This window comes from Flavobacterium daemonense (assembly GCF_007341385.1).
In the GTDB taxonomy this organism is placed as follows: Bacteria; Bacteroidota; Bacteroidia; order Flavobacteriales; family Flavobacteriaceae; genus Flavobacterium; species Flavobacterium daemonense.
This window is the reverse complement of record NZ_VJYD01000007.1, coordinates 171903-229573: the sequence shown is the minus strand read 5'-3', so window position 1 is coordinate 229573 and position 57671 is coordinate 171903. Positions and strand designations below refer to the sequence as shown.

50 protein-coding genes and 1 tRNA gene (2 of these 51 cut by a window edge) are annotated in these 57671 nt (G+C 33.8%); 24 read left to right on the top strand and 27 right to left on the bottom strand.

What is annotated here, in order from left to right; all coding sequences use genetic code 11:
• A protein-coding gene (locus FND99_RS11535) for an ABC transporter ATP-binding protein (RefSeq protein WP_144338117.1) crosses the window boundary here: on the bottom strand, positions 1-692 show its 5' portion. It extends 19 nt beyond the left edge of the window; only the first 692 of its 711 coding nucleotides appear in the window; it begins with the start codon at positions 690-692; the stop codon falls past the left edge of the window.
• A gap of 271 nt (positions 693-963) precedes the next feature.
• Between FND99_RS11535 and FND99_RS11530 the strand changes: the two genes are divergently transcribed.
• From FND99_RS11530 to FND99_RS11505, 6 genes are all read left to right on the top strand, one after another.
• Positions 964-2310 carry a sigma-54-dependent transcriptional regulator gene (locus tag FND99_RS11530; protein WP_144338116.1) on the top strand — a complete coding sequence of 449 codons (1347 nt, stop codon included), beginning with the start codon at positions 964-966 and terminating at the stop codon, positions 2308-2310.
• 1 nt (position 2311) lies between these two features.
• Complete coding sequence (locus FND99_RS11525; RefSeq protein ID WP_144338115.1) at positions 2312-3640, top strand: sensor histidine kinase; 1329 nt, start codon at positions 2312-2314, stop codon at positions 3638-3640.
• A gap of 47 nt (positions 3641-3687) precedes the next feature.
• Entirely contained in the window at positions 3688-4191 is a 504-nt protein-coding gene (locus tag FND99_RS11520) for an endonuclease V (RefSeq protein WP_144338114.1), read from the top strand.
• Between the two features lie 23 nt (positions 4192-4214).
• Positions 4215-4979 (top strand): helix-turn-helix domain-containing protein, encoded by a 765-nt coding sequence (locus FND99_RS11515; RefSeq protein WP_144338113.1) that lies wholly within the window; start codon positions 4215-4217, stop codon positions 4977-4979.
• A 62-nt stretch (positions 4980-5041) separates the two neighbouring features.
• The gene (locus FND99_RS11510; RefSeq protein WP_144338112.1) at positions 5042-6172 is read left to right on the top strand and encodes an FAD-dependent oxidoreductase; all 1131 of its coding nucleotides are present in this window, start codon (positions 5042-5044) and stop codon (positions 6170-6172) included.
• A 109-nt stretch (positions 6173-6281) separates the two neighbouring features.
• Positions 6282-6530 carry a hypothetical protein gene (locus FND99_RS11505; protein ID WP_144338111.1) on the top strand — a complete coding sequence of 83 codons (249 nt, stop codon included), beginning with the start codon at positions 6282-6284 and terminating at the stop codon, positions 6528-6530.
• A 92-nt stretch (positions 6531-6622) separates the two neighbouring features.
• On the opposite strand, the gene FND99_RS11500 is transcribed toward FND99_RS11505, so the two are convergent.
• Positions 6623-7018, bottom strand: coding sequence for a VOC family protein (locus FND99_RS11500; RefSeq protein WP_144338110.1), 396 nt, complete (start codon positions 7016-7018; stop codon positions 6623-6625).
• 199 nt (positions 7019-7217) lie between these two features.
• Here FND99_RS11500 and FND99_RS11495 point away from each other — a divergent pair, with 199 nt between their 5' ends.
• Positions 7218-8654, top strand: a complete 1437-nt coding sequence (locus FND99_RS11495; protein ID WP_144338128.1) for an FAD-dependent oxidoreductase — start codon at positions 7218-7220, stop codon at positions 8652-8654.
• Positions 8655-8699: 45 nt separating this feature from the next.
• Here the strand turns inward: FND99_RS11495 and FND99_RS11490 are convergent, their stop codons facing one another.
• From FND99_RS11490 to FND99_RS11480, 3 genes are all read right to left on the bottom strand, one after another.
• On the bottom strand, positions 8700-9887 hold the full coding sequence (locus tag FND99_RS11490) for a PQQ-binding-like beta-propeller repeat protein (protein WP_144338109.1): 1188 nt from the start codon (positions 9885-9887) through the stop codon (positions 8700-8702).
• A gap of 600 nt (positions 9888-10487) precedes the next feature.
• Positions 10488-10565 (bottom strand) — tRNA-Val (locus tag FND99_RS11485).
• Positions 10566-10743: 178 nt separating this feature from the next.
• Positions 10744-11970 carry a bifunctional folylpolyglutamate synthase/dihydrofolate synthase gene (locus FND99_RS11480; RefSeq protein ID WP_144338108.1) on the bottom strand — a complete coding sequence of 409 codons (1227 nt, stop codon included), beginning with the start codon at positions 11968-11970 and terminating at the stop codon, positions 10744-10746.
• Between the two features lie 130 nt (positions 11971-12100).
• Between FND99_RS11480 and FND99_RS11475 the strand changes: the two genes are divergently transcribed.
• Together FND99_RS11475 and FND99_RS11470 are read left to right on the top strand one after the other, a co-directional pair.
• Positions 12101-12796 carry a MotA/TolQ/ExbB proton channel family protein gene (locus tag FND99_RS11475; RefSeq protein ID WP_144338107.1) on the top strand — a complete coding sequence of 232 codons (696 nt, stop codon included), beginning with the start codon at positions 12101-12103 and terminating at the stop codon, positions 12794-12796.
• A 3-nt stretch (positions 12797-12799) separates the two neighbouring features.
• A complete protein-coding gene (locus FND99_RS11470) occupies positions 12800-13195 on the top strand; it encodes an ExbD/TolR family protein (RefSeq protein WP_115889911.1) in 396 nt (131 codons plus the stop codon).
• Positions 13196-13569: 374 nt separating this feature from the next.
• Here FND99_RS11470 and FND99_RS11465 read toward each other — a convergent pair whose 3' ends face one another.
• From FND99_RS11465 to FND99_RS11455, 3 genes are all read right to left on the bottom strand, one after another.
• Positions 13570-14475 carry an energy transducer TonB gene (locus FND99_RS11465; RefSeq protein WP_144338106.1) on the bottom strand — a complete coding sequence of 302 codons (906 nt, stop codon included), beginning with the start codon at positions 14473-14475 and terminating at the stop codon, positions 13570-13572.
• 345 nt (positions 14476-14820) lie between these two features.
• The gene (locus FND99_RS11460) at positions 14821-16047 is read right to left on the bottom strand and encodes a Glu/Leu/Phe/Val dehydrogenase dimerization domain-containing protein (RefSeq protein ID WP_144338105.1); all 1227 of its coding nucleotides are present in this window, start codon (positions 16045-16047) and stop codon (positions 14821-14823) included.
• Between the two features lie 152 nt (positions 16048-16199).
• Positions 16200-16775 carry a chalcone isomerase family protein gene (locus FND99_RS11455; protein ID WP_144338104.1) on the bottom strand — a complete coding sequence of 192 codons (576 nt, stop codon included), beginning with the start codon at positions 16773-16775 and terminating at the stop codon, positions 16200-16202.
• Positions 16776-17261: 486 nt separating this feature from the next.
• Between FND99_RS11455 and FND99_RS11450 the strand changes: the two genes are divergently transcribed.
• The 4 genes from FND99_RS11450 to FND99_RS11435 all read left to right on the top strand — a co-directional run bounded on the left by FND99_RS11450 (position 17262) and on the right by FND99_RS11435 (position 20839).
• Positions 17262-18404, top strand: a complete 1143-nt coding sequence (locus FND99_RS11450; RefSeq protein WP_144338103.1) for an acyl-CoA dehydrogenase — start codon at positions 17262-17264, stop codon at positions 18402-18404.
• 104 nt (positions 18405-18508) lie between these two features.
• Entirely contained in the window at positions 18509-19450 is a 942-nt protein-coding gene (locus FND99_RS11445) for a M20/M25/M40 family metallo-hydrolase (protein ID WP_144338102.1), read from the top strand.
• Between the two features lie 38 nt (positions 19451-19488).
• Positions 19489-20166 carry an SDR family NAD(P)-dependent oxidoreductase gene (locus FND99_RS11440; RefSeq protein WP_144338101.1) on the top strand — a complete coding sequence of 226 codons (678 nt, stop codon included), beginning with the start codon at positions 19489-19491 and terminating at the stop codon, positions 20164-20166.
• A 76-nt stretch (positions 20167-20242) separates the two neighbouring features.
• Positions 20243-20839 carry a SprT-like domain-containing protein gene (locus FND99_RS11435; protein ID WP_144338100.1) on the top strand — a complete coding sequence of 199 codons (597 nt, stop codon included), beginning with the start codon at positions 20243-20245 and terminating at the stop codon, positions 20837-20839.
• 128 nt (positions 20840-20967) lie between these two features.
• Here the strand turns inward: FND99_RS11435 and FND99_RS11430 are convergent, their stop codons facing one another.
• The 6 genes from FND99_RS11430 to gcvP form a co-directional block, all read right to left on the bottom strand.
• A complete protein-coding gene (locus FND99_RS11430) occupies positions 20968-21729 on the bottom strand; it encodes an ABC transporter ATP-binding protein (RefSeq protein WP_144338099.1) in 762 nt (253 codons plus the stop codon).
• The gene (locus tag FND99_RS11425) at positions 21729-22475 is read right to left on the bottom strand and encodes an MlaE family ABC transporter permease (RefSeq protein ID WP_144338098.1); all 747 of its coding nucleotides are present in this window, start codon (positions 22473-22475) and stop codon (positions 21729-21731) included. The genes FND99_RS11430 and FND99_RS11425 overlap by 1 nt, the downstream gene beginning before the upstream one ends.
• Before the next feature lie 78 nt (positions 22476-22553).
• Positions 22554-23402 (bottom strand): glycosyltransferase, encoded by an 849-nt coding sequence (locus tag FND99_RS11420; protein ID WP_144338097.1) that lies wholly within the window; start codon positions 23400-23402, stop codon positions 22554-22556.
• 101 nt (positions 23403-23503) lie between these two features.
• Complete coding sequence (locus FND99_RS11415; RefSeq protein WP_144338096.1) at positions 23504-24031, bottom strand: methyltransferase; 528 nt, start codon at positions 24029-24031, stop codon at positions 23504-23506.
• Between the two features lie 289 nt (positions 24032-24320).
• Positions 24321-25379, bottom strand: a complete 1059-nt coding sequence (locus FND99_RS11410) for a 3-oxoacyl-ACP synthase III family protein (protein WP_144338095.1) — start codon at positions 25377-25379, stop codon at positions 24321-24323.
• Positions 25380-25689: 310 nt separating this feature from the next.
• Positions 25690-28539, bottom strand: a complete 2850-nt coding sequence (gene gcvP / locus FND99_RS11405; RefSeq protein WP_144338094.1) for an aminomethyl-transferring glycine dehydrogenase — start codon at positions 28537-28539, stop codon at positions 25690-25692.
• Positions 28540-28734: 195 nt separating this feature from the next.
• Here gcvP and FND99_RS11400 point away from each other — a divergent pair, with 195 nt between their 5' ends.
• Positions 28735-29547 (top strand): UbiA prenyltransferase family protein, encoded by an 813-nt coding sequence (locus tag FND99_RS11400; RefSeq protein ID WP_144338093.1) that lies wholly within the window; start codon positions 28735-28737, stop codon positions 29545-29547.
• 328 nt (positions 29548-29875) lie between these two features.
• On the opposite strand, the gene FND99_RS11395 is transcribed toward FND99_RS11400, so the two are convergent.
• From FND99_RS11395 to FND99_RS11370, 5 genes are all read right to left on the bottom strand, one after another.
• Positions 29876-30331, bottom strand: a complete 456-nt coding sequence (locus tag FND99_RS11395; protein WP_144338092.1) for an SRPBCC family protein — start codon at positions 30329-30331, stop codon at positions 29876-29878.
• A 278-nt stretch (positions 30332-30609) separates the two neighbouring features.
• Positions 30610-30996, bottom strand: a complete 387-nt coding sequence (locus tag FND99_RS11385; protein WP_144338091.1) for a hypothetical protein — start codon at positions 30994-30996, stop codon at positions 30610-30612.
• Positions 30997-31015: 19 nt separating this feature from the next.
• On the bottom strand, positions 31016-31363 hold the full coding sequence (locus FND99_RS11380) for a hypothetical protein (RefSeq protein ID WP_144338090.1): 348 nt from the start codon (positions 31361-31363) through the stop codon (positions 31016-31018).
• Between the two features lie 5 nt (positions 31364-31368).
• Positions 31369-31698, bottom strand: coding sequence for a hypothetical protein (locus FND99_RS11375; RefSeq protein ID WP_144338089.1), 330 nt, complete (start codon positions 31696-31698; stop codon positions 31369-31371).
• Between the two features lie 55 nt (positions 31699-31753).
• Positions 31754-32257, bottom strand: a complete 504-nt coding sequence (locus FND99_RS11370; RefSeq protein ID WP_144338088.1) for a GbsR/MarR family transcriptional regulator — start codon at positions 32255-32257, stop codon at positions 31754-31756.
• A gap of 158 nt (positions 32258-32415) precedes the next feature.
• Here FND99_RS11370 and FND99_RS11365 point away from each other — a divergent pair, with 158 nt between their 5' ends.
• Both FND99_RS11365 and FND99_RS11360 read left to right on the top strand, forming a co-directional pair.
• Entirely contained in the window at positions 32416-32658 is a 243-nt protein-coding gene (locus tag FND99_RS11365) for a type II toxin-antitoxin system HicA family toxin (RefSeq protein WP_144338087.1), read from the top strand.
• A 1-nt stretch (position 32659) separates the two neighbouring features.
• Positions 32660-33010 carry a type II toxin-antitoxin system HicB family antitoxin gene (locus FND99_RS11360; RefSeq protein ID WP_144338086.1) on the top strand — a complete coding sequence of 117 codons (351 nt, stop codon included), beginning with the start codon at positions 32660-32662 and terminating at the stop codon, positions 33008-33010.
• Positions 33011-33069: 59 nt separating this feature from the next.
• Here FND99_RS11360 and FND99_RS11355 read toward each other — a convergent pair whose 3' ends face one another.
• From FND99_RS11355 to FND99_RS11330, 6 genes are all read right to left on the bottom strand, one after another.
• A complete protein-coding gene (locus FND99_RS11355; RefSeq protein ID WP_144338085.1) occupies positions 33070-35097 on the bottom strand; it encodes a M3 family metallopeptidase in 2028 nt (675 codons plus the stop codon).
• Positions 35098-35197: 100 nt separating this feature from the next.
• Positions 35198-35683: a 5-(carboxyamino)imidazole ribonucleotide mutase gene (gene purE / locus FND99_RS11350; RefSeq protein ID WP_144338084.1), complete on the bottom strand. Its 486-nt coding sequence runs from the start codon at positions 35681-35683 to the stop codon at positions 35198-35200.
• 84 nt (positions 35684-35767) lie between these two features.
• Positions 35768-36916, bottom strand: a complete 1149-nt coding sequence (locus FND99_RS11345) for a 5-(carboxyamino)imidazole ribonucleotide synthase (RefSeq protein ID WP_144338083.1) — start codon at positions 36914-36916, stop codon at positions 35768-35770.
• Positions 36917-37050: 134 nt separating this feature from the next.
• Positions 37051-37602, bottom strand: a complete 552-nt coding sequence (locus FND99_RS11340; RefSeq protein ID WP_144338082.1) for a hypothetical protein — start codon at positions 37600-37602, stop codon at positions 37051-37053.
• 23 nt (positions 37603-37625) lie between these two features.
• Positions 37626-39731 (bottom strand): TonB-dependent receptor, encoded by a 2106-nt coding sequence (locus FND99_RS11335; RefSeq protein WP_144338081.1) that lies wholly within the window; start codon positions 39729-39731, stop codon positions 37626-37628.
• A gap of 188 nt (positions 39732-39919) precedes the next feature.
• Positions 39920-41191 (bottom strand): PQQ-dependent sugar dehydrogenase, encoded by a 1272-nt coding sequence (locus FND99_RS11330; protein WP_144338080.1) that lies wholly within the window; start codon positions 41189-41191, stop codon positions 39920-39922.
• A gap of 168 nt (positions 41192-41359) precedes the next feature.
• Between FND99_RS11330 and hpt the strand changes: the two genes are divergently transcribed.
• From hpt to obgE, 4 genes are all read left to right on the top strand, one after another.
• On the top strand, positions 41360-41890 hold the full coding sequence (gene hpt / locus FND99_RS11325; RefSeq protein ID WP_144338079.1) for a hypoxanthine phosphoribosyltransferase: 531 nt from the start codon (positions 41360-41362) through the stop codon (positions 41888-41890).
• A gap of 74 nt (positions 41891-41964) precedes the next feature.
• On the top strand, positions 41965-42537 hold the full coding sequence (locus FND99_RS11320) for an adenylate kinase (RefSeq protein ID WP_144338078.1): 573 nt from the start codon (positions 41965-41967) through the stop codon (positions 42535-42537).
• 96 nt (positions 42538-42633) lie between these two features.
• Positions 42634-43908 (top strand): hemolysin family protein, encoded by a 1275-nt coding sequence (locus tag FND99_RS11315; RefSeq protein WP_144338077.1) that lies wholly within the window; start codon positions 42634-42636, stop codon positions 43906-43908.
• Positions 43909-44050: 142 nt separating this feature from the next.
• A complete protein-coding gene (gene obgE / locus FND99_RS11310) occupies positions 44051-45052 on the top strand; it encodes a GTPase ObgE (RefSeq protein WP_144338076.1) in 1002 nt (333 codons plus the stop codon).
• 113 nt (positions 45053-45165) lie between these two features.
• Here the strand turns inward: obgE and FND99_RS11305 are convergent, their stop codons facing one another.
• Complete coding sequence (locus FND99_RS11305; RefSeq protein ID WP_144338075.1) at positions 45166-45696, bottom strand: outer membrane beta-barrel protein; 531 nt, start codon at positions 45694-45696, stop codon at positions 45166-45168.
• Between the two features lie 312 nt (positions 45697-46008).
• Here FND99_RS11305 and FND99_RS11300 point away from each other — a divergent pair, with 312 nt between their 5' ends.
• Complete coding sequence (locus FND99_RS11300) at positions 46009-48153, top strand: S46 family peptidase (RefSeq protein WP_144338074.1); 2145 nt, start codon at positions 46009-46011, stop codon at positions 48151-48153.
• Between the two features lie 77 nt (positions 48154-48230).
• Here the strand turns inward: FND99_RS11300 and FND99_RS11295 are convergent, their stop codons facing one another.
• Positions 48231-54725, bottom strand: a complete 6495-nt coding sequence (locus FND99_RS11295; protein WP_144338073.1) for an alpha-2-macroglobulin family protein — start codon at positions 54723-54725, stop codon at positions 48231-48233.
• A gap of 129 nt (positions 54726-54854) precedes the next feature.
• On the opposite strand from FND99_RS11295, the gene FND99_RS11290 reads away from it, so the two are divergent.
• The 3 genes from FND99_RS11290 to radC form a co-directional block, all read left to right on the top strand.
• Positions 54855-55541 (top strand): tetratricopeptide repeat protein, encoded by a 687-nt coding sequence (locus FND99_RS11290; protein ID WP_144338072.1) that lies wholly within the window; start codon positions 54855-54857, stop codon positions 55539-55541.
• Between the two features lie 79 nt (positions 55542-55620).
• Positions 55621-56976 carry a UDP-N-acetylmuramate--L-alanine ligase gene (locus FND99_RS11285; protein ID WP_144338071.1) on the top strand — a complete coding sequence of 452 codons (1356 nt, stop codon included), beginning with the start codon at positions 55621-55623 and terminating at the stop codon, positions 56974-56976.
• A 165-nt stretch (positions 56977-57141) separates the two neighbouring features.
• Positions 57142-57671 carry the 5' portion of a RadC family protein gene (radC, locus tag FND99_RS11280; RefSeq protein WP_144338070.1) on the top strand. It continues 160 nt past the right edge of the window, so only the first 530 of its 690 coding nucleotides appear in the window; the start codon lies at positions 57142-57144; the stop codon falls past the right edge of the window.

Genomic DNA, 57671 nt, shown 5'->3' with positions numbered 1-57671 from the left:
AAAACATCGACATTTCTGTGATTCTGTTTTTCAGAAAGAATGACGCCATCTTTCATTAAAATGGTTTTTTGCGAAAATGAAGCATCATAATCAGAGTGCGTAACCATCAAAATTGTTGAACCGCTGGCATGAAGATCAGTTAGTAATTCCATTACTTCATTTCCATTTTTACTGTCTAGATTTCCCGTTGGCTCATCGGCCAAAATAATTTTTGGATTATTGATCAAAGCTCTTGCAACCGCCACGCGTTGTTGCTGTCCGCCTGAAAGTTGCTGCGGAAAATGTTTCAGTCGATGAGATATGTTTAATATTCGTGCAATCTCATTTACTCTCGATTTCCTTTCAGAGGCAGAAACATTATTATAAATCAGCGGCAATTCAATATTATCATAAACCGATAATTCATCAATTAAATTAAAGTTTTGGAAAATAAACCCTATGTTTTCTTTTCTTGCTTTTGCTTTTAATTTCTCTTTTAAGCCTACCATTTCCTGATCAAGCAATTGATAACTTCCATCTGAAGCACTGTCCAGAAGTCCGACAATATTTAATAAAGTTGATTTTCCGCTTCCAGACGGTCCCATGATCGAAACAAAGTCGCCTTGATTGATTGTTAATGAAATTTCACTTAATGCTTTGGTTTCTAATTCCTCAGTTCTAAATACTTTTGAAAGTTTTTTGATGGTAATCATAATTGATTGTTTTTAGTTTGATTGATTTTCTATTTTTAGATTTTCCCTTCGGAAGCAAAAGAAACGCGTCTGAAAATTAAGATATTTAACAATGCGATTTTTTGTTATTTTTACTTTTGAAAGGGCTTAATTATTAATGATTTATGAATACAAATGTGATTTTCATGCCAGAAAATTAAAACTTGTAATTGCTTTATTTTTAATGTTTTATTTTCTGAAAAAAAGCCACACTGTCCATAAGTGGACACCTTTCGTCCAAAACCGAACAAACATGAAAAAAACTAACGCTTCGATTTTAATCATCGACGATCAGGAAGACATTCTTTTTGCGTCGAAAGTCTATCTCAAAAAGTATTTTGAGAACATTTATACGCTCAATAATCCGAAAAATATTGTCGAATTGTTGGCAAAAAACACCATTGATGTTGTTTTGTTGGATATGAATTACAGAATTGGTTTTGAAGATGGAAGAGAAGGTTTGTATTTATTGAAAGAAATCAAAACGCTTTCGCCAAAAACAGTTGTGATTTTAATGACCGCTTTTGGAAAAGTGGAAACGGCGGTCGAGGGTTTAAAATCTGGCGCTTTTGATTATATTTTGAAACCTTGGGAAAATAAAAAATTGCTGGAATCAGTAAAACAGGCAGTTGATAAAGCGAGAAAAGAACAAAAGAAAATTAAAAGCCCGGAAATTGCTGATGACTTTTTTATCGGAAATTCTGAAATCATAAAAAAAGCATATTCTCTTGCCGATAAAGTTGCAAAAACAGATGCCAATGTTTTGATTCTTGGCGAAAACGGAACAGGAAAATTCGTTCTGGCACATCATATTTATTCGCAATCGGAAAGAAAAAATCAGCCGTTTATCAATGTAGATTTGGGAGCATTGAATTCGAATATTTTCGAAAGCGAATTATTTGGATATGTAAAAGGCGCTTTTACCGACGCAAAAAACGATACGCCAGGACGTTTTGAAATGGCGCAAAACGGAACTATTTTTTTAGATGAAATTGGAAATGTTCCACTTCATTTGCAGTCAAAATTATTACAGGTAATTCAAACCAAAACCGTCACAAGATTAGGCGAAACAAAAGCACGACCTTTAAATGTTCGAATAATTACAGCAACCAATTTGAATTTAAAAAGTGAAGTTGCCGACAAAAATTTTAGAGAAGATTTGTATTACCGAATCAATACTATGGAAATTGTGTTGCCTCCGTTGCGTGAAAGAATCGAAGATAAAATTCCGCTAGCCGAATATTTGCTCGAAAAAATAAGTGAAAAATACGAAAGAAGCCAAATTACTTTTGACAAAAAAGTATTGGAACAAATCGAGAAACACGCTTGGAACGGAAATATCCGTGAAATGGAAAATAAAATCGAGCGTGCTATTATTCTCTGCGAAAACAATAAAATTACGGTTTCCGATTTGGATTTGGAGCAAATTACCGAATATGAAAATCCAGATGATATTCAGCTTTCTTCGGTAGAAAAAGCTACTGTGGAAAAAGCACTTTTGAAACACAACAATAATATCAGTAAAACTGCGGAAGAACTTGGATTGTCGCGAGGTTCTTTGTACCGACGTTTGGAAAAATATAATATCAGCACCAATTAATATGCTAAAATCCTTAAAAACATATCAGCTTCTTTTTTTGAGATTAATTTTGATTTTGGCAGGAATCGAGTTTTCTATTTATCTGCATAAAATCAAATTTGTTTTTGCACCTATTTTTGGTTTTTTGATTGTTTTTTTCATGATTGTCGAATTGTATTTTTATGTAAAAAATATCATTTTGTTGTACGACAAAACCATTTCTTCAATCATACAAAACGATTTTACTTCCGATTTTTCGAAACATAAATCAAGTAAAAATGATTTATTTCAACTGTATGATATTTTGAAAAACAAACAGAATGAGCAGATTTCGAAAGACATTATTTATACTTCGATTTTAAATAATATCGAAACCGGAATTATCATTTTGCAAAAGCAGGAAAACGATTGGGATATTTTTTTGATGAACGATTATTTCTCGAGTCATTTTAATGTGCCTAAATTTTCGAAGTGGAAATATCTTAAAAATCAGTTGCCGGCTTTATGTGAAATTATTGATAAAGATGATTTTCAAGAAATAAAAACGGCAATCGATATCAGTATAAACGAACAAAATTTACAGACGTTTGTTTTGCAAGCTTCGCGGACAGTGATTTTTGAGCGCGATTATTATATTGTGTTGCTTGATTCGATTCAGAATGTTGTGGAAAAAAAAGAGAAAGATGCCTGGATTAATTTGATGAAAGTAATTTCGCATGAACTTTTAAATTCGATAACGCCAATTCGTTCGATTTGTCAAAATTTGCAAGATTTGGTTGAGCAGGATTCTTTATCTACCGAAGATTTAGAAGATATCAAAAACAGCGTTGAAACTATGCTGAGACGAAGTGATCATTTGCAAAAATTTGTTGAAGGTTATCGAAAATTGGCGATGCTTCCTTCTCCTAAAAAGCAAAAATTAGAATTGAAAGATTTGGTGAATAATAGTCTCGATATTATGGAGCCAATGTTTAAAAAGGAAAATATCGAGATTGTAAATTCAATTTCGCGTCATTATTCCATTACTGTTGATCCACAGCAAATGGAGCAAGTTCTAATTAATCTTTTGACGAATTCGATAAATGCTCTTCAAAAGATAAATCAAAAACAGATTTTTATTTCGGCGGAAGCCAAAGAAAACAGAACATTCATCAAAATTGCTGATAACGGAAATGGAATCGAAAAAGAAATCGAAAACAAAATTTTCCTACCGTTTTTCACCACCAGAAATGAAGGTGCCGGAATTGGTCTTACTTTATCCAAAAATATTATCGAAGCACACGGCGGTTATATCAATTACAAAAATGAAAACGAAAAAACAGTTTTTGAGATTTGTTTGATTGAAGATTAGTTTCAGTTGAAATAGAATTATATTCGCATAAAACATCTTTTTAAATCATGATATTAGCCTTCGATACTTATTATTACGACAATAAAGCCAAAACGATCTGCATTGAATTCACAGAATGGAATCAAGAAAAAGATTTTAAAGTTCACACCGAAATTATTGATAATGTCTCAGAATATATTCCGGGAGAATTTTACAAAAGGGAATTGCCTTGTATTCTTAGTTTATTGAATAAGATAGATTTAAAAGAAGATACAATTATAATAGTTGATGGTTTCGTATATTTAGACGACGATAAAAAATACGGTTTAGGCGGACATTTATATGAAAAGCTAAACAGAGAAATTCCAATTATTGGTGTTGCCAAAACGAATTTTGCAAGTATTGAAAAAGATAAAAAAACACTTTTAAGAGGCGACAGTAAAAAACCTTTGTTTGTGACTTCTATCGGAATTGATTTGGAAGATGCTTTTCAGAAAATTGAAAGTATGGCGGGCGAATTTCGAATTCCGACTTTATTGAAAGAAATGGATCGATTGACTAAAGAAATATAAATCAAATTCAATTGTATCAAAAAATGAAACTGAATATCCAATCCCTTTTGCCAGACGATTCTATTTCGCATTTTGTTCACAGTTTTTGGATGGTGGAGAATGAAACAGGAAATGATGTTTTAGGAACAATTCTACCAAATGGAATGGTCGATATGACAATCATGAAAGTCAATTCTGAAACTTGGGAAATGTCAATTCGCGGCTTAGATACAGTTCCAAGTCAGGTTACTATTGATAAAGATGTAAAGATATTTTCTGTTGGATTTAAGCTTTGGGCAGTCGAATATTTATTTGGAGATTCTATAAAAGATGTTTTGAATGGAGGAAAAACGATTCCGAATGATTTTTGGAACTTTGAAAAAATTGATATCGAAACTTTAGATAATTTTCAAAATAAAGTCACTCAGAAAATCAACGCATTTTCGACAAAACCAATTGACGACAGAAAGAAAAAATTATTTGAACTTATTTATTCCTCACACGGAACCATTTCTGTAAAAGAACTTTCAGAAAAAGTGTTTTGGAGCAGCCGTCAAATTAATCGTTATTTTAATCAGCAATTCGGGATTTCACTTAAAGAATATTGCAAGATTCTGCGTTTCGGATCTTCTTTTAAAGATTTAAGCGAAGGCAAACTTTTTCCAGAATTGAACTTCACAGACCAAAATCATTTTATAAAAGAAATAAAAAAATACTCTGGCGTAACGCCAAAAGAATTGAGTAAAAATACCGATGAACGTTTCATGGATATTGCAGCTATTAAAAAACTACCTTCAAAAAACGACTGATTTTTACTATTTCTGCTAAAATCTTCTTCGCAATTTTGTATCGTAATTAATACATACAAATCATGTTACTACACAATAAAAAAATAGCCATTATTGGCGCCGGCCCCGTTGGTTTGACAATGGCAATTTTGCTGCAACAAAAAGGAATTGACGTAACCGTTTATGAAAGAGATAAAGATGCACAAACCAGAATTTGGGGCGGAACGCTTGATTTACACAAAGATTCTGGTCAGGAAACAATGAAAAAAGCAGGATTGCTGGAGAAATATTTTGAATTGGCAATTCCAATGGGAAGAACTGTTGCAGATCAAAACGGCACGATTTTATTTACGCATAAAACAACTCCGGAAGAAGCGCATGATAATCCAGAAATCAATAGAAATGATTTAAGAAATTTGCTTCTGAATAATCTGAAAAATGAAACTGTTGTCTGGAATAGCAAAGTAAATGCACTCGAAATTAAAGGCGAAAAATGGATTTTGCACTTCGAAAATAATAAAACCGAAACAGCAGATTTTGTGATTGGAGCCAACGGCGGTATGTCGGCAATTAGAAAATATATTACCGATGCCGAAGTTGAAGAAACCGGAACTTTTATGATTCAGGGCGAAGTTTCTCAAGCCGAAATCAATTGCAAAGATTTTCTGAATTTGTGCGATGACAATATTTTGATGACTTCGTATAATGGGAATTTATTAGTTGCAAATCCGAAGAATGCGGCATCATTAAGTTATAACGTCATTTTTGAAACACCTTCTGACTGGGTTTCTGGAAATGAATTGGATTTTACAAACACCGAAAGTATCTGTTCCTTTCTTGTAAATAGATCTTCTGATTGGGCAGAATCTTATAAAGAATTATTTCGTGCAACCTCTTTTTTTGTTGGATTGCCAACACGCAAAATTTCATTAGAAAATGAATGGAAAAATAATCGCCCGTTGCCGATAACACTTATTGGAGATGCCGCGCACTTAATGCCTCCGTTTGCGGGACAAGGAGCAAATATTGGTCTGGTCGATGCGATGATTTTAGCCGAAAATCTTTTGAATGGAAAATTTGAAAGCATCGAAACTGCAATTGAGGCTTATGAACAAGAAATGTTTGTTTATGCTAAAGAAGCGCAAAAAGAAACTAGAAATAATGAGCTCGTGATGCGTGCTCCCGACTTTTCGTTCATGAGATTTGCCGAATAAATTTTGGTTTTAAGTAGTCACAAATTTTTGACCTATTGTAGAAATTTTTAGTTTGGACGTTATTTGTTTATCAATAAAAAAATAATTTTAGTGTATTAAACAACAAATTATGGCTGCCAAAAAACCAGAAGAAATGAGCAATGAAGAATTGCTTAAAAATGAAACCATCTTAAAAACAATAATGTACCTATTGATTTTTTTCGCTGTTATTTTGCTTGCGGCAGGAATATGGCTGATTATAGAAAAAAAACAATTTAATGCTTTGACCATTACTCCAATGATGCTTGGAATAATTGTAATGGTCAATGCCAATAATTTAAAAGCTTTGAAAAAAGAGAGAAAAAGCAGAGGATTATAAAAATTCGAAAAATTTTTCTTTTAATAATAAACCAAAAACTCCTTAAGAGATTAAGGAGTTTTTGGTTTATTATTTTCAATTTCAGACTGAGTTTACATTCCAGGCCAATATAAGAAATTGAATTTATGGCCATCAGGATCTGAAAAACCAAAAGTATAGCCTTGCTGAAAATTTTCGGGTTCAGAAAAAATTGTCGCGCCTGCTTTTTTTACGATTTCATACCATTCGTCAACATTTTCTCTGCTATCGGCAGAAACCGAAAAAATGATTTCATTTTCAGTTTTAGTATCGGTCGATTTGCCTCTTAAAGCATTATCAAATCTTTTTGGAATGAAAAAATTGATCACAAAATTATTTTCTCCAAATGAAAAACTTACTAATTCTTCTGTCTCTTTGCCATTTTGCTTGAATCCCAGATCCGAGTAAAATTTAATTGTTTTCTGCAAATCGTGTGAAACCAAATTTGCCCATATCATTCTCGTTTTCATAAGCTTTAGTTTTAGTTAAATAGTTAATAATCTAAGTTACTGAAATAATGTTACGCTCTTTACCAATTAAATTTTAAAATTTTGTTATAAAAAATGACTTTTTTAAATTCAAAAAGGCGTTTTGTTCCGCTGATCTTTTGTTTTAATTTTGCAGAACTGCTGCAAAGTGCAAAATGCTGAAAATAAAGACGAAATAAAAGTGGAAAAGGAAAAGACAAGCTGGACAATTTGTGAAGAATGTCAAGGACGCGGGAAAAAAAGTCAGCGCATCAGTAAAAAAGTGAAGCTTCGTTATCAAATGGAGTTAGAACAATTTGAAAACAACAAAAGCGAAGGGAAACCGCCAGTTGCTCCGAAGGCGCACTTGAAATTGTGCTTAAATTGCAACGGATCTGGCTTGATTCATACTGAAAATTCTCCAAAAGAAAATAAAGAAAATTATTCTCATGTTGCCATTATTGGCGGTGGAATAGGAGGGACAGCTTTGGCCGTAGCTTGTTTGCATCGTCAAATTCCGTTTACGATTTATGAGCGTGACAGTAATTTTGATGCAAGATCACAAGGTTACGGACTTACTTTACAGCAAGCCAGCAAAGCTATGGCGGGATTAGGGATTTTGAAGTTAGAAGACGGAGTAATTTCATCCCGACATTTGGTTCATACTACAGAAGGAAAAGTGATAGGCGAGTGGGGAAACAGAAAATGGATTCAATCTGAAGAAAAAAAATCTCAAAAACGTTCTAACATTCATATTGCAAGACAATCTCTGCGTTTGGAACTTTTGCAGCAACTCGGCGGAAGCGATGCTGTGCAATGGGGACATCAATTAACCGATTTTAATTCCTCAGAAAAGGACGGAATTGAGCTGACTTTTAATGTAGATGGTGAAATTAAGAAATCTAAAGCAGATCTTGTTGTAGGTGCCGATGGTATTCGAAGTTCTGTTCGCCGATTGCTTATTGGCGATGAAATAGCTCCTTTGCGTTATTTGGATTGTATTGTAATATTAGGAATTTGTCCGTTGAGTGCTATCGAAGATGTTGAAAGTTCTTTATTAGATTCGGCTACCGTATTCCAAACTGCAAATGGCAATGAGCGAATTTACATTATGCCATATAAAGCAGATTCTGTAATGTGGCAGCTTAGTTTTCCAATGCCTGAAATTGAAGCAAAAGAGTTAAGTGCCCAAGGTTCAAAAGCTTTGAAAGAAGAAGCATGCCGAAGAACACAATGGCACAGCCCAATTCCACAGATTTTGGCTGCTACAGAAGAAGCTCAGGTCTCGGGTTATCCAGTTTATGATCGAGAATTACTGGATGCCGAAATATTGAAAAAAGGAAATGCAGTTACTTTAATTGGTGACGCTGCGCACCCAATGAGCCCTTTTAAAGGACAAGGCGCAAATCAGGCTTTGCTCGACGCACTTTCTTTAGCTCGCGGAATTGCAAGAGGATGCAAATCGCTGTCACATTGGAAAAAAGTCGGAATCAGGGAAAGTGTTTTAAATGAATTTGAAGCCGAAATGCTCAAACGAAGCGCTGTCAAAGTAAAAGATTCTGCCGACGCCGCACAGTTCCTCCATTCTGAAATTGTACTTCATGAAGGTGATGAGCCGAGAGGAAGATGTTTGAAATAAATAAAAAAGAAGCTGCCTTAAATTTCAAGGCAGCTTCTTTTTTTATTATTTGATGATTTTTAAATAGGCACTATAAACATCTTCTTTTAGAGAAGTTCGCATATAGTACATGTCTTCGTCTTTTGTGTTTAAATCGAATTTGATTAAACCAGCATCGCAATAATAAAAAATGGTATCATCAACAGGAAATTCAATATTTGAAATGGGCTGTGTCGTTAATTTTATTTCGAAAGCTATTTCGCCATTTGTGATGTCTAACTGAAAAAGTTTTCCTTTACGAGTATATCCCCAAATATTATCTGAATCTTCAGTGATATATTCGACATTATCATCCTTGAAATCGGTTTTCCATAACTGTGTTCCGGTCTTTGAATCAAGTGCGTATATTGAAGAAACATTTGTGCCTTGTGCCGCAAAATACACTTTTTTGTCTTTGGAAAATATGCGATTTTTGATGTTGAATTGATTTTCGGCTAATTTGAATTGCCAAACAATATCCAATTTATTCGGACTTAAAGCAAAAACCTCGTCTTTTTCATTTGCGATAAAAACATTATCGCCATCTGTTATAGATTTCCCGTGCATCGGTTGCTCAAAACTTTTTTGGTTTAAAACCTTGCCTGTATTTGCATCAAAACTATAGAAATTGTTTGCGCTTTGAGTAAACACTTTGTTGTCAAAAAAGAGAACCGGAATATCATTATTTGTAGCGTCCAGTTTATAGTTCCATGCTAGACTGCCGTCTTTTGTATTAAGCGCATATAAGTTGCCGTTTTGAGCAGCAATATATAATTTTCCGTTACTGACAATTGGCATTTGATCTTTCAATACAATTTGATCCGTAACATTTCCAATTCTAGATTTCCAGAAAACTTCGCCAGTTTGGTTGTCAATTGCAAAAATTTCGCCATTAATAAACGGAACATATACAACACCATCTTGCAATGTCACGAGATTCGCACACATTTCGGTAAATGGGCTTGCGGCTTTTACAGTCCAGCCAATTGTTTCTGATTCTAAATCAAATGAAAAAAGAGAACCATCGTAATCATAAATCAAAAGTGATGCAGTGTCTAAAGGAACTTTTTTAACCGCACTTATTGCTTTATGAGTAACCATTTCATTGCTGGTCAAAACAGCATTTGTTTTGTCATTTTTTGATGGGACTGGCGCTTGCCCAAACATTTTTATAGCGGTAAGTACTAATAAAAGAGTCGTCAGCTTTTTTTTCATTTTTTTAATTGGGTATTAAAAATGGTTTGAACTTTTATAATCTGGAATTTTGCTTCTTTTCTAAAATAAAAAAACTCGATAATCAAGAGATAAAATTCACTTTATAATTGGTGCTAATATAGAAACAATTCTAGATAGATTATCATTGGAATTTTATTAATAAAAATATAGGCTTGAAAAATCCTTGCTTCAAGAAATTTGGATTTTTAAGTAAAAACGTAGAAATCTGCACAATCTTATCCTTGCAGTCGAAATGAAATTATTTTGTGTTTAGAAACCGATATAAATGAGGAAAAATATAAAACAAAAAAAACTCCTTAATTTCTTAAGAGTTTCTTGGTGGGCGATGATAGCTTGTTCCGATTTTTCATCGGAAGGTTCTAATCCCGACCACTTTCCGATTAAAAATCGGAATGCTCTGATTTTACTGAGCTATTTTTGTTTTAATTAATTCTTGGGTTTTGATTTTGCTTTTTTGATTGTAGAAATAAAGCTTATATAAAACTCGATGGTGCGGATTTGAAATCCATTCATTTAAAGTGAGAACTTAGTTTCAGAAAAAAGCATAAAAAAAACTCCTTAATTTCTTAAGGAGTTTCTTGGTGGGCGATGAGGGGTTCGAACCCCCGACCCCCTCGGTGTAAACGAGGTGCTCTGAACCAGCTGAGCTAATCGCCCTATTTTACTAGGTTGCTATCGTTTGTGATTGCGAGTGCAAATATACGCTAGTTTTCGAGTTCTGCAAAGAATTTTGAATAAAAAATAAAACTTTTTTCAAAATAAGTTATATCTCGCTGTTTATGAATTTGTTATTAAAATGATTTTTTTGAACTTTTTTGCAGATTAAAAGCATATTTTAGTTCAAAGGTAATTCGGCCACCACAAAAGTACTCCCGCCAGCGTAAATAAAATCATTTTTTGAAGCATTTTTCTTTGCTTCCGCGAAAGCGAGTTCAACAGAATCGTATTTTTCTCCTTTTAAACTGAATTTTTCAGCCGCGTTTTTTAAAGTCTCGGCAGGCAAACCTCTCGAAGAATTTGGACTGCAGAAATAATATTGTGCCTCTTTTGGAAAAAGTGGCAATATAGATTCCAAGTCTTTATCATTAACAACACCTAAAACAATATGTAAATTCTCGTAAGTTTCATTTTGAAGTTGTTTCATAACCACAGCAAGACCGTGTTTGTTATGTGCCGTATCGCAAATTATTTTCGGGTTTTCTCCCAATTGCTGCCATCTTCCTTGCAATCCGGTGTTTTTTACAACATGTAATAAGCCTTCTTTCAATTGTTCAGTTGAAATTTTAAAATTGGTTTCATTGTTAAGAATTGAAATCGTCTGCTGAACAGTTTTTTTATTATGAAATTGATAATCTCCAATTAAATCAGAAAGGAAAACTTCTGAAATTAAATCAGAGGCAAAATAAATTGGCGCGTTGTTCGCTTCGGCTTTTTCTAAAAATACAGGTTGCGTTTCATTTGTATATTCACCAATAACAGCAGGAACATTTGGTTTAATAATTCCGGCTTTTTCGCCCGCAATAGCTTCCAGCGTATTTCCTAAAAATTGAGTATGGTCTAAACCAATATTTGTAATTACCGAAACTAAAGGTGTGATAATATTTGTCGCATCTAATCTTCCGCCAAGACCAACTTCAATAACAGCAATATCAACTTTTTCTGCTGCAAAATAATCAAAAGCCAATCCAACCGACATTTCGAAAAAACTCATATCATTTGCCTCAAAAAAATCTTTGTGTTTTGCGACAAATTCAATCACAAATTCCTCAGAGATTTCTTGACCGTTGATTTTGATTCGTTCTCTGAAATCTTTTAAATGTGGCGAAGTATATAAACCGACTTTATATCCAGCTTCCTGCAAAACAGATGAAAGCATGTGTGAAGTAGAGCCTTTTCCGTTTGTTCCGGCAACATGAATGCATTTTAAATGATCCTGCGGATTATCAAGATGTGCCACCAGCAGTTTTATGTTGGTTAAGTCTTCTTTATATGCCGAAGCGCCCTGCAGCTGATACATTGGAAGCTGATTAAACATCCAATTTGTGGTCTCTTGATAGTTCATTTATTCAGATAAAATAGTGGTTGATTGAAATAAATTTCGATTTTTGTAGTTTAATATTACAGCGAAAATTATCTTTAGTGCAAATTTCAAAATAATTTTTAGAATTAATCATAAAAACCAGAATTAAAATATGTTTAGCTTCATTCAATTACAAACAGATACAATCGCAAAAGCAGCATCTAACGTAGTGATCGAAAAAATTGCTCCAAATAACGAAATCTCAGTTTTAGACTTTATCTTAAAAGGAGGTGTATTCCTTATTCCAATTGCTATTTTATTGTTTTATACTATATATGTTATTTTTGAACGTTACATGTACATCAGTAAAGCGTCGCAAATCGACAGTCGTTTGATGCAGGATGTAGGAGATAAATTGAATGCTGGAAATATTGAATTAGCACGAACAATTGTTGAAAGAAGCAATACTGCTGCAGGAAATATTTTGAAAGAAGGCGTTTTAGTAATTGGAAGACCAATTGCCGAAATTGAATCTAATATGGATCGCGCCGCAGATATTGAAATTGGTGAAATGGAAAAGCATTTAGGACATCTTGGTCTTATTGCCGGTATCGCGCCAACGCTTGGTTTCATCGGAACAATTTCTGGAGTTATCAAAATTTTCTACAGCATTTCGGTTACAGAAAATATCAGTATCGGAAATATTTCTGGAGGTTTATACGAAAAAATGATCAGTTCAGGTTCTGGATTAATCGTAGGTATTATTGCATATTCTGCTTACCACTTATTAAACGGTAAAATTGATAATTTCGCCTTGAAAATTCAAAAGCAAATATTAGAATTTGTCAATATAATTCAAAGAGCATAAGGTATGTCCATTAAAAGAAAAAGAAGATTTCACGCTGAGGTTGCGACTTCATCATTAAGTGATATTATGTTTTTCCTGCTGTTGTTTTTCTTAATTATTTCAACGCTGGCAAATCCTAATGTGATTAAAATGACGTTGCCGAAAGCCAAAGCAAATGAAAAAACGAATAAACAATTAATCAGTTTATCGGTTACGGAAGATAAAAAATTCTACATTGACAAAGAACCAGTCGATTTTGAAAATCTGGAAACGAGTTTAATGTCTAAAATTGGAACAAATAAAGAACAGACAGTTGTTGTTAGAATTCCGTTTAACTTGCAAGTTCAAGATTTAGTTGATGTTTTGCAGATAGGAGTGAAGAACAATTTGAAGTTTGTGATTGCTACGAGTCCGAAGTAAAAATAAGTATTAGGGCGTGACCACAATAAAAAAATGGGCTAATCAGCATAACGTTGATACGCCCATTTTTTTATTGCGGTCGGGCTATCCGCGCTACTTCGGTAGCTTGCTCCTATCCCTCACGCAAAACGTCGTAATCTAAGTCATTGCGAGGAACGAAGCAACCTCACTAGAATAGTAATGCAATCTTGTCATTTCGACCAAAGGGAGAAATCACACTAGTTGATCGACACAGATTGGAGATTTGCTTTGCAGAGTTTCTTGTGTGATTTCTCCCTTCGGTCGAAATGACAAACTGGACGAAAAAAAGGCTTTCTAATAATTATCAGAAAGCCTTTTTTATATAATTCGTGTAAATTCGTGAAATCCGTGTTCTAATTCAAACTGAAATTATAAATAATCTTTCCAACTTGTTTCGGTATCGCATTTTCATCAGCTGACCATTTAGTATTCATGGCAGCAATTCTCGCTTGATCTAGCAAACAGCTTGCTGTATTTGTAGTTCCTTTTATTCCGGCAGTTGCGCTAATTGTTTTTCCGTTTTGATCTACAGTAACTTCTACAACTACTTTTCCTTCTTCATTGCAAGTGTATTTTGGTGCTGGTTTCGATAATGCTTTTCTGTTTCCTAACGAATACCCTGTTCCTCCGCCAGAACCTCCGCCACTTCCAGCTCCATAACCGCTTCCAGTGCCAATTCCATTTCCGGTTCCGTTGCCACCTCCGGTTCCTCCACCAGAACCTCCTGAACCATAATAACCATTAGAACCTAAACTTCCGTTAGCTTTTCCTTTGTTTCCTGCCGCTTTATCGTCGCCATCTCCACCTTTATTCGAACCTTTCATAATACTTGCCAATGCATCATTTGTTGAGTTGGATACTTTTGGTTTTTCTGGGACTGGTTTTTGGACCGGTTTTTCAACAGGAACAGGTTTCTTAGGTTTTTCTTTTGTCGGAATAACAACGTCATTATCGGCAGTTGTGTTTTCTTGCGAAATTATAGCTTCTTCTTGAGGAGTTGCTTTTGCGGGAGCTTGTTTTACATTGTTTTTTACATCCAGAACCTCGCTTTTGTAATTCGCTCCAGAACCTAAATCGCTGTCTCCAAAATTCACGGTTACACCGCCTCCGCCGCCTCCGCCATCAGCAAGTGCAACATTGTTTTCTGGATTGTATGGTGGCCAAAAACGGATAAAAAACAGCAATACAAGTATTGCCGCATATATCGCTGTTGTGTATAGTAACGATTTCTTTTTGTCCGAAGAAATTGTGGAACTCATTTAATTCTGAATTTTGAAATGTATTATTTTAAAAACGTTTAAAAGTAGTAAAAATTGTTTAGAATGAAAGAGAGAATTTAACCGCAATGAACGCAAAGGTTTACGCAAAGAGCGCAAAAGTTTTTATTAGCAATGATTAAAAACGTACTGTTTGTCATTTCGACGAAGGAGAAATCTCCACTAGAAGCTCGACAAAGATTGAATTTTCGTTACGGAGTTACTTGCGAAGATTTCTCCTTCGTCGAAATGACATAAAATGCGTGAAAACTTTATAAACGTTTTCGTTAAACAAAAAAACGAGCCAAATTATTATCTGACTCGTTTTAGAATATAAAATATAAAAATTTACACTAATTGTTTCAATGCAATCTCAAAAGCAGTTGCACTAATATTTGTTTTTGATGGACTTAAAGCATGAGCCTTAACAATCGCATTTTTTATAATTTCTGAAGTATCATTAAAAATAGCCTCATCTGTCATTTGAACTTTTTTCTCCATGAAATAAGCAAAAACTCTCGCCATTCCGCAGTTTGAAATGAAATCCGGAATCAAACTTACTTTGTGATCTACTTCTTCCATAATCGATCCGAAGAAAATTTCTTTATCTGCAAAAGGAACATTTGCACCACAAGAAATAACTTCTAATCCGTTTGCAATTAAATTGTCGATTTGTGCTTGAGTCACTAATCTTGAAGCTGCACAAGGAGTGAAAATTTCAGCTCCAATTGTCCAGATTTTAGAATTAATTTCTTCAAACGGAATCATATTGTCTGCAACTAATTTGTTTCCGTCTTTATTCAAAAACAACGTTCTGATTTCTTCAAAAGAAAAACCTTCTTCTTTAATCAATCCACCGTCACGGTCAATAATTCCGATAACTTTTGCACCCATTTCGGCTAAATAAAAAGCAGCTGCAGATCCTACGTTTCCGAAACCTTGAACAATCGCTTTTTTGCCTTTAATTTCTCCGCCGTATGTAGCATAAAAATGACGAACCGCCTCAGCAACGCCATAACCCGTAATCATATCAGCAACTGTATATTTTCTAGTTACATCTGGTGAGAATTTTGGGTTCTCGATTACTTTGATTACACCTTGGCGCAATTGCCCAATTCTATTGATTTTATCTGCTTCAGTTGGTTTGAAATGTCCGTTGAAAACACCTTCCTGCGGATGCCAAACACCACATTCTTCCGTCATCGGGATTACTTCATGAATCTCATCAACATTCAAATCTCCTCCAGTTCCATAATAGCTTTTTAATAAAGGTGAAACGGCTTTATACCAGCGCTGTAAAACTCCTTTTTTGCGTGGGTCATTCGGGTCAAAATTAATTCCAGATTTAGCGCCTCCAATTGCTGGTCCAGAAACTGAAAATTTTACTTCCATGGTTTTCGCCAAAGATAAAACTTCGTTCATATCCAATCCTTTTCTCATTCTGGTTCCGCCTCCTGCAGCTCCTCCACGAAGCGAATTAATAACTGTCCATCCTTCAGCCTCAGTTTCAGAATCTTTCCAGTTAAAAACAATTTCAGGTTCCTTATTTTCAAATTGCTGTAATAAATCTTTCATTTTGTTGAGATATGTTTATTTTGCGTAAAAGTATAAAATAGAATAATGCGAATAATGTATTTTATGGCAAATTTAATGAAAGAAAAAAAAGAAAGCCGAAAACTACAAGGTTTTCGGCTTTCGGATTTCGAATCTTTTTAAGAAATTCAGAATTATATTCCTAATAAATGTTTTTTCAAAGTTTCGTCAACTGGTTTGTCTGAAAGCCAGATTCCGAATAATGCTTGTTTAAAATCAAATCCTGGGATTTTTCCTTTTGGAACGTCATTTTTAATAACGTTTACAGTTTGATCAAGCGGATTATAGAATAATATAAATACGTCTTTTTCTGTTATTGGATCACTTAATAAAGTTTTGAACTGCTCAATTCTTGGACGCAAAGCCTCAAGATTACTTCCTGCAGATTTTTCAAAACCTGTATTCATTGCTTTTGTCAATTTGTTTGAAGAAACCATTGACGATGTGATTTCAATTCTCACAGCCATTTCGGTATCGCTGTCGATAATGAATTTTGGGTCTTGGCTTAATTGCGATAAATAGAGTGCCTGCACATAAACTTCCAACCACATTTTTGATCTTCCGCCAGCACCGTTTAGCTGCATTGTTTTGTTTTGGATTTCAATTTTTCTTGGAACTGTAACACCGTTTACATCAAGTTGAGTTTGCGCCGAAACAGTCGAAAATTGCGCAGTAAACACAAGCGCAAATAATAGTAAAATCTTTTTCATACTTCTATCGATAATTTTTGTTTTTTGGCAAAAATACTTTTAATTTATAAATTCTGCTCTCTAAAAATACATGTTTTTTATTAAATTATTCTAATTTTTTAATAGGTATTTATTTCATTATCAATTTAGTAAGACTTGCTTTACGTACATTTACGTGATGCAAAACCGGTTGCGCAGTTTTTTGTCAAGAATTTGTTTATAGTTTATAAAAAACACCTTTTTGATGCACAATTATATTCTTAAATTTTAAAGAAATCATTGAAATATTGATGCTTGTTTTTTGAAATTCGCGAATTATTACGAAAACGTTATCGTAATTCTTGCTGATCTATTAATTTTATATGCATGCATTGTTAATTTGACTTTTAAAATTTATCTTTGGAAGCCTTTTTTAAGCACAAAAACAATTTTAAAAACAAAAGAATAGTTCCATCAGCGAAAGTTTTTTCGGTTTTGGTTCAAAAAATAATAAACGATACAAAAACTATGGATTTTAATCTTACCGAAGAGCACTTAATGATTCAGCAGGCTGCTAGAGATTTTGCTCAAAATGAATTGTTGCCTGGTGTTATTGAACGTGACGAAAAACAAATTTTTCCGACAGAACAAGTTAAGAAAATGGGACAATTAGGTTTCATGGGAATGATGGTTGATCCAAAATACGGAGGAAGCGGACTTGATGCCATTTCTTACGTTATTGCTATGGAAGAGATTTCTAAAGTTGATGCATCAGCTTCTGTGGTTATGTCTGTAAATAATTCATTAGTTTGCTGGGGATTGCAGGAATTTGGAACTGAAGAACAAAAGCAAAAATATTTGCCAGGTTTAGCTTCAGGTGAAATTCACGGCGCTTTTTGCTTAAGCGAACCAGAAGCAGGAAGTGATGCAACGTCTCAAAAAACAACAGCTGTTGACATGGGCGATCACTATTTGGTAAACGGAACTAAAAACTGGATTACTAACGGAAATACAGCGTCAGTATATTTGGTAATTGCTCAAACGCATCCTGAGAAAAAACACAAAGGAATCAATGCTTTGATTATGACCAAAGATATGCCTGGTTTTTCTATTGGTCCAAAAGAGCAAAAAATGGGAATCCGCGGTTCTGATACACACTCTTTAATGTTTAGTGATGTAAAAGTTCCAAAAGAAAATAGAATTGGTGAAGATGGTTTCGGATTCAAATTTGCGATGAAGACTTTGGCTGGAGGAAGAATTGGTATTGCTTCTCAAGCGTTAGGAATTGCTTCTGGAGCTTATGAATTGGCACTTAAATATTCTAAAGAGCGTAAAGCTTTCGGAACTGAAATCTGCAACCATCAAGCAATTGCTTTCAAATTAGCCGATATGGCTGTAAATATTGAGGCAGCGCGTCATTTATGTATGAAAGCAGCTTGGGATAAAGATCAAGGTAAAAATTATGACGTGAGCGGTGCTATGGCAAAATTATTTGCTTCGCAAGTAGCAATGGATACTTCTGTTGAAGCGGTTCAGATTCACGGAGGAAATGGCTACGTAAAAGAATATCATGTGGAGCGTATGATGCGTGATGCAAAAATCACTCAGATTTACGAAGGCACATCTGAGATTCAGAAAATTGTAATTTCAAGATCAGTTATCGCAGGATAAATTAGATTTTCAATTCAAATAAAAATTAAACCCTTTCAGCTTTTGCAGCTTCGAAAGGGTTTTTTTATTACTTTTCCGTAACCTAAATCTTAAACCATAAACTTATGAAAAAACTATGCTTTCTTCTTTTTTTAGTTTTATTCGGATGTAAATCAAATACTTCTAGTGTAAGTGATGTGAATTATAAAGTTTCGCAGACTGAAGTTTCTGACTTTTTAAAATACCTTTCTTCAGATGAATTAGAAGGTCGTGAAACCGGAACTAAAGGAATCGAAAAAGCAGCTGTTTTTTTAGAGGATTTTTTAAAGACGAATAAAGTCAAACCTTATTTTACAACTTATCGCGATACGTTGACAAACTTCAAATCACCGGCTTATAATATAGTTGGCGTTATTGAAGGAACTGATCCAATTCTTAAGAAAGAGTTTGTGGTTTTAAGTGCGCATTATGATCATATTGGTCTGGAGAAAATACAGCAAGCCGACAAAATTAATAATGGTGCCAATGACGATGCTTCGGGCGTAACGGCAGTCGCACAGATGGCTAAATATTTTGCAAAAGCAAAGTCGAACAAACGCAGTATTCTTGTTGTGTTTTTTGCCGGCGAAGAAAAAGGTTTGCTAGGTTCTCAAAGCTTAGTAGAAAAATTAAAAAAGAGAGATTTCAATTTATATGTACAGCTGAATATCGAAATGATTGGCGTGCCAATGAAACGGGATTATTTAGCTTATGTTACTGGTTTTGATAAATCGAATATGGCGCAGAAAATCAATGAATATACAGGAAAAAATACGATTGGTTTTTTGCCAAAAGAAGCCGAATATAAATTGTTTTACAGATCTGATAATTATTCTTTTTTCGAAGCTTTTGACAAACCTTGCCAGTCGATAAGTACTTTTGATTTCGAAAACTTTGAATATTATCATCATGTTTCAGATGAATTTAAAGTGATGAATATTCCGCATATGACTTCGTTTATTCAGGAATTGTTACCGGCTGTGACTAAAATTGCTTCTACGCCTACGGAAGAAATAACTATGAATTAATAACATTCCTTTTTATTGGATTTGCTTATTTTTGCTACATGAAAAATATTATTGTTACCGGAACTTCAAGAGGAATTGGTTATGAATTGGCATTGCAGTTTGCAAATGCTGGAAATCAGGTTTTAGCGATTTCAAGAAAAATTCCAAAAGCACTTTTAGAAAATAAGAACATTACTTGCTTGTCAATTGATTTAGCCGATGAAGCTGCTTTGGCAGAAGTAGAAAATTTTCTTTCTTCAACATGGAAAAAAGTTGACGCAGTTGTTCATAATGCTGGGGCTTTGATTTGGAAGCCTTTTGCAGAGACAACGCAAGCTGATTTTGAAAATATTTATAAAGTGAATGTTTTTGCCGTTGCAAACCTTACCCGAATTTGTCTTCCGTATTTGCAAAAAGGAAGTCATGTAGTGACGATCAGTTCAATAGGCGGTGTTCGCGGAAGCTTGAAATTTGCTGGTTTAGCAGCTTATAGTTCAAGTAAAGGTGCTGTGATTACTTTGACAGAATTATTGGCAGAAGAATATAAAGAAAAAGGCATTTCATTTAATGTTCTTGCGTTAGGTTCAGTTCAGACAGAAATGCTGAATGAAGCTTTCCCAGGATATCAAGCACCAATTTCAGCAGAAGGAATGGCAACTTATATTTATGATTTTACGCTAAATGGAAATAAATATTTTAATGGAAAAGTATTGGAGGTTTCCTCAACAAATCCGTAGATTAAATTCCAAAATTAAAAACCCAAATTCCAAATTTAAAACTTCTAACCTCTAACAAATAACATTTAACTTTAAATTGAGCGAAACTTTAGCAAAATATATTCCCGAGCAGGCTGTAAAGCCTGTTTTTGATTTGATTGTTTCCAATCAGGTTCATCTTAAAATCGTCAATGAGCGCCAGACACGTCATGGCGATTACAGACGTGGACCAAGTGGAAAACATGAAATCACGGTTAATGCCAGCTTAAATAAATATCGATTTTTGATTACGCTGATTCATGAAATTTCGCATTTGGTGGCATTCGAAAAATTTGGGCGAAATATAAAACCACACGGAAATGAATGGAAATATACCTTTCAAAGAATGATGGTTCCATTTATTCGTCCGGAGATATTTCCAGGGCAGTTGTTGCCGTTATTGGCAAGACATTTTAAAAATCCTTCGGCAAGTAGTGATACAGATACCACTTTGTCCTTGGCATTAAAACAATATGATGCAAGTAGTGATAAAAACTATGTTTTCGAAATTCCGTATGGAAGTGTTTTCCGAATTAAAAACGGTAAAGTATTTAAGAAAATTGCTGTTCGCACAAAACGATTTGAATGTATCGAAATAAGCTCCGGCAAAACGTATCTTTTTAATCCAAACGCAGAAGTTGAGCTGATAGATTAAAGGTTTAAATATTTCGAAATAAAAAAATCCCAAATTCCAATTTTAGTAAAGATTGGAATTTGGGATTTTAAATATTTAAGTTCCCAATAATTGGAATTTGTAATTTAAAATATTGGAATTTTATAAAACTAGCCTTTCAAATATGCTTCTCTTACTTTTTTAAATAGATTTGAAGAGTAAACAAATTTCACAATGTCTTTATTGTCTGTTCTAAAGATTTCCTCTTTTGTTCCTTGCCACGCTTTCAATCCTTTTTTTAAGAAAACAATATTTTCTCCAATTTCCATTACCGAGTTCATATCGTGCGTATTGATTACGGTTGTAATATTGTACTCTTTTGTAATTTCCTGAATCAAATTATCAATCAATGTTGAGGTATTTGGATCCAAACCAGAGTTTGGCTCATCGCAAAATAAATACTTCGGATTATTTACAATGGCGCGGGCGATAGCTACACGTTTCTGCATACCTCCTGAAATTTCTGAAGGCAATTTTTTGTGTGCGTCAACCAGATTTACTCTTTCTAATACAAAATCAACGCGTTCTTTGATTTTTGCTTTATTGGTGTTGGTAAACATTTTTAATGGGAAAGCTACATTTTCTTCAACTGTCATTGAGTCAAATAAGGCACTTCCCTGAAAAACCATCCCGATTTCAGTTCTTAATTCGCGTTTTTCATCTGGGGTCAATTCCGAATAAACTCTGCCGTCAAATTCGATTGTTCCTGAATCTGGTGTGTGAATTCCTAAAAGTGTTTTTAATAAAACCGTTTTTCCAGATCCACTTTGTCCTATAATCAAGTTGGTTTTTCCAGTTTCAAAAACAGTCGAAACTCCTTTTAAAACCTTGCTGTCTCCAAATGATTTTTCTATATTTTTTACTTCTATCATTATCCTAATAATAATTGAGTTAATATGTAATTAAAAAGAATAATTGTGACAGATGTCCATACAAACGAAACTGTACTTGCCTTACCTACTTCTAATGCACCACCTTTCATGTAATAACCATGAAAAGAAGGAATTGTTGCCAATAACATAGCAAAAATTAAAGTTTTAATAAACGCATAAGTAATATGAAAAGGAATAAATTCCATTTGAGCACCTTGAATAAAATCTTGGCTAGTAGAAAATCCTCCATAAGCACAAGCAAGCCATCCTCCAAAAATACCCAAGAACATACTGATTCCAATTACGAAAGGATACATTAATAAGGCAATAATTTTTGGGAAAACAAGATAGTTTAATGAGTTAACACCCATAACTTCTAAAGCATCAATTTGTTCTGTTACGCGCATTGTTCCAATACTAGAAGTAATATAAGACCCCATTTTTCCTGCCATAATTACCGAAATAAAAGTAGGAGCAAACTCTAAAATCACAGATTGACGTGTTGCAAAACCAATTAAATATTTTGGAATTAAAGGATTAGTTAAGTTTAATGCTGTTTGAATTGCAACAACTCCACCAATAAAGAAAGAGATAAAGCAAACAATGCCCAGAGAGTCGATTATCAAATCGTCGATTTCTTTGAAGATCAAATTTTTCATTACAGGCCATTTGGTCTGTTTGTTGAAAATTTCTTTAAGCATTAAAAAATATCTCCCAATTTGAGATAAGTAGCGAATTAACATCATAGGTTTTGAAATATTTGCTAAATTAAGGATTAGTTTACAGTTTACCGTTTCAGTTTGCAGTTTTTTAAGTTTTAAAAACTAGAAAAGCTTTTCTTTCATTTTTTGCAAACGGTAATTTCTAATAAATTTAGCTTGTTCAGAGGTTACTATTAAAGGAGTTTTTGCTTTTTTTGCTTTTAGAAATCCTTTAATGTAATCTAAAAACAGAAAAGGTTTTTTCTTCATCATCGCCAATTTTGCCGATGCAATTGAAGTAATCCAGAAACCGTATCCTAAAGTGTAAAAAGCTTCGCCTTGTTTGTAACGAGCTGTTTTATTGTAATTTGCACCAGTTGGTTTTAAATGTTTTACATGTAAAGATTCGTCGGTCACAATTTTCCAATCATAAAATTTACAAAGCAATTCATCAACAGTATCCCAGCCCATTGCAGGTTTTAAACCGCCAATTTGCTGATAGGTTTCTTTTCTATATGCTTTTAAAGCGCCGCGAATGTGATCTTTATCGGTTAGATTTTCTAGAACCCAATCTCCATTTTTTTCGATATAACAGAATCCGCCAGCCATTCCAATTCGTGAATCCGATTCGAAATGCTTGATTATGGTTTCGAAATAATTTGAAGGAAAAATTAAATCACCATCTATTTTTACGATAATATCGTAGTTTGAATCCAGTGTTTCAAAACCTTTCTGAAATGCCTGAATCACTTTGCTTCCCGGTAAATGAATCGCATCCGAAGTTTTGTTTACAACAGAAATGTATGGATTTTCTTTTGCAAAACTTAATACAACTTCTTCCGTTTTATCAGTCGAATTGTCGTTTACTACAACAATTTTTGAAGGCAAAACGGTCTGAGTAATCAAAGATTGTAAAGTCAAGCCAATTAAGTCTTGCTCGTTATGCGCAGGAATGACGATGTAATATTTCATTTTAAGAATTTTAGTCCCGAAGCCTCGGGATGAGATTTTAGATTTTAGATTTTATGAAAGTCATCTAAAAATCAAAGATTTAAAATCGTTAATCTGCGATATTAATTATGAATTTTCTCTGCCACTACAAGATAATATCTTGGTGTAAAATATCTTAATAAGGGTCTAAGTCCAAACTTTTTTACAGGATGTGTGAATTGTAAACGGTCTGTGATTTTCCAACCCGTTTTTTCTAAAAGCCAGTCTAATTGCCAGTCTTCAAATTCGTGGTAATGTCTGTCCCACATATCTGTTTTAGAACGATATGCTGGTGAAAACCATAAACGCAACGGAATTGAAATTAAGAGTTTGTCACATTTTACGTTTTGTAAAATGGTATATGGATTTAGCAAATGTTCGAAAATTTCAAATGCTGTAAAAACAGTATAATCTTCAGTTTGTAAAGCGGTCTGATCGTTGTCTAAATCTTCACCTTTTGTGTTTTTTACGGTATAGCCGTTTTCTTCCATTATTTTAGAAAACGGATTTGGTACACCAAAATCAAAAATGGTTTCAGATGTGCTAACGTGTTTTTGTAAAAATTCTAAAGTAAGCTTGAATCTTTTATTCGGAAACGTTTTTTCGTACATAGTCGCTGCGAACGAATCAATCTCTCGTTCTTGATTTTAATTAGGTCGCAAATATACTAAAAAAGTAATCAGTGTTCAGTTTTTAGTATTCAGTATTCAGTTACAATGCTAAGTTTTAAAATGAATTTCTCGCAAAGACGCGAAGTCGCAAAGTTTTTCTGTTTCACGCAGATTTGGCAGATTTAAACAGATTTTTTAATCTTTTTAATTCTCTTAATCTGTGGCAAAAAAAACTTTGCGACTTCGCGTCTTTGCGAGATTATTTCACTCAGGCTTGTTAAAGCTACTTTTAATATCGATACACAAAAGCATTAATATTCATTCCTGCTCCAACCGAAGCAAAAATAAGAACATCGCCTTTGTTGATTTCTTGATTCTCAATTTTCCCTTGTAAAATCAAATCGTATAGCGTAGGAACTGTAGCGACACTGCTGTTTCCTAAATCATGAATGCTCATTGGCATAATGTCTTTTGGTGGCGTTTTATCATAAAGTTTATAGAAACGTTCAATAATCGCTTCGTCCATTTTTTCGTTTGCCTGATGAATCAAGATTTTTTTTACCTCGTCAATTCCAATACCGCTTTTGTCTAAGCAGCTTTTCATTGCGCACGGAACATTGCTCAACGCAAATTCGTAGATTTTTCGGCCATACATTTTGATGTATTTAATGTCTGGATCTAAATCAGGATTGTATGATTTTCCGAAGAAAAGGTAATTCGCTTCGTCATAAGCAAAAGTGGCACTTTCATAGGACAAAAGTCCGGCGTCGTCTGTTGAAGCTTCTAAGATTGAAACTCCAGCTCCATCAGAATATATCATCGAATCGCGATCGTGATCGTCAACAACTCTTGATAAAGTCTCGGCACCAATTACCATCACTCTTTTTGCCATTCCAGATTTGATGAAAGCATTGGCTTGTAAAACACCTTCAATCCAACCCGGGCAACCAAAAAGAATATCATAAGCCACACATTTAGGGTTTTTGATGCCTAATTTGTTTTTTACGCGAGTCGCTAAACTTGGTAAAATATCAGTTTGATGCGTTCCGGTTTTTACGTCACCAAAATTATGAGCAAAAATAATATAGTCTAATGTTTCAGCATCGATTCCTGCATTTGCAATCGCTTTTTCGGCTGCAAAAAATGCTAAATCTGAGGCTGTGTATTGTGGTTCAGCATAACGGCGGTTTTGAATTCCGGTGATGCCTTTAAATTTTTTTATAACAACTTCATTGGGATAACCAAAAGGAGTTCCATCTTCATTTAAAAAAATATGCTTGTCAAAGTCTGTGTTTTTAACTTCTAAATTAGGAATATAACTCCCAATACCAATGATTTTTATTTTCATTTTTCCTGTAATTATCCAATAAATTTATTGCTAAAGTATAAATAAAATCATGATAACAGCCATAAAAAATACTATGCATGCATATAATTATGAAATAACAATTTTTTGGCTCATATAATGGTTATTTTTTAATGATTTTTTAATTTTTCCGAGATTTCAAACGTTTGAAATAGAGAAGAGGGTTGAAAAAAGTTTCAGGTTTCAAGTTGTGTTGGAACCTGAAACCTGAAACTTGAAACCTGAAACAAAAACAAAACCCGACAGGTTTTTAAATCTGTCGGGTTTGAAATATGTATAAAAAAATTAATTTTTAGTTTTCCATGTAAGCTTCAATAGGAGCACAGCTACAAACTAAATTTCTGTCACCATAAGCATCGTCAACACGACGAACAGATGGCCAGAATTTATTGTCAGCGATATAATCTAACGGATAAGCCGCTGTTTCTCTTGAATAAGGGAAATCCCAAGAATCTGCAGTTAACATTGCTAATGTGTGAGGTGCATTTTTCAATACATTGTTTTTGTCATCAGCTGTTGCAGCTTCAATCTCTTTTCTGATTGAGATAAGTGCATCACAAAAACGATCTAATTCAGCTAAATCCTCAGATTCTGTAGGTTCAATCATTAAAGTTCCGGCAACCGGGAAAGAAACTGTAGGAGCGTGGAAACCGTAATCCATCAAACGTTTTGCGATATCACCCACTTCGATTCCGTTTTCTTTAAATGCACGGCAATCTAAAATCATTTCGTGCGCCGCTCTTCCGCATTCTCCAGTGTAAAGAATTGGGTAGTGGCCTTCGAAACGCGATTTCATATAGTTAGCATTCAAAATTGCATGTTCTGTAGCACTTTTTAATCCGTCAGCTCCCATCATTGTGATGTAACCGTAAGAAATTAAACATACTAAAGCAGATCCGTAAGGAGCAGATGAAATTGCTGTAATCGCTTGTTCACCACCTACTTTTAAGATTGGATTTGTTGGCAAGAACGGAACTAATTTTTCGTTCACACAGATTGGTCCAACTCCAGGTCCACCACCACCGTGAGGAATAGCGAATGTTTTGTGTAAGTTCAAGTGACAAACGTCAGCGCCAATTGTAGCAGGATTTGTTAATCCAACTTGCGCGTTCATGTTTGCACCATCCATATATACTAATCCGCCGTTTTCGTGGATTAATTTTGTGATTTCGATAATTGAAGATTCGAAAACACCGTGAGTAGATGGATAAGTAACCATTAAACAAGATAAATCATCTTTGTGTTCAATCGCTTTTTCTCTTAAATCTTCAACGTCAATATTTCCTTCCGGAGTAGTTTTCGTAACAATGATTTTCATTCCGGCCATCGCTGCAGAAGCAGGATTTGTTCCGTGAGCTGACGAAGGAATCAAACATACATTACGGTGACCTTCGTTTCTTGACATGTGGTAAGCACGAATAGCCATTAAACCAGCATATTCACCTTGAGCTCCAGAGTTTGGCTGTAAAGTAGTTCCAGCAAAGCCAGTTATTACATTTAATTGCTGCTCTAATTTTTTAAGCATTGTAATGTAACCTTCAGCTTGTTCAACTGGTGCAAACGGGTGAATGCTGTTCCAGTTTGGCATTGAAAGAGGCAACATTTCAGAAGCAGCGTTCAATTTCATCGTACAAGAACCTAATGAAATCATTGAGTGATTCAACGATAGATCTTTACGCTCTAATTTTTTGATGTAACGCATCAACTGGCTTTCTGAATGATGATTGTTGAAAACATCATGCGTCAAGAAAGAAGAAGTTCTTTCTAATGAAGCTGGTAATTGACTAGCCTCAGTTAATTCAGAAACTGTGAAAACTTCTTTTCCTAAAGCTTCAGCGAAAATCGCAATAATTTGGTTGATGTCAGCGATTGAAGTTGTTTCGTTGAACGAAATAGAAATCGTATCAGCATCAACATAGAAGAAGTTTACTTCATTTTTCTCAGCAACAGCTTTTACTTTTTGAGCATCAGCTTTTACTAAAATAGTATCAAAGTAAGCTGTATTTGTTTGGTAAACTCCTAATTTATTTAAAGCTTCAGCAGCAGTAACCGCCGATGCGTGAACTTTGTTTGCAATGTATTTTAATCCTTCTGGACCGTGGTAAACCGCATACATTCCAGCCATAACTGCTAATAAAACCTGAGCAGTACAAATATTTGAAGTCGCTTTTTCACGTTTAATGTGCTGTTCACGAGTTCCTAAAGCCATACGTAAAGCGCGGTTTCCGTTCACATCGATAGAAACTCCGATGATACGACCCGGCATAGAACGTTTGTATTCTTCTTTAGTTGCAAAAAAAGCAGCGTGAGGACCACCGTAACCCATTGGAACACCAAAACGTTGTGAAGTTCCAACAACTACTGCAGCTCCCATTTCTCCTGGAGAAGTTAAAGTAGCTAATGATAAAATATCCGCTGCAAAGGCAACTTTGATTTCGTTTTCTTTTGCTTTAGCAACAAAAGCGCTGTAATCGTTTACCTGACCATATTTTCCTGGGTATTGTAAAATAGCTCCGAAAAATTCATTTGAAAAATCAAATGTTTCGTGGTTTCCAACAACCAATTCAATTCCAATTGGAGTTGAACGTGTTTGTAAAACTGATAAAGTTTGAGGTAAAATTTCTTCAGAAACGAAGAATTTATGTGTATTGTTTTTCTTTTGATCTCTTGTACGAACATCAAATAATAACGCCATAGCTTCTGCAGCAGCAGTTCCTTCATCTAATAAAGATGCGTTTGCAATTTCCATTCCAGTTAATTCAATAACAGTAGTTTGGAAATTTAAGATTGCTTCAAGACGACCTTGCGCAATTTCTGCTTGATAAGGCGTATAAGCAGTATACCATCCCGGATTTTCGAAGATATTTCTCTGAATTGGAGCCGGAACAATAGTTGGATGATAACCCAAACCAATATATGATTTGAATACTTTATTTTTCTTTCCTAATTCCTGAATGTGGTTTGCGAATTCATATTCTGTCATTGCAGGATCTAAATTCAAAGGTGCTTTTAAACGAATATCGTCCGGAAGGGTTTCGTAAACAAGTCGCTCGATCGAGTCAACTCCAATTGTTTTCAGCATATGCTGAAGATCAGTTTCTCTTGGACCAATGTGTCTTAAAGCAAAAGCATCTGTTTTCATGTAGCTATCTAATTTTTTTAATTGATGTGTTCGTGCACCGTTTTGCTGTACGAATCACATTTAAAAGTAAATGTGTTGTTTTTTTGTGGCGCAAAATTAAGTATTATTAATAATTTAATGGGTATTTTTAACTTCATTTTTTATCAAATTTCTAAGTAATGAGTTGATTTGTTACTAATTGATTAGATTTGAGCTATGAAACTTCTAAAACAATTTTTTGATTTTTATTTAAACAGCAGTATTCACGTGGCTTTGTCGTGTTATGCTTTAGTCCGAATTACATTTCATGTATTTCATATTCAGTATGATGAACCCATGGCTTTGTTTGTTTTTTTCGGGACAATTGTAGGATATAATTTCGTAAAATATGACGCGCTTGTTCGCGTAAAGAAAAATCCAATCGGAACGCAATTAAAAATTATTGCTCTTTTGAGTTTTATTTCATTGATTTTAGTCGGCTATTATTTTTTCCATTTGCAAAGAATCACGCAAATTGTCTCCGTCGGAATTTTTGCCATTACGGCACTCTATACCTTGCCATTTTTTCCAAACAGAAAAAATGCCCGAAACTGGGCTGGCGTAAAAATCTATATCGTAGCACTTTGCTGGGTTGGCGCCACTTTGGTCTTGCCTTTAATAAATGCCAAAATCCCATTTACAACAGATTTCTTCATCAAATGTATTCAGCGATTTATTTTGGTTTTTGTTCTGATTCTGGTTTTTGAAATCATTGATTTGGCTAATGATGATCCGCATTTGCAGACCGTTCCGCAGACAATAGGAGTGAAAAAAACAAAATATTTAGGATTTCTATTGCTGATTCCGTTTTGGTTTTTAGAAGTTTTTATTTCAACATTTAATTACCACGATGCGATTATAAATCTTATTATGGTCATCATTTTGATGTTGTTTATTGCATTTGCAAATCCAAACCGCTCCAAATATTACACGTCTTTTTGGGTAGAAAGTGTGCCGATTTTTTGGTGGTTGATGATTGTGTTTTTATAAAAATAATTTGGGCGTGACCCTCCGGGTCGGGCTTTCGGCTATATCTTTTATTCCGCTCCGCTTCATAAAAGGATACCGCCTCAATCCCTCACGCAAACCGTAAAAAGAGAAAAATCATTTTTCAAAAGAAGATTTGTTACCGCAATCTTGTCATTTCGACGAAGGAGAAATCTTCGCAAGAAGCTCTACAAAGATTGGCTTATTGGAGCCGGAGTTACTTGCGAAGATTTCTCCTTCGTCGAAATGACAATATCATGAGGATTGTACTTTGTCAAAGTTTTAAACTTTGATAATTTCTAAAACTGTTTGAGAAAACAATTAACTTATCTTAATTCAGTTTTTCTGAAACCTCTTTTAAAACTTTATTTCTTTCCAAAAGAAAAATCGTCAAATGCTTTTCCAAAAATAAAATATCAAAAAGTTCTCCGAAGATTCCAAACGGAGTTTCATATTGCAATACATCCTTCATAATTGTTATTCCATTTTCTTCTTCAAAAATATGTTCATGTCTGAAAGATTTGAATTTCCCTTTCTCCATTTCATCCACAAAATAATCGTAGAAATTCATTACGGGAATTCGTGTTTTGTGTGTGAGATAAAATCCAAAATGTTTACCACGCCAGGTTACCGTTTCATTTAAATTTATTAAGCCAGATGTCACCCCCGCAATTGCTTTTTCTTTTGATGGACTTGCAGATTGCTGATGGATATCGATATTTCTTGAAGCATCAAAAACGATTTGTTTTGATGCATTTATTTTAGTTGTGAGATTTATTGTCGTCATAATTTTGCTTCAGTTTTCCGCAATATTGTCATTTCGATCGGAGGGAGAAATCTTCGCGAGAAGCTCGACAAAGATTGGCTTATTGGAAAGGAGTTACTAGTGAAGATTTGCTTCGTCTGTTCGCTATCAGAAATGACAATCCAGTCAAATTTACTTTTGAAATGATTCACTAAAACTTTCCCTCGAAAACCTGTTCCGGCTACGCTTATGAGTTTTTTCATTTTTTGAGTATTAAACCCGACAGGTTTTTAAAACCTGTCGGGTTTCGTTATGAAGAATTAAGCTTTAAAAACCAATCTTTCTTCTCTTTGAGCTTCTTTAGCTTTTCTTTTTCCTCTAAAAAAGAAATACAAGTTGAAGAATAACATCATGCCAAGATAAATAGAAAATCCTCCAATTTTATAGCTCAATCTTTCAATTAATTCTTGATAACTATCCTGATAAAGATTAAGTTCCAAAATCATTAATGCAAAACCAATATTTAAAAGATAAAATCCAGTTTCAAAAAGTTTATTCGTTGCCTGAGCAATTTCTTCTCGGCCTTTAAAAATGTCAAGCATAAAGATTTTTCCGTTTTTAAAAAGCGTTCTAGAAACATAATACGTTAGAAACAAAGCGACTGGTAAATAAATTCCGTAACCGATTAAGATTTTTGTAGTTTCCATAATATTTGAATTTTAGTTGTTATTTGATTAATTTTTGAATGTATTTAGTTATAATTAAAATGTTGAGGTAATGTAGAATTGAAATAATAAAAATTATGACAGCTGTTTTTATACAGATTACTTCAATTAATTGAGGAAGAGAAACAATCTTTTGCCAGGAAATCAATGTCATTGCACAATAACCAATATTCAAGAGATAATAAGCCAAAAGCAAAACCTGATTTATTTTTTGGCAAATGTCTGCGTGATTCGGAATTAAATCTGCAACATAAATATTCCCGTTGTTATAACAGATTTTTCCAACTTTTAGAATGATGAAAGTCGTAATTCCTAAATAGATTAGATAGCCTATAATATTAAGGTTCATAATTATTAATTTTTGTAAATAATAATTGAGAGATAGATTGCTAGAATTAAAGGAATTGGGACTAAAATATAGCTTAAGAAATCATGATAACCAGTAAGCTTGTTCACGAACCAAAGCCCAAAAAAGAGTACAACAGCTGAAATATAAATTTGTAGATTTCGAGCTTTCGGATTATCAACTAACATTTTAATACCCAATAAAACTTGAAGAAGACCCGTAATCATAGTTGATAGTAAAGCAAAGATTATTGCTCCTTCGCCAAATATGCAGGTTGATAGAAAAATAATAAACGGAAGTGCAATTGCAAACGTGTTGATGTTTTTTATAGTTCTCATAATTATTGATTGTTTTAAACTTTCAGAAAAAATTGAAAGTTTTGATTAAATTTTTTTATTTCATCATTTTGATAACTAATTTTCCTAACCAGTTTTCATTGAATTCCGTCATTTTGTCTAGCATATTGTCGGCTTTTAAAACGAAATCATAGAGTTTAGTAGTTTGATCTACAAAGTGCTTTTCCTCTGCCGAATCACTAGCTTCGATAGTCGAGACTTCTTTTAAGATTTTTAGCGCTGGCTTAATTTCTCTCTTGCTTCTTTCTCTTGAGATTTTTGCCGCTAATTCGTCTAAATCTTTTTCGGCAGTAAAGAATTCTTTTCTTTCTCCGGCTTTAAATTCTTTGTATACAATTCCCCAATCCATTAAAGCTCTTAGGTTCATGCTGGCGTTTCCACGCGAAATTTGCAATTCTTCCATAATGTCTTCCATAGAAACAGCTTCGTTTGAGATCATTAATAAAGCGTGGATTTGCGCCATCGTTTTATTAATTCCCCATTGAGAACCTAATGCTCCCCAGGTTTGTACAAACTTATTTTTTGCTTCTTTGAATTCCATAGATCAAATGTAAGTAAAAGTTTTTAAACTTTCAAAAATAATTGAAAGTTTGTTGAAAAATAATCCAACAAGAAAGTTTTTTCTTATATATTTGTGTGTTAAAAGCAATTTTGCAACTATATTTTAGTTGCAAATTAAAATAATAATTATAAATTTGTATGAGTAAAATTGATAAGCTGATTGAAAAATTACAGTCGAAACCCAAAGATTTCACTTGGGATGAATTTTTAAAGGTTATTAATCATTTTGGATACAACCAAATTCCACAAGGAAAAACGGGAGGTTCTAGAAGGAAATTTATAAATGAGAAAAAAGAACTTATAATTTTACATGAACCCCATCCCCAAAAAGTTTTAAAAGGTTATCAATTGGATATAATTATTGAATGCTTAAAATTATAAAATGAAAAATTATCTAGAATATAAAGGGTACATCGGCACAGTTGAATTTTCTGCAGAAGATAAAGTTTTTTTTGGAAAAATTCACGGAATAAATGATGTGGTAACTTTTGAAGGGACTTCTGTTTCTGAATTAGAAAAATCTTTTCACGAAGGTGTTAATGATTATTTAGAAACTTGTAAAATGCTAAATAAAATTCCCGATAAAGTTTTTAAAGGTTCTTTTAATGTAAGGGTTTCACAAGATTTACATCAAAAAACGGCTATGTTGGCTTCTAAAAAAGGTCTCAATTTAAATGAAATTGTCAAGGAAGCATTGTCTTATATTGTAAACCACGAAGAGGTTTTAAATTAAAAAAAACCGAAGTATTTCTACCTCGGTTTAATCTAAAATCTTATATCTAAAATCTAAAATTACAAAAGCCCCGCTCTTTTCAACAAAGCTTCCGGTTTTGGTTCCTGACCTCTGAAACGTTTGTACAAAATCATCGGATGTTCTGTTCCTCCTTTTGAAAGGACATTGTCTTTGAATTTTTTTGCTATTTCTTCATTGAAAATTCCATTTTCATGGAAATATTCAAAAGCATCAGCATCTAGAACTTCTGCCCATTTGTAGCTGTAATATCCAGAAGAATATCCGCCTTGAAAAATGTGCGAAAACGCCGTACTCATCGCATTTTCTTTAACATCCGGATACAATTGTGTGCTTGCAAATTGTTCGGTTTCAAAATCTTTAAGATTTGTGATATTTGTTGGGTCTTGTCCGTGCCAAGCCATATCTAAAAGTCCAAAACTTAACTGACGCAATGTTGCTAAACCTTCTTGGAAACTAGCACTTTCTTTAATTTTCTGAACATATTCAATTGGAATAATTTCTCCCGTTTCATAATGATTCGCAAACAAAGCCAAGGCTTCCGGCTCGTAACACCAGTTTTCCATAATCTGACTTGGTAATTCTACAAAATCCCAGTAAACAGAAGTTCCAGATAAACTTGGGTAAACTGTGTTTGCCAACATTCCGTGCAAACCGTGACCAAATTCATGGAATAAAGTCGTTACCTCATTAAAAGTCAATAAAGAAGGTTTTGTTTCTGTTGGTTTTGTGAAATTACAAACGTTCGAAATATGGGGTCTTTCGTTTACGCCGTCTTTCACATATTGTGATTTGAATGAAGTCATCCACGCGCCGTTTCTTTTTCCTTTTCTTGGGAAGAAATCAGCGTAGAAAATCGAAACTAGATTATTGTCAGTGTCTCTCACTTCATAAGTCGTAACTTCTTCATGATATTTATCGATATCAAAAACTTCGGTAAAAGTTAAACCGTATAATTTTTTGGCAACTGTAAAAGCGCCATCCAATACTTTTTCTAATTGAAAATAAGGTTTCAGTTTTTCATCATCTAAATTAAAAAGCTGCTGTTTTAATTTTTCAGAATAATACGCGCCGTCCCATTTTTCTAATTGCTCGATTCCGTCTAGTTCTTTCGCGAAAGCAGTTAATTCAGCAAATTCTTTTTGAGCTGCTGGTTTTGCTTTTGCCAATAAATCATTCAAGAAAGAGAAAACTTTCTCGGGACTTTCGGCCATTCTTTCTTCCAAAACAAAATGAGCATGTGTTTTGTAACCTAATAAATTAGCTCTTTCGTGACGAAGTTTTGCAATTTTCAGAACGTTTTCTTCATTGTTGAATTCGTTCTTTTGAAAACCTTTCGCTCCAAAAGCGATTGCCATTTTTTTACGCAATTCACGATTGTCGGCATAAGTCAAAAACGGAACGTAACTTGGATAATCTAAAGTGAAAATCCAGCCTTCTTTTTCCTGATTTTTTGCTAATAATCTTGCTGCTTCGATTGTGCCTTCTGGTAAACCCGCTAAATCTTTCTCATCAGTTAAATGCAATTCGAAGTTGTTGGTTTCTGCCAAAACATTTTCACCAAACTGCAAACTCAATTTTGATAATTCTTTGTCGATTTCTCTTAATTGATTTTTCTTGTCTTCTGGCAAATTGGCTCCGTTTCTCGAAAAGCTTTTGTATTTTTTATCTAATAAAGTAGTTTGTTCCGGATTTAGATTTAGACTTTCTTTTTGATCGTAAACGGCTTTTACTTTCGCAAATAAATCAGCATTTAAGCGAATATCATTTCCGAATTCTGAAAGTAAAGGTGAAACTTCCTGTGCAATTTTCTGCATTTCGTCATTCGTTTCTGCCGAATTCAAATTAAAGAAAATACTAGAAAGTCGATCTAAAATATCACCTGAATAATCCATTGCCACAATTGTGTTTTCAAAAGTTGGCGCTTCCGAATTATTTACAATCGCATCAATTTCGGCTTTAGCCAAAGCAATTCCTTCGTTGAAAGCAGGAACGTAATCTTCGATTTTAATTTGCGAAAAAGGTGCTGTGTTATGTTTGGTATTGAAATATTGTGTTAATACGCTCATAAGTAGAGTTTTTTAAAAGTAGTCAGTGGTCAGTTTTTTAGTGTTCAGTTCTCATAAAGACAACTACTGAACACTAAAAACTGACCACTGATCACTAAATTTATTTATTAAGACTTTCAGCAGCTTTATTAACCGCAGCTTTTAATTCTTCTTTATAAGAAATAATAGTATCTAAAACTTTTTTATCGTGGCTTCCGATGATTTGTGCTGCTAAAATTCCGGCATTTTTTGCTCCGTTTAAAGCAACTGTTGCAACCGGAACACCACCCGGCATTTGAAGAATTGACAAAACTGAATCCCAGCCATCAATTGAATTGCTTGATTTTACTGGAACTCCAATTACAGGAAGCGGCGACATTGAAGCTACCATTCCAGGTAAATGCGCTGCACCACCCGCACCGGCAATGATTACTGAAATTCCGCGATTGTGTGCATTTTTGCTGAAATCGAATAATTTCTCCGGTGTTCTGTGGGCCGAAACGATATCTACTTCAACTTCAATATTGAATTGTTTTAATATGTCGATTGCATCCTGCATAACTGGCATGTCGGAGATGCTTCCCATTATAATAGCTACTTTGCTCATGTTTTTTATTTAAAGATTAAATGATTGAAAGATTTAAAAATTATCGCATGAATCTTTAAATTTTTCAATCTTTAAATTTTTTAATTATTGTGAAATCACTCTAATCGTGTTCTTAACTTCCTCAGCAATTCGTCTCGCTTCGGCCATATCTTCATTTACGATTGTTACGTGACCCATTTTTCTAAAAGGACGCGTTTGTTTTTTACCGTAAATATGCGGCGTGACACCATCCCATCCTAAAATGGTTTCGATGTTTTCATAAACTACATTTCCAGAATGACCCTCGGCACCTACTAAATTTACCATAATTCCGGCAACTTTGCTGTCTGTGTTTCCTAAAGGAAGATCTAAAATAGCACGTAAATGATTTTCGAATTGTGAAGTATAACTTGCTTCGATTGAATAATGTCCAGAATTGTGCGGACGTGGAGCAACTTCGTTTACTAAAATTTCGTCGTCCTGAGTTTGGAACATTTCAACTGCTAAAAGACCAACGTGGTTGAAGTTCTCTGAAACTTGCAAAGCAATCGCTCTTGCTTTTTCTGCTACCTTATCATCGATTCTTGCAGGGCAGATTACGTATTCAACTTGGTTTGCTTCTGGGTGAAATTCCATTTCAACAACCGGATAGGTTTTCATTTCTCCTGATGGATTTCGTACCACAATTACCGCCAATTCATTTTTGAACGGAACCATAGTTTCTGCAATACATTCTACATTTGGAAGCGTATCTAAATCTGAAACTTGGCGAACTATTTTTACTCCATTTCCATCATAACCAAATTCGGTACATTTCCATACAAAAGGTAATTTTAGATCGTTGATTTTAGATTTTAGATTTTCTAAATTTTCAAATCGTTCAAATGGCGCGGTTGGGATATTATTTTTAGCGTAAAATTCTTTTTGAACGCCTTTATTCTGAATTCCTTTTAAGGTTTTTGGAGATGGATATACTTTTAAACCCTCATTTTCTAATTGCGTTAAAGCTTCAAGGTTTACCAATTCGATTTCAAAAGTCAAAACATCGACTTGTTTTCCGAAATTATAAACCGTTTCATAGTCCATTAAATCGCCTTGGAAAAATTTGTTGCATGCAATTTTACTCGGTGCTTCGTCGCTTGGATCAAGAACGTAAGTTTGTATGTCAAATTTTCGAGTATCGAACAAAAGCATTTTGCCTAATTGTCCGCCACCTAATATTCCTAATTTAAAATCAGAAGAAAAATAATTCATTGTGTGTTGTGTTTTTGCAAAGATACCTTTTAATTTTTTTTTGCCACGAATTTCACGAATTTTCACAAATTTTTTAAACTTCAATTTAAGAAATACAATTCGTGAAAATTCGTGAAATTCGTGGCAAGCTAAAACTATTCAATTTTCTTTAAAACTTCGCGGGCAACGGCTTTGTATGCAGCCGAATGGTCGCCGTAATCTTTATTTAAGATAATTTGAAGTTCGGGATGAATCCAATCGTAATGATTTCCCAAAACATATAAAGTCCTAATCGAATATGCTTTTGTGGCTACTTTGACATCATTTATCAGCCAATCAAAGGAAGCTTCAATAATATCTTGTAAATTGTTTTCGGAAAGTTTTATGGAGTTTTCATTTTTCTTGTAATGCGATTTTACTAAAAGCTGAACCACTTTCGCAATTGGCCGAAGCGAACTTTCATCTTTTAAAATTTTCAAATTCGAACAAAAAAAATCAAGATGTGGCTGTAGCCAAAGCAATTCTTCGTACGATACAAATTCTAGAATCCAGCTAGCTTTGTGGTTGTTTTTGTCTTCTGGTGAAAAGCAAATGGAAACTAACTCACTAAAAAGGGAAGGATTCTCTAAAACATCCTGCGCTGCTTTTAGACGGTTTTCTCTATAAGCATTGACATAATCCAGTTTTTTTTGCAATTCAGAAAGCATGTTTACGCTGTTTAAGTACTATGCTAAAATAAATAATTCAACGAGATAATTCCGTAATAATTTATAGGCAAGCCCGGATAATAAAATCTTGGTTCTGCATTTCCTACTGCAGTCGCATTGGTCAAAATCATTGAGGCATATTTTTCATTTGTTACGTTATTTATGCCTGCATCTATATGCGCTTTCAAACCGGATAAAATCTCAAATTGATAACCTGTTTTTAAATTCAATAAAGAATAAGAATCAGAAAAATTAGCATTCGAATCGTTCATTGGGATTTTATCGGTGAACTGAAAATCGGCTGAAAAATAAAAGCCAGAATTAATATTTAGGACAAAACCTGCACTTGCCGTATTGGTTGGAACTCCAGTTAATTTGTTTCCAGAATAGTCATTTCCGTTGTCAACAAATTCTTTAAATTCATAATTTCCGATTGATGTTCCAACATAAGAATTTAAATGAAAAATCCGATTAATTGGCCAATTGTGGTTTAATGAAATTTCGATTCCTTCGTGAAACGTTTTTCCAGCATTTACACCTTCATATTGATCGTCACCAATTCTTTTGGCGACCAATAAATCTTTAATTTCCATTCGGTAAACGGCGATTTGGGTGTAGAGTTTTTTATTGAAAAAATGAAGTTTTCCTCCCAATTCAAAATTGTAACCTGTTTCGGGTTTAATATTTTGATTGATGTTTACCGTTGAAGTTAAAGTTTCTTCAGTGGCAGGAAGTGAGAATCCGCGACTGGCAGAAAAGTAAAAAGTCTGAATTTCATTCGGCTTAAATAAAAAAGAAAGTTGCGGCGAAAAAATGCCGTCATAACTATAATGTTCCGTTGGATTATTCGCGGAAGCGGGAAAATCATTTTGAAGTTCGAATTTGGTCTTGTTGTAATTTAAACCAGCCTGAATTTCAAAATGTTCAGAAAGCAAAGTTCTGATTTGCGAAAAAATATTATAAAAATGTCTTTTTTGGTTGGTTGCAGTAAGCTGATTGCCTTGTAAACTTCCATTTCCGTTGTTTTGTTTGTAGAGATTTTCAAAAGTATTTCCACTATAATTGTCTGCAAAATATTCAAGTCCGCCAATAAATTGGTTCTTGATTTTTCCGATTTTAAAATCTCCGGAAAATTGCGTTCGTGCACCAGAAGCAAAAGTATATTGGCGCAAGATATCAAAAGGACGTGGTTCGTTGCTGTCTTTATAATTGATAAAAACCGAGGTCGAATTGTTGAGGTGATCGTTTATTTTGAAATCATAAGCCAATCCACCGAGCGTCGATTTGTATTCCTTAAAACCTTTTGACGCAACCCAAGTTGGCGCTCCAGCTTGCGGATTATTTTCAAAAGCAGTTTTGCCGATGGAACTCGGAATATAAGCTTTTAAGTAAGTGTAGTTTGAAAAGTAAGTTAGTTTACTGTTTTTCTTTCGAAATAATTCTCCCGAAAGTGTAATTCCTTGCCGATTATAAGCGCTATTTTCGCGCCAGCCATCTGTCTTTAAATTATGATAACTGAGACTTAAAGAACTGCTTTTTTCATTCAAATCAAAAGAAACTCTGTTTTTCAACAATCCGAAAGAGCCAAAAACAGAACTGACTTCAGTTTGATAATTTCCCTTTTTTAAAGTTTGAGGCGAAATCAAAATCGCACCACCCAATCCTGCGCCATAAACGCTCGAAAGCGGACCTTTTATAACTTCAAGTTGGCTGATGTTTTGAAGATCAATATCGTCAATAACCGTTTCGCTGTTTCCAGAAGTTAGCGGAATGCTTCCGTAAAAAGCCCTGATTTTATTTGTTCCGTAAGGAGTTCTCGCACCAATGCCGCGAATTGAAATTCGGGTTGTCGTGATATTCGACGATTGCATAAAAACACCCGGAATCGTATTGATGACATTGCTGATATCTGTGGTATTATTTCGAAGTAATTCTTTTTCGGATAAAATGCCAATCGAAGCCGGACTGTTTTGAATATTTCGATTAACATGAAGCGGACTGATTAAAACTTCGTTGAGGTTTTGAGTTTTTAGAGAATCAATATTTCGAACGTCTTTTTCTTGCGCGAAAATGTTCAGAGAAACAAAAAGAACAAAAAGAAGAAGAGAAAAATATTTTTTAGAAAGCATAAGGGAGTGAAATTAAGGGCGAATGTTTTAACACATAGAAGCATAGTATTGTTTGAGGTAAAAAAGGCGTTTCACTTATTTTAAATTCACATAGTATCTATGTGTGAAAACGAGTTTTCTTTTCAATCTTTATTCTACAAAACAAAAACCTATGTTTCTATGTGTTTATAAATATTTGTATTTGGAATTTACTTATTCGCAGTAACTTTCCAAATTGTATTCCCGCTATCATCATTTACTAAAAGCGATCCATCATTCATCACCGTAACTGCAACTGGGCGACCGTAAACTTCGGCTTTATCATTATCAGAAATAAATCCAGTTAAAAAATCTTCCGGTTGTCCTGAAGGTTTTCCGTCTTTAAAAGGAACGAATAAAACTTTATAACCTGAAATTTTAGAACGGTTCCAAGAACCATGCTGACCAACAAAAGCACCGTTTTTATATTTCGCTGGAAATGCATCTTTTGTATAAAATGCCAATCCAAGAGAAGCAGTATGAGGACCAACTGGAACATCTGGAACGATAGCTTTTTTAACCAAATCTTTATGTTGAGCTTTCAATCTCGGATCAGGAATACTTCCAAAATAAGAATAAGGCCATCCGTAAAAACCGCCTCTTTTTACACTGGTAATATAATCTGGAACTAAGTCGTCGCCAAGTTCATCTCTTTCATTTACTGCAGTCCAAAGTTCTTTTCTGTTCGCAGGATTCCAATCCATTCCCATTGGGTTTCTAAGTCCGTCAGCATAAATTTTTTCGCCTGTTCCATCAGGATTAATTTCTAAAATGGCGGCACGACGAATTTCTTTATCCATTCCGTTTTCACCAACATTGCTTCCTGATCCTACACCAATATAAATTTTTGTTCCTTCAGGATTAGCAAGTAAACTTCTCGTCCAGTGGTTATTGTATCCGCCGGCTGGGAGCTCAACAATTTTTGTTCCCTGAGTTTCTAATTTTAAAGGTGCATTTTTATAAGGATAACGGTAAAGACCGTCGGTATTTGCAACATAAAAAAAGTCTTTAAGAATCAGCATTCCTAAAGGACGGTTAAGACCTGCTAAAAAAATTTCGCGAGTTTCATAAGTTCCGTCTTTGTCTTTATCGCGTAAAATTATAATTTGGTTTTTACTCGTTCTTGTTCCGCTTTCAACAACAAAAATATCGTTGTTTGGACCTATATAAGACCAACGTGGATTACTGAATCCGTCAGCAAATTTTGTAACTGTAAAGCCTGCGGGCGCAATTGGCGTTTTTCCTTCCGGCCAGCCAATAACTTTGCTGTTTTTTGTTTTTGATTCGGTTGCATAAGGTGGCGGTAGCGTTAAGTCGCCTATCGCAGTTTTTACAATATTTGCAGGTTGTTTTGCTAAAGCTTCTTTTTCTTCTTTTGTTACTTGTCCTTGACATGCTGTTAAGATCAGGAAAGCCGAAAAGATTTGTATTGTGGTTTTCATGGAGATTTGTTTTAAAGTTTTAAAAGGCCTCAATTTAATAAAATTAAAAAGATTTTTTTCGAAAAGAGATGCTTAATATATGTAAAAAATACCTAGACAATTTATTTTGATACTTACAGTTAAGTTGTAATTCTGTATCTTTGTCCATTATTTTAAATTTAAAAAATAATGATACAACTTCACGATAAACAATTTGTTCCGTTTATTTCGGCTAAAGAAATTGATTTTGCTTTAACCAAATTGGCGGCTCAGGTAGAAGACGATTTTGGAGATGATACTCCTATTTTTATTGGAGTTTTGAACGGAGCATTTATGGTTGTTTCCGATTTTTTGAAAAAATATAAAAAACCATGCGAGGTTTCATTTATAAAAATGGCATCGTATGAGGGAACTGAAAGCACAAATTCGGTTAAAGAATTAATAGGAATCAATCAAGATCTAACAGGCAGAACCGTTGTAATTCTGGAAGATATTATTGATACCGGAAATACAATCGAAGAATTAAAGCATTTATTTAAAGAACGAAATGTAAAGCATTTTAAAATTGCAACATTGTTCTTTAAGCCAGAAGCCTATAAAAAAGATATTAAAATAGATTATATCGGAATCAGAATCCCGAATAAATTTATCGTTGGTTACGGATTAGACTACGACGGTCTTGGCCGAAACCTGACAGAGATTTATAAACTAGCTGAATAATTTAAAAACAAACACAACTATATATTCATTTTAAACTTCTTAAAAAGTAAGAAGTCGCAACACTAACAGTCATTATGATTAACATCGTTTTATTTGGAAAGCCTGGTGCAGGAAAAGGAACTCAGGCAGAATTTTTAAAAGAAAAATACAATTTAACGCACCTTTCAACAGGAGATATTTTTCGTTTCAATTTAAAAAATGATACTGAACTAGGAAAAAAAGCAAGAGTTTTTATGGACAACGGAGAATTAGTTCCGTGCGAAGTAACAACTGCAATGTTAATTGATGAAGTAAAAAAACACCCTGATACAGCAGGATTTTTGTTTGACGGTTACCCAAGAACAATCAACCAAGCTGAGGCTTTAGATAAATTTTTGCCAACAATTGGTTCTAGCGTTACAGCTACAATTGCTTTAGAGGCTGATGATGAAATTTTGGTAAAACGTTTGCTTGAAAGAGGAAAAACAAGCGGAAGAGCTGATGACCAAGACGAAGAAAAAATTCGTGTGAGATATCAGGAATACAATGAAAAAACAGCTCCATTAATTGGATATTATAAAGAGCAAGGCAAGTTTCATGCTGTTGACGGTATTGGAACAATTGAACAAATTACAGAAAGATTGACATCAGTTATTGATAATTTGTAAAAAACCTGTTTGAAGTTAAAAGTTAAATGTTTGGAGGAAGTTTGAAATAAGTTCTGAAAAACATTTAACTTTTGGCTTTTAACTTTAAACTTAAAAATGGAAATACTAATAATATTTTTTCTAATACTATTAAACGGAGTTTTCTCGATGTCAGAAATCGCATTGATTTCAGCACGAAAAAATAGACTTGAAACAGCAGCGAAAAAAGGAAACAAAGGAGCTAAAATTGCGCTGGATCTTGCTAATTCTCCAAATAAATTTTTATCGACTGTACAAATCGGAATTACCTTAATCGGAATTTTGACGGGTATTTACAGTGGTGATAAAATTACAATAGATGTAGAGAGTTTTATTTCTGGAATTGCAGTTTTAAAACCTTATGCGCATTCAATTGCGGTAGGAATTGTTGTTGTTGTTCTGACTTTTTTCTCATTGGTTTTAGGAGAATTGCTCCCAAAACGAATTGGATTAAATTATCCAGAAGCAATTGCAAAAATGTTGGCAATGCCAATGAAAATAATTTCGATTATTACAGCGCCCTTTATTTGGCTTTTGACATCTTCGACAGATTTTTTGCTGAATATTCTTCAAATAAAACCAACCGCTGACGGAAAAGTCACCGAAGAAGAAATTAAAGCAATTATAAAAGAAGGAACAGAAGTTGGCGAGGTTCAGGAAATTGAACAAGATATTGTAGAACGCGTTTTTCATATTGGAGATAGAAAAGTAAGTTCGTTAATGACACACCGCAAATCGGTAGATATGCTTCCTTTAAAAGAAGATAAATCAAAAATTAAAGAATTAATTGTCCAGGATCTACATACTGTTTATCCAGTTTACAAAGATAATTACGATGATATTGTAGGTGTTGTAACCTTAAAAAATATTTTTGCCCATATTGAAAATGATAATTTTGATTTGGCCGCAATTGTGGCAGAAGCACCTTATTTGATGGAACAAACAACGGCTTATAAAGCGTTGGAAAATTTCAAAAAAACAGGAGTTCACTACGCTTTGGTTTCAGATGAATACGGAGTTTTTCAAGGTATGATTACGTTGAATGATATTTTGGAAGCTTTAGTGGGTGATGCATCTGAGTTTTACAAAGATGAGTTTCAGCTTATAGAGAGAGAAGATGGTACTTGGCTTGTTGACGGACATTATTCATTACACGACTTTTTGACGTATTTTGAATTAGACGAACTCACAAATGATTACGAAGTAAATACTGTAAGCGGTATGATCATGACGGAGCTTTCGCATATTCCAAAAGAAGGCGAAAAACTAATTTGGCAGAAATTCGTTTTAGAAGTCATCGACATGGATGGCGTAAAGATTGATAAAGTGCTGGTAAAAGCGCTTAAGGAATAAAAAAAATAGTATTCAATCGCAGTTTTCAGTCACGGATTGTATTGAAAATTGAAATTGAAACTGAAAAATAAATAAAATAGAATTTAGAAGTAGAGTTTAGGGAAATCTAAAATCTAAAATCTAAAATCTGAAATTCAGAAAAATGACAGAAGGAAATTTTGTAGATTACGTTAAGATATTTGTTTCATCCGGAAAAGGAGGAAAGGGATCTACGCATTTACATAGAGAGAAATTTATTGAAAAAGGAGGTCCAGACGGTGGAGATGGAGGCCGTGGAGGACATGTGTATTTAGTTGGAAATAAAGGGCTCTGGACATTATTTCATTTAAAGTTTGCGCGCCATATTAAGGCTGGCCACGGTGGAGACGGTGGATCTGACAGAAGTACAGGTGCAGATGGAGATGATAAAATTATTGAAGTGCCGCTAGGAACTGTTGTAAAAGACAAAGAAACTGGTGAAACACTTTTTGAAATTACGGAAGACGGAGAAAAAAGGATTCTTGCAAAAGGAGGAAAAGGTGGTTTAGGGAACTGGCATTTTAGAAGTTCTACAAACCAAACGCCTCGTTATGCGCAGCCAGGTTTGCCTGGATTAGAAATGGACGTCATTCTAGAACTTAAAGTTCTGGCTGATGTTGGTTTGGTTGGTTTCCCAAATGCAGGAAAATCTACTTTACTATCTGTGTTGACTTCGGCTAAGCCAAAAATTGCAGATTATCCGTTTACTACCTTAAAACCTAACTTGGGTATTGTGGCCTACAGAGATTTTCAATCTTTTGTAATTGCTGATATTCCTGGAATTATTGAAGGTGCTGCTGAAGGAAAAGGTTTAGGACATTATTTCTTGCGTCATATTGAGCGTAATTCAACTCTGTTGTTTTTAGTTCCTGTAGATACGCCAGACATTAAAGCTGAATATGATATTTTAGTAAACGAATTGACGAAATATAATCCTGAGATGCTGGATAAAGAACGTCTTTTGGTAATCTCAAAATGTGATATGCTGGATGATGAATTAAAAGCCGAGCTAAAAGCAGAATTGGATGTCTCATTTAAAGATGTTCCGTATATGTTTATTTCATCTGTCGCACAACAAGGTTTGACGGATTTGAAAGATAAACTTTGGAAAATGCTTAATGAGTAAAATCTCATAACAGTTATAAAATTTAAAACCCGACAATAACAATTGTCGGTTTTTTTCTTTTTGTGCAGATTACAAAAAGTGAAGTGGATTTTAGCTTTTAGTACATTCTAAAATTAAAGTCCGAAGTTTTTTGAAATTCCGATTTTCAAAGTTTTGCCAAAATCAAAACCGAAACGTTCTTGTCTGGGATCATTTTTACCATCAAGATTATCATAGTTTATTCCTCCAATAGAGAAATTTAACCCAAAACCTTTTTTCATGTTTATGAATAATGCAGGAGTCAAATTAGCATACATGCCTTTTGCATCATTCAAGTTGGTAGATTGGTATCCAGCGCTTAGATCTCCAAAGACAGAAAACAAATCTGAAAGAGGCACAGTGTAACGTACAAAACCGCCAATTTTGTATTTTTCAGTTGTGTCAGATCCGTTATTTTTTATGTTCATGATTGAACCTTCAACACCTGTTGTCCAATTGTCAGCAAATTGATAACCAACTTTTGGAGAGAATTCAAAATTTTCAAGTTTTGAATCACCAATTTTCTCTGACGAGAATCCCACATTTCCACCTAATAAAATTGAGTTTTTTTGCGCACTTGCAATAGACGTAATTAATATTACAGCCGCTACTAATAATTTTTTCATTTTTGATTTATTTAATTGAGTGGCAAATTTAAATTAAAATATTTTGTAAGAAATAAATTATGTATAAAATTTAGTAATGAAAGTTTATTTTTACAAAATAAAACACATTTTAGTTTTTAAAACCTTTTTAGTTTAGATTTTTAATTGTTTTTGATTTGTTTACGCAACAAAATTTAATGATAACTCATTTTTTAAAAATTATGAATTTCTCAAAATTCAAGATTATTTGATTTGTATCGTTTCGTTTTTTGAGTCTTCGTTTCTTTTTTTTTGCGAAAATGAGTTATATTCGCATCACTTAAATAAAATAACATGAAAAAAATAGTTTTATTCTTGACCATGTGCTTGATGGCTTTTCCGGTAAGAGCTGACGAAGGAATGTGGTTTTTGATGTTTATCGAGCGATTGAACCATAGAGATATGGAGAAAATGGGACTTCAATTAACTGCCGAAGAAATTTACAGTATTAATCATCACAGTTTAAAAGATGCTGTTGTGCAGTTTAATGGAGGTTGTACTGCTGAAATTGTGTCAAATACTAGTTTGGTTCTTACAAATCACCACTGTGGATATAGTGCAATTGCAGAACTTTCTACTGCAGAGCAGAATTATTTAAAAGATGGTTTCTGGGCTAAAGATCGTAGTCAGGAAATGAAACCAAAATCTTTATATGTGCGTTTCTTTGTTCGTATGGATGACGTTTCTAAAAGAATCTTGTCAAAAGTAAATGATCAAATGACGGAAACAGAAAGAAATAAAATCATTCAACAAGAAATCAGTTTAATCGAAAAAGAAAACAGCGAAAACGGAAAATATACTGTTTCTGTTCGTCCTTTTTTTCAAGGAAACGAATATTATTATTTTGTTTACCAAGATTATACAGATGTTCGTTTAGTAGGGACACCGCCAGAAAGTGTTGGTAAATTTGGTGGCGATACTGACAACTGGGAATGGCCTCGTCAAACGGGAGATTTTTCAATGTTCAGAGTTTATGCTGATAAAGATGGAAATCCAGCGGCTTATTCAAAAGACAATGTGCCGTTGCAACCAAAACATTATTTACCTGTTAGCATTAAAGGTGTAAAAGAAAATGATTTTGCAATGATTCTTGGTTATCCTGGAAGAACAAACCGTTGGATGCCGGCTGGAGGAATTGAACAAAATGTGAATTACGCTTATCCTGCGTGGGTTGAAGGTGCTAAGACAGGAATGGACGTAATGAAAAAGTATATGGATAAAGATGCAACTGTGCGTTTACAGTACGCTTCTAAATATGCTTCGACTGCAAATTACTGGAAAAACCGTCAAGGTATGATTGATGCCTTGACAAAAGCAGGAACTGCAAATGCAAAAGCAGAACAGGAAGATAAATTTTATGAGTGGGCAAGCAAACCTGCCAATAAAGATAAATATGAAAATGTAATCCCGACTATTAATGATTATTATAGAGAAACGAATTTAAAAGCGCGTCACGATAATTATTTGTCACAAGTTTTACGTACATCAAGTTATGCGGCTGCTCCAGCAAATCTTGGAAATGCATTAATTGCTTACTATAAAGAAAATGATGCTAAAAGAGCTGAATTATTACCAAAGATCAATGCTTTAGTTGATAATATTTATGGTGATTTTTATGCACCTTTAGAAAAAGATGTTTTGACTGCACAGTTGAATTTGTATGCGGCTAAAGCTGGTGAATACGGACTTGCTCCAGAAATCGCAAAAATGAAAGCTGCTAATAATGGCGATTTTACTGCAGATGTAGCAAAAGCAACTGAAATCAGCTATTTTACAAATAAAGAAAAAGTATTGGCATTTTTGGCTGATCCAAAACCTTTAGCAATTGTTCATGATCCGCTTTATATTATTTCTAATGATTTGGTGACGAAATATAGAGCTAAAACAGATGATCAGGCAAAAGCTGATGACGGTTTTGCAATTGCTTACCGCAAATTAGTTGAAGGTTTGAGAGAGTCAAAATTGAACGCTATCAAATATCCAGATGCAAACTCGACTTTAAGATTGACTTACGGAAAAGTTCGTGCGTTGCCTACAGATCCTCGAAATGATGCAAAAATCAACAATTACACAGATATGGCTAGTATGGTAAAAAAATACAAAGCGGGAGATCAGGAATTTGATTTGCCAGCTCGCCTGTTAGAGTTGAACAAGAAAAAAGATTACGGACAATATGCTGATAAAGCAGGATATATGCCAATAAATTTCTTGACTGATAATGATATCACAGGAGGAAATTCTGGTTCACCGGTTCTTAACGGAAAAGGAGAATTAATCGGTATTGCTTTTGACGGAAACATCGAAGCTATGGCTGGAGATGTTATTTTTGATTCTAAATTGCAAAGAACAATCAACGTTGATATTCGTTACGTTCTTTGGATTATTGACAAATATGCTGGAGCTAAAAACATTATTGACGAATTGACGGTTGTGAAATAATCTCAATTTTTAGATTTTTTTTCCGCCACGAATTCACGAATTAATTTAAAAAAATTCGTGAATTCGTGGCGGATTTTTTATTGAACTTTTACTCGAATTCCTTTTGTATGACTTGTGAACTCTGGTGCGTACATGCTTTGGATTGTTGTAATTCCGTTTGAGAATTCACCGCTGTTATTTACCCGAATGTCATATTCTAAAACATAAGTTCCTTTGTTTATTTGGTCAAAAAAGAAATGTGTTGCGGCATCTTTTGTGCTCATGTAAAATCCTAATCGATCTTTATATTGATATTCTGAAAGTACATTTACAGGTTCAAAACAAGAAGCGCGCATATCTTTTAAATGAACATATTCCATGTCTTCTTTGGCATTAATAATTAAACGGACAGTTACTAAATCGCCAATTTTTAAAGGATTTTCAGTTGTTATCTTTTGGAATTCACTTCCTTTTGAAGTATTTTTCTTTAAATATAATTCTTTCGAAACAGATAAAACGGCGACAGAATTATTTTTGATTTTATCCAAATCTTCGAAATATTGCCAATAAACGCCACCAAACCCAGGAACTTTAGATTTGTTTTCGATTTTTATTGAAGCCATTTCTTTTCTGATTTCCTCAGGTTTCCAGTTCAGTTTGATATAGCCGGTTTCAGCTTCTTTTTCATTTTCGGAAAGTTTTTTCGTCACGATTTTTTCGTCACCCAATTTTATAACCATGTTGTCTTTTACCGAAAGCCAGTCGGTTCCTTGCGATAATAGCGCGTAAATGGCTTCAGTCGTAGATTTTGTGGTAGGCCAATTTTTGGTTTGCTTGTTTTTCAAAAGCCATACTTTCATTGCATCAACAGATTTGGTGTCGTTAGTTACTTCGGCGAAAGCCTCAATCAATAAAGCCTGCGTTTCAATTGGTGCCTGATACCAGTACCAACCTGCTTTGTTGGCAATCCAGTACATTCCCCAATCATCATTGTTTGAAGCTGTTTCTTTTAGGCTTTCAATTATTTTTTTTGCGGTTTCTTTTTCTCCAAAACGATTTAGTGTAATCGCTGCTAATCCTTTTTCGTAAAGCGAATATTGCAACCAATCTTTTTTAGCAGTTTCCAGATATAATTTAGTCGCTTTTTTCAAAGTATCAGACATTGGATATTTCTCTAGATAAAAACTTCTGGTATATAAATAATGCAGATCAGAATATGGATTGATCCAGATAAGTTTATTAGTTGCTTTTAAGTCTTCAGTTCTTGCTTTATAATATTCTAAGAATTTATTGTCTAGGAAAGGAATTCCGGTTTTGGTAATTTGATCCGTTTTTGCAGCACTGCTTTTGCTGAGTTTTTCTAAATGACCTAAACCTGCCAGAATATGTCTTGTAACAAATTCGCTTTCAGAACCGCCATCAAACCAAGAAAATCCACCTGAAGCTTTCTGTTTTTGTTTTAATTTTTCGAAAGTGGCTTCTTGAGACGTTTTCATTTTTTCTAAATCAAATAAAAGCGCTAAGTTCTTTTTCTTTTCGTCTTCACTTTGGGCATCATTCAACCAAGGTGTTTCAGCAAGAATTATCGATTTCAATTCTTCGTTTTCTTCTAATTTGGAATTTAGTTTTCCGTTTTTTCTCCAATTTTCAAAAATTGAAGCAATTTTCGGATTACTTGAAATAATTTCTGATGCTAGTGCATTGGCATAAAAACGCGCAAAAGTCTGCTCAGCACATTCATGCTCATATTCCATTAAATATGGAAACGACTGTATAGCGAGCCAAGTTGGGTTTGAAGTATATTCAAGTGTAAATTGATGATTTTTTAAAGTAGTTGAATTGTTGTTTTTTAGATTCTCAAACGTATATTCTTTTGTTGAATTTTCAAGAACCCAAAGCGGAATGCTTTCCGTCACCAGTATATTGTTTGTCAAGACAGGCAGAATATTTTCTTCACCATCTGAGAAATTTCCAGATTTCGCCACAATTTTATATTGTACACCTTGTAAACCTTCGGGAATTACAATCGTCCAATTTGCTGTTGTATTTCCAAAAGCTGGAATGTTAAAGTTTTTTATGTTTTTTGTGTTCAGCATTTGAGCATCAATTGGCTGCATTGTTACAGCGTCAAAAAACTGTAAGCTTGCAATTCCGGTTTTCGCCTCAACAGTAATATTCGAAATTTTAGCACTGATTACGATAGTATCTTTTTCTCTAAAAAATCGTGGAAAATTTGGCAAAACCATTAGATCTTTTTGAGTAATTACATTTTTCTCTAAATAGCCTAAAACAGCATCTTTATTGTGTGCCAACAAACGAAGTTTCCATGCCGTTAAAGCTTCGGGAGAAGTAAAATTAAAACTTACTTTTCCGTAAGAATCGGTTTTTAAATTTGGGAAGAAGAACGCAGTTTCAGAAAGATTTTTTCTTGCTTTTACTTGTGTTAATTCTTCTAATGCTTTTTTAGTGGTAATTATAATAGCGCCGTTAATTGCCTTGGAGCCATAAAGCGAAGTGGTCTTATCATCTTTTAAAACATCGATTGACAAAATATCTTTTGGGTCAATGTTTTTCATGTCGCTTACGATAACTCCGTCGACGACATAAATTGGCGAATTTCCATCTGAGACTGATGAACTTCCTCTAACCTTGATTTTAGAGTCGCCTACACTAATGCCCGCAACTTTACCTGTTAATGCTTCTGGGATGCCGGCTGTATTATAAACAGTATTGTCTTCTTCAACAACAACTTGAGATACTGCTCCTGTTAAAGACTGTTTTCTCTGAATACCGTAGCCAACCACCACAACTTCTTCTAGATTAGTACTATTTTCCTTTAAAGAGATATTTATGTTTTTATTTTTTGAAACCATAATGGTTTCGCTTTCAAAACCAATGAAAGAGATAACAAGTTCTTCATTTTCATTCGCTTCAATTTCATAGTAGCCGTCAAAATCGGTGGTTGTACTTCTTTGCGTCCCTTTTACAGTTACAGATACGCCAGGAATAGCCATTTTATTATTATCGATTATAATACCCGAAATCATTTTTGCGCCTAATGGCTTCTTTATCTTTTTGGTTATTTGTCTTTGATATTCTCTTTGAAGATAGAGGAGATTATTGTTTGTGTTGTTGAAGTCAAATCCAAACCAGATTAATTTGGTGCTTTCATTTTTTAGTTCTACGGGTTTTGAGTAAGCATTTAGAGAAGTAATTATAGTATTTGTTTTTTCACTTCCTAAAACAGATTTTGATATGCCACGTGCAAGAGTTCCGCTATTGTAGAAATCGTTCCATCTTTCCCAACTTTTTGTGGCAAATTGGTCCAAAGAGACATCGTACATAGTAGCTAAAACTTCAGCTTCTTTTTTTGTTGAAGTTCCTGTAAGTTTAAACGACCAATTTTCTAAGCTTCCAGGTTGTAATTTGCTTCTAAAAGTATCTACATCGAATTTTAATTCTGGTTTTTCTGATTTTAAAATTATAGAGACACTGTTGTCAAATTTTTCATTTTCGAAAATACTTTCAAAATTAAGGGTAACAATGTTTCTGAATTCTTTTTTTAGTGGAATTTTAATTATGGCTTCGTGATTTACCAAATGATAGGTTTCTTCTGAAAAAATATAGCCTTCAAAATTAGCAACTCCCACGATGTACAAATCTGGTATAGTAGATGTCAGTCTTACTAAAGCAAAACCATCTTTTGCGGCATCTAAATTTATTTGCTCAGCTGTAAATAAGCGACTTGGTTCAAATTTGTCTTTGCTTTGTTTGATTTTGAAAGTTGACGTATCCTCAATTAAATTTCCAAAGCTATCTTTTGCAGAAAAAACTATTTTGTAGTTTCCAGATTGATAATCTGAAATAAAATCGAGGGGAAGATTTTTATCTGTTTCTGTATCAATCTTTTTAGAAAACAATAAAGTTCCTGGTGTTTTATCTTCTAAATCAAAATTTGACTCATAAGGAAATAATTCCTCAAATTTTGCATCTGAAATTGTTGGAAGTTCTGGCTTCGGAAAAACTCTTGTTTTGAATTTTGAGGATGTTGGCTTTAGAAAATAGAGTTTTATTTCTCCTTTAACAGCTTTTTGTTCACCATTTAAATTGGTACTCGAAAATTTTATATCATTTTTATTTTTAGTCGAAATTGTTGGCTTAACAGTTGTGCTAAGTTCCAAATCGTGATAGCCTATTTTTAGAGTAGTCTGTGCATCATGTGTTTCGCCATTAATATCAGTTATCGAAACTTGTACTAGATAAGAAAAAACAGGAAGTTTTTCTTTTATGGCTGTTTTTGAGGGAATTGCTGTAAAATCAATTGTAAATTTTCCCGACGCATCTGTTTTTGTTTCACCAGTTGATAGTACTTCGCTTTTTTCTTCCGAATAATAATTTCTAGAATAATTCGTGTTTCGGGTAACTGTGTAAGTCACCTTAGCGTCAGAAATGTTGCTACCGGCAAAAGCTTTTGCTGTTCCTTTTACTTTTGCCTCTTTATTAAGTTCAAAGCTTTCTTTTTTAGATTCAAAATTGACTTCGAATTTTGGGCGTTTATATTCTTCAACTCTAAAACCTAAAGCTGAAGTAGAGAAATCTACATTATCCCAAAATGGATGTTCGTCTGTTTTTTTATTATAAACCTTGTCATTTTCGTATTCATCTGGTTCATCTGCTGTAATGTTAAAATTTCCTGTAAGTCCATTTTTTGGCAAAACAAATTCTCCCGAAAAAGATCCAAATTCATTTGTAGTAACATCAAATTCTTTGAAGTCGTTTTGGTTAGCATCTTCAACCGTAATTTTAAATGTTGTATAAGGAACAACAGAAATAATGCCGTTTAATTTTTGAACAGCAATTCCCTTATAATATACCGTTTGCCCAGGTCGATAAATTGCACGGTCTAAATAGAATTCTACATTGCCATTAAATTTTGGTTTGTTATTTTCTTCATCCTCATATTCAGCATTATAATAAAGATAACTTTTGCGTAGAGAAAGTGTGTCGTTTGTGGTGTAAAAAGTCAGAATTTCATTAGAGCTATCTTTTGATTTATCCAAGGTTGCATTTCCATTTGTATTCGTTTTAGTTGAAAAAGAAGGTGTTTTGATCGTTACATTTTCTAAAGGTTTTCCTGTTTTTCGATCTAGAACCTGATAATTTTCAGATTTTTCATGCGCTGAAGCCAATACAATAAATTGAGAAACTGTTATAGTTTCGTAACCACTCGCTTTTCTATCTTCCGTATCAGATTCACTCTCAAAGTGAACTAAATAAGAACCCGTTTCTAATTTTGGAAGCAAAACCTCTGTCGAGTATTGGTGATGGTTTTTTTTATCGATTAGTGCGTAGTTTTTAGCGTTTACAGGTTGTGCTTTTGAAACGATACTTTCAATTGTACTATCTCTTTTATGAGATGACATTTGCTTAATTTGCGCTTGATTAATCTTGAAGAATGAAATTTTAATATTTGCGACATTTTGATATTGAATGTGACCTCTTATGTTTTCATTATTATAAACATATTTTTGAAGCTGCACATTTAGAAATTTGCGTAAAATATTTTCTTTTTTCTGAAGCGCTAGTTTGTAAGCATTGGATCTGTTTTCAATTTTTAAAATACTGTCCAGAGTAGTAACTGCTTTTACATTATAATCTGGATGAATATTTTTTGATGCATTTTGGGTTAAATAATAAGCCTTTTCAAGCTGAATATTTTGAATAAGAATAATATCATTTGTTTTCTTTTGAAAAGCTGTCAATGCTTTAATATAATCATCATCAACTTCAATAAGATAATTTTTGCTAAATAAAATTCTTTGCCAGATGTTTTCGGCTGATGGATTATTAATTTCCTGTTTTTGATAAAGCTTCAAAGTCACTTTAAGGTTTTCATTAGAAACAGAATCAAAATTTAGCTTTACAAAATCAATTGAGTTCCCTAAAAGGTCTTTTTTAAAAGCTGAAAAATCACTTTTTATAATTTCCCACGTACGGAGTTTTTGGGTTTGAAAAAAAATGTTTTCTGATAGTACGTAATTATAAACACTTAATGTTTTGAATTTTTCGATTGTATTAAAATCAAAAATAGATTCATATTTTGCTAAAGAAGTGGTTTTTAAAACAGCTTCATTTTCCAATGAATTTTTTAATGCGAGATCAATTTGTGAGATAAAATTATTTTCTGTCCAAGTTAAAAAGTCGGTATCTAAAAATGTAGTTTTAGTCCTTCTGCTAATTTGATATCTGTTATTGTTGTAATAATCGGTTAAACATTTTGCGTACACCAAATTCAAAATTGCTTTTGATGGAATTGAAACACGATTAATGTCTGTTTGAAGATTATTTAGAATTTTAGTTTGAGCATTTTGCTCCAAAACCTGTAAGTATTTAGATTGATAGAAAAAGCATCTTATCATTAGAACTTCGTCTTTTTTATTGATTGCCTTATCATAAATGTCTGAGACAATTTCATTGGCAGATTTAACTTTACCTTGATTTTCTAATCCAATAACTTTATCCCATTTTTTGTCATTTTGTTGTGCAAAAATTGCTGTTGAAAAAAACAAAAAGGCAACTAAAATATTTTTCATAAACTGGTTTTATTGTTAAAGAGGATAATCTTATGTAAAAGGTTGGTTTGGATTAAAAATAATTTTCGTACAAATTACTAATTTATGTTCAAAAGCAGATCGCATTTTATATTTCCTTATTTTTGAAATATGAAAAAGCTGCTACTTTTCCTTTTAATTGTTCCAATGTACTGTTGGTCGCAATCTAATTTTGAAAAAGCAGAGAAATTATTTCAGTCAAAAAAATACAATGAAGCACAAGTAATTCTGGAAGGAATTGTGAAAAATAATCCATCAGATATTAAGTCTTTGGAATATTTAGGAGAGATTTCGGCACATCAAAAATCTTGGGTAAAAGGAGCTGAATATTTCAAAAAACTAAAAGAATTAAAACCCACAGTGGCTGATTATTTTTTTAAATATGGAGGTTGTCTGGCAATGCATTCGCTTGAAGTAAATAAATTAAAAGCGTTCGCAATGGTGGGCGATATGAAAGAAGCTTTTGAAAAAGCAATCGAACTCAATCCGAAACATGTTCAAGCGCGATGGGCACTGATTGAAATATATTTACAATTGCCTGGGATTTTAGGCGGGAGCGAATCGAAAGCAATTGGATATTCTAATGAATTAGCGCAATTTTCTCCCATTGATGGCTATCTTTCTAGAGGACGGATCGACGAATATTTCAAAAGATATGATTTGGCCGAAAAAAATTATAAAAAAGCGCATGAAATTGGCAATTCAAAAGTCACATTTCAAAAATTATATAATTTATATTTGAACAAATTAAAAGACACAAAAAAAGCGCAGGATTTAAAACGAAAATTCGAAGCTTAACATAAAAATCTTAAAACTAAATTCTGAGAAATAATTGGAATTTGTCCCGATAGTTTCGGAATTAATAATTGAAATTTAAATGAAAACACATTTCATCGCGATAGGCGGAAGTGCAATGCACAACTTAGCATTGGCATTACATAACAAAGGATATCAGGTTACAGGAAGTGACGATGCTATTTTTGAGCCATCAAAATCAAGATTAGAAAAAAAAGGAATTCTTCCGGCTGAATTAGGATGGTTTCCTGAAAAAATTACGGCCGATATCGATGCAATCATTTTAGGAATGCACGCAAAGGCAGATAATCCAGAATTGCTGAAAGCTCAGGAATTAGGATTGAAAATTTATTCGTATCCAGAATTTTTATACGAACAATCTAAAAATAAAACGCGTGTTGTAATTGGTGGTTCTCATGGAAAAACTACAATTACTTCGATGATTTTGCACGTTATGCATTATCATAATATAGCTGTAGATTACATGGTAGGAGCTCAGCTTGAAGGGTTTGATACGATGGTTCATCTTACCGAAGAAAATGATTTTATGGTTCTTGAAGGTGACGAATACTTATCATCACCAATTGACAGACGCCCAAAATTTCATTTATATCAGCCAAATATTGCGTTGATTTCGGGAATTGCGTGGGATCATATTAATGTGTTTCCAACATATGAAAATTATGTAGAGCAGTTTGAAATTTTTATTCAAAAAATTACAAATGGCGGTATTTTGGTTTACAATGAAAATGACCCAGAAGTAAAACGTGTTGCCGAAGCAGCTACAAATCCGATACGAAAATTAGGATATTCAACTCCAAACTATACAGTAAGCGACGGTGTGACTTTGTTGGAAACTCCTGAGGGCGATATGCCAATTGAAGTTTTTGGTGCTCACAATCTAAATAATTTAGCTGGGGCAAAATGGATCTGCCAAAATATGGGTGTTGATGAAGCTGATTTTTACGAAGCAATTGCTAGTTTCAAAGGAGCGTCAAAACGTTTAGAAAAAATTGCGGAAGGAAAAGGAAAAGTGGCTTACAAAGATTTTGCGCATTCGCCTAGCAAAGTTGCTGCAACCACAAAAGCCGTAAAAGAGCAATATCCAAACAGAACATTAGTTGCTTGTTTAGAACTGCATACGTACAGCAGTTTAAATGCTGAATTTTTGAAAGAGTATGAAGGTGCGCTAGAATATGCTGATGTAGCGGTTGTTTTCTATTCTCCAGATGCTGTAAAAATCAAACAATTAGAAGAAGTGACTTACGATCAGATTGCTAAAGCATTTAATCGTGAAGATCTTATAATTTATACTAATCCTGCTGAGTTCAAAGAATATTTATTTAATTTGAATTTAGATAATTCGGCACTTTTATTAATGAGTTCTGGAAATTACGGCGGATTGAATTTTGATGAAGTAAAAGGATTGATTGAGTAAAATTAGTCAATGAGATAATTAGATAATGTGTCAATTGCGTTGCAGTTGGCACATTTTTTTTTAATTATCAAATTGTCTAATTGGCACATTTTGTAATTGTTTATTTTTTTGAATGATTTTTCTTTCTTTTTAATATATTCGCTTCTTAGAAAAATCATTTAATTTATGGAAGAAACTCATTTCCCAATTACAAATTGGTCGGAAGACGATAGGCCACGCGAAAAATTAATGCTTAAGGGGAAAAGTGCTTTGAGCGATGCTGAGTTGATCGCAATTTTGATTGGTTCAGGGAGTCGAAATGAATCGGCGGTTGATTTGAGTAAAAGAATTCTGAAAAATGCAGAAAATTTGAACGCCTTAGGTAAAATGTCCTTATCTCAATTAATGAATTTTAAAGGAATAGGGGAGGCGAAAGCGATTACAATTATTGCCGCAATGGAACTAGGGCGCCGGCGCCGGGCAGAAGATACAGTCGAATTGATGAAAATTACTTCGAGCAAATTAGTTTTTGAATTAATGGTCCCTATTATCGGCGAATTGGCTCATGAAGAATTTTGGGTACTTTTTCTGAATAATTCTAATAAAGTGATTTCAAAGTCTCAGTTGAGCAAAGGCGGTATTACAGGAACGATTGTTGACGTTCGCTTGGTTTTTAAACTGGCACTCGAAAATGGAGCTACTGGCTTGATTTTGTG

Coding starts and splice junctions, on each gene's coding strand:
- FND99_RS11370 (WP_144338088.1), bottom strand. CDS start 32,257: ATGGAATTCAAAGAAGCAAAAAATAAGTTTGTACAAACCTGGGGAGCA.
- FND99_RS11400 (WP_144338093.1), top strand. CDS start 28,735: ATGAAACTTCTAAAACAATTTTTTGATTTTTATTTAAACAGCAGTATT.
- FND99_RS11460 (WP_144338105.1), bottom strand. CDS start 16,047: ATGAAAGATTTATTACAGCAATTTGAAAATAAGGAACCTGAAATTGTT.
- FND99_RS11420 (WP_144338097.1), bottom strand. CDS start 23,402: ATGAAATATTACATCGTCATTCCTGCGCATAACGAGCAAGACTTAATT.
- FND99_RS11300 (WP_144338074.1), top strand. CDS start 46,009: ATGAAAAAAATAGTTTTATTCTTGACCATGTGCTTGATGGCTTTTCCG.
- FND99_RS11455 (WP_144338104.1), bottom strand. CDS start 16,775: ATGAAAAAGATTTTACTATTATTTGCGCTTGTGTTTACTGCGCAATTT.
- FND99_RS11345 (WP_144338083.1), bottom strand. CDS start 36,916: ATGAATTATTTTTCTTCTGATTTTAAATTAGGAATATTAGGTGGCGGA.
- FND99_RS11475 (WP_144338107.1), top strand. CDS start 12,101: ATGTTTAGCTTCATTCAATTACAAACAGATACAATCGCAAAAGCAGCA.
- FND99_RS11290 (WP_144338072.1), top strand. CDS start 54,855: ATGAAAAAGCTGCTACTTTTCCTTTTAATTGTTCCAATGTACTGTTGG.
- FND99_RS11285 (WP_144338071.1), top strand. CDS start 55,621: ATGAAAACACATTTCATCGCGATAGGCGGAAGTGCAATGCACAACTTA.
- FND99_RS11480 (WP_144338108.1), bottom strand. CDS start 11,970: ATGAACTATCAAGAGACCACAAATTGGATGTTTAATCAGCTTCCAATG.
- FND99_RS11490 (WP_144338109.1), bottom strand. CDS start 9,887: ATGAAAAAAAAGCTGACGACTCTTTTATTAGTACTTACCGCTATAAAA.
- FND99_RS11505 (WP_144338111.1), top strand. CDS start 6,282: ATGGCTGCCAAAAAACCAGAAGAAATGAGCAATGAAGAATTGCTTAAA.
- FND99_RS11525 (WP_144338115.1), top strand. CDS start 2,312: ATGCTAAAATCCTTAAAAACATATCAGCTTCTTTTTTTGAGATTAATT.
- FND99_RS11515 (WP_144338113.1), top strand. CDS start 4,215: ATGAAACTGAATATCCAATCCCTTTTGCCAGACGATTCTATTTCGCAT.
- FND99_RS11530 (WP_144338116.1), top strand. CDS start 964: ATGAAAAAAACTAACGCTTCGATTTTAATCATCGACGATCAGGAAGAC.
- FND99_RS11445 (WP_144338102.1), top strand. CDS start 18,509: ATGAAAAAACTATGCTTTCTTCTTTTTTTAGTTTTATTCGGATGTAAA.
- hpt (WP_144338079.1), top strand. CDS start 41,360: ATGATACAACTTCACGATAAACAATTTGTTCCGTTTATTTCGGCTAAA.
- FND99_RS11520 (WP_144338114.1), top strand. CDS start 3,688: ATGATATTAGCCTTCGATACTTATTATTACGACAATAAAGCCAAAACG.
- FND99_RS11305 (WP_144338075.1), bottom strand. CDS start 45,696: ATGAAAAAATTATTAGTAGCGGCTGTAATATTAATTACGTCTATTGCA.
- FND99_RS11385 (WP_144338091.1), bottom strand. CDS start 30,996: ATGGAAACTACAAAAATCTTAATCGGTTACGGAATTTATTTACCAGTC.
- FND99_RS11415 (WP_144338096.1), bottom strand. CDS start 24,031: ATGTACGAAAAAACGTTTCCGAATAAAAGATTCAAGCTTACTTTAGAA.
- FND99_RS11500 (WP_144338110.1), bottom strand. CDS start 7,018: ATGAAAACGAGAATGATATGGGCAAATTTGGTTTCACACGATTTGCAG.
- FND99_RS11465 (WP_144338106.1), bottom strand. CDS start 14,475: ATGAGTTCCACAATTTCTTCGGACAAAAAGAAATCGTTACTATACACA.
- FND99_RS11355 (WP_144338085.1), bottom strand. CDS start 35,097: ATGAGCGTATTAACACAATATTTCAATACCAAACATAACACAGCACCT.
- FND99_RS11430 (WP_144338099.1), bottom strand. CDS start 21,729: ATGATAGAAGTAAAAAATATAGAAAAATCATTTGGAGACAGCAAGGTT.
- FND99_RS11410 (WP_144338095.1), bottom strand. CDS start 25,379: ATGAAAATAAAAATCATTGGTATTGGGAGTTATATTCCTAATTTAGAA.
- FND99_RS11365 (WP_144338087.1), top strand. CDS start 32,416: ATGAGTAAAATTGATAAGCTGATTGAAAAATTACAGTCGAAACCCAAA.
- FND99_RS11470 (WP_115889911.1), top strand. CDS start 12,800: ATGTCCATTAAAAGAAAAAGAAGATTTCACGCTGAGGTTGCGACTTCA.
- FND99_RS11440 (WP_144338101.1), top strand. CDS start 19,489: ATGAAAAATATTATTGTTACCGGAACTTCAAGAGGAATTGGTTATGAA.
- FND99_RS11425 (WP_144338098.1), bottom strand. CDS start 22,475: ATGATGTTAATTCGCTACTTATCTCAAATTGGGAGATATTTTTTAATG.
- FND99_RS11375 (WP_144338089.1), bottom strand. CDS start 31,698: ATGAGAACTATAAAAAACATCAACACGTTTGCAATTGCACTTCCGTTT.
- FND99_RS11360 (WP_144338086.1), top strand. CDS start 32,660: ATGAAAAATTATCTAGAATATAAAGGGTACATCGGCACAGTTGAATTT.
- purE (WP_144338084.1), bottom strand. CDS start 35,683: ATGAGCAAAGTAGCTATTATAATGGGAAGCATCTCCGACATGCCAGTT.
- gcvP (WP_144338094.1), bottom strand. CDS start 28,539: ATGAAAACAGATGCTTTTGCTTTAAGACACATTGGTCCAAGAGAAACT.
- obgE (WP_144338076.1), top strand. CDS start 44,051: ATGACAGAAGGAAATTTTGTAGATTACGTTAAGATATTTGTTTCATCC.
- FND99_RS11315 (WP_144338077.1), top strand. CDS start 42,634: ATGGAAATACTAATAATATTTTTTCTAATACTATTAAACGGAGTTTTC.
- FND99_RS11335 (WP_144338081.1), bottom strand. CDS start 39,731: ATGCTTTCTAAAAAATATTTTTCTCTTCTTCTTTTTGTTCTTTTTGTT.
- FND99_RS11395 (WP_144338092.1), bottom strand. CDS start 30,331: ATGACGACAATAAATCTCACAACTAAAATAAATGCATCAAAACAAATC.
- FND99_RS11295 (WP_144338073.1), bottom strand. CDS start 54,725: ATGAAAAATATTTTAGTTGCCTTTTTGTTTTTTTCAACAGCAATTTTT.
- FND99_RS11320 (WP_144338078.1), top strand. CDS start 41,965: ATGATTAACATCGTTTTATTTGGAAAGCCTGGTGCAGGAAAAGGAACT.
- FND99_RS11380 (WP_144338090.1), bottom strand. CDS start 31,363: ATGAACCTTAATATTATAGGCTATCTAATCTATTTAGGAATTACGACT.
- FND99_RS11330 (WP_144338080.1), bottom strand. CDS start 41,191: ATGAAAACCACAATACAAATCTTTTCGGCTTTCCTGATCTTAACAGCA.
- FND99_RS11450 (WP_144338103.1), top strand. CDS start 17,262: ATGGATTTTAATCTTACCGAAGAGCACTTAATGATTCAGCAGGCTGCT.
- FND99_RS11510 (WP_144338112.1), top strand. CDS start 5,042: ATGTTACTACACAATAAAAAAATAGCCATTATTGGCGCCGGCCCCGTT.
- FND99_RS11340 (WP_144338082.1), bottom strand. CDS start 37,602: ATGCTTTCTGAATTGCAAAAAAAACTGGATTATGTCAATGCTTATAGA.